The 57,671-nt window shown below is 30.7% G+C and carries 62 protein-coding genes, 1 pseudogene and 1 other annotated feature (2 of these 64 only partly in view); of the genes and pseudogenes, 11 read left to right on the plus strand and 52 right to left on the minus strand.

The window, feature by feature from the left end; translation table 11 throughout:
- A protein-coding gene (pabB, locus tag CLHOM_RS16720) for an aminodeoxychorismate synthase component I (protein ID WP_052222824.1) crosses the window boundary here: on the plus strand, positions 1-269 show its 3' portion. It extends 1,081 nt beyond the left edge of the window; only the last 269 of its 1,350 coding nucleotides appear in the window; the start codon falls outside the window, past its left edge; its stop codon occupies positions 267-269.
- Positions 270-284: 15 nt separating this feature from the next.
- Positions 285-1,049 carry an aminotransferase class IV gene (locus CLHOM_RS16725; RefSeq protein WP_052222825.1) on the plus strand — a complete coding sequence of 255 codons (765 nt, stop codon included), beginning with the start codon at positions 285-287 and terminating at the stop codon, positions 1,047-1,049.
- 517 nt (positions 1,050-1,566) lie between these two features.
- Here CLHOM_RS16725 and CLHOM_RS16730 read toward each other — a convergent pair.
- The 24 genes and pseudogenes from CLHOM_RS16730 to CLHOM_RS16835 form a co-directional block, all read right to left on the minus strand.
- Positions 1,567-2,853, minus strand: coding sequence for a L,D-transpeptidase family protein (locus CLHOM_RS16730; protein ID WP_242846795.1), 1,287 nt, complete (start codon positions 2,851-2,853; stop codon positions 1,567-1,569).
- Between the two features lie 435 nt (positions 2,854-3,288).
- Positions 3,289-4,185 carry a diaminopimelate epimerase gene (gene dapF, locus CLHOM_RS16735; protein WP_052222827.1) on the minus strand — a complete coding sequence of 299 codons (897 nt, stop codon included), beginning with the start codon at positions 4,183-4,185 and terminating at the stop codon, positions 3,289-3,291.
- 32 nt (positions 4,186-4,217) lie between these two features.
- Positions 4,218-4,541 carry a GNAT family N-acetyltransferase gene (locus CLHOM_RS16740; RefSeq protein ID WP_242846796.1) on the minus strand — a complete coding sequence of 108 codons (324 nt, stop codon included), beginning with the start codon at positions 4,539-4,541 and terminating at the stop codon, positions 4,218-4,220.
- A 146-nt stretch (positions 4,542-4,687) separates the two neighbouring features.
- Positions 4,688-4,846, minus strand: a complete 159-nt coding sequence (locus CLHOM_RS18585) for a hypothetical protein (protein WP_175478634.1) — start codon at positions 4,844-4,846, stop codon at positions 4,688-4,690.
- A 208-nt stretch (positions 4,847-5,054) separates the two neighbouring features.
- Positions 5,055-6,122: a mannose-1-phosphate guanylyltransferase gene (locus CLHOM_RS16745; protein WP_052222829.1), complete on the minus strand. Its 1,068-nt coding sequence runs from the start codon at positions 6,120-6,122 to the stop codon at positions 5,055-5,057.
- 215 nt (positions 6,123-6,337) lie between these two features.
- Complete coding sequence (locus tag CLHOM_RS16750) at positions 6,338-6,781, minus strand: NUDIX domain-containing protein (RefSeq protein WP_052222830.1); 444 nt, start codon at positions 6,779-6,781, stop codon at positions 6,338-6,340.
- Between the two features lie 276 nt (positions 6,782-7,057).
- Entirely contained in the window at positions 7,058-7,924 is an 867-nt protein-coding gene (locus tag CLHOM_RS16755; protein ID WP_074782663.1) for a cation diffusion facilitator family transporter, read from the minus strand.
- Positions 7,925-8,176: 252 nt separating this feature from the next.
- On the minus strand, positions 8,177-8,458 hold the full coding sequence (locus CLHOM_RS16760) for a toxin-antitoxin system YwqK family antitoxin (protein WP_074782661.1): 282 nt from the start codon (positions 8,456-8,458) through the stop codon (positions 8,177-8,179).
- A gap of 64 nt (positions 8,459-8,522) precedes the next feature.
- Positions 8,523-9,422, minus strand: coding sequence for a hypothetical protein (locus CLHOM_RS16765; RefSeq protein WP_074782659.1), 900 nt, complete (start codon positions 9,420-9,422; stop codon positions 8,523-8,525).
- A gap of 152 nt (positions 9,423-9,574) precedes the next feature.
- Complete coding sequence (locus CLHOM_RS16770) at positions 9,575-11,644, minus strand: SPFH domain-containing protein (RefSeq protein WP_052222832.1); 2,070 nt, start codon at positions 11,642-11,644, stop codon at positions 9,575-9,577.
- Between the two features lie 378 nt (positions 11,645-12,022).
- Positions 12,023-12,343 carry a DUF5661 family protein gene (locus CLHOM_RS16775; protein ID WP_242846797.1) on the minus strand — a complete coding sequence of 107 codons (321 nt, stop codon included), beginning with the start codon at positions 12,341-12,343 and terminating at the stop codon, positions 12,023-12,025.
- Positions 12,344-12,512: 169 nt separating this feature from the next.
- Positions 12,513-12,869 (minus strand): YkvA family protein, encoded by a 357-nt coding sequence (locus CLHOM_RS16780; RefSeq protein ID WP_175478637.1) that lies wholly within the window; start codon positions 12,867-12,869, stop codon positions 12,513-12,515.
- A gap of 255 nt (positions 12,870-13,124) precedes the next feature.
- Positions 13,125-13,712 carry a LysE family transporter gene (locus tag CLHOM_RS16785; RefSeq protein ID WP_052222834.1) on the minus strand — a complete coding sequence of 196 codons (588 nt, stop codon included), beginning with the start codon at positions 13,710-13,712 and terminating at the stop codon, positions 13,125-13,127.
- Between the two features lie 153 nt (positions 13,713-13,865).
- On the minus strand, positions 13,866-14,774 hold the full coding sequence (locus CLHOM_RS16790) for a LysR family transcriptional regulator (protein WP_052222913.1): 909 nt from the start codon (positions 14,772-14,774) through the stop codon (positions 13,866-13,868).
- Positions 14,775-14,776: 2 nt separating this feature from the next.
- The gene (locus CLHOM_RS16795; RefSeq protein ID WP_052222835.1) at positions 14,777-16,228 is read right to left on the minus strand and encodes an MDR family MFS transporter; all 1,452 of its coding nucleotides are present in this window, start codon (positions 16,226-16,228) and stop codon (positions 14,777-14,779) included.
- A 304-nt stretch (positions 16,229-16,532) separates the two neighbouring features.
- Positions 16,533-16,997 (minus strand): DUF3189 family protein, encoded by a 465-nt coding sequence (locus CLHOM_RS16800; protein WP_052222836.1) that lies wholly within the window; start codon positions 16,995-16,997, stop codon positions 16,533-16,535.
- A gap of 137 nt (positions 16,998-17,134) precedes the next feature.
- Positions 17,135-17,512, minus strand: coding sequence for a phage holin family protein (locus CLHOM_RS16805; protein ID WP_052222837.1), 378 nt, complete (start codon positions 17,510-17,512; stop codon positions 17,135-17,137).
- A 142-nt stretch (positions 17,513-17,654) separates the two neighbouring features.
- On the minus strand, positions 17,655-18,461 hold the full coding sequence (locus CLHOM_RS16810) for an MBL fold metallo-hydrolase (RefSeq protein ID WP_052222838.1): 807 nt from the start codon (positions 18,459-18,461) through the stop codon (positions 17,655-17,657).
- Positions 18,462-18,543: 82 nt separating this feature from the next.
- Positions 18,544-20,430 (minus strand): endonuclease MutS2, encoded by a 1,887-nt coding sequence (locus tag CLHOM_RS16815; RefSeq protein WP_052222839.1) that lies wholly within the window; start codon positions 20,428-20,430, stop codon positions 18,544-18,546.
- Between the two features lie 378 nt (positions 20,431-20,808).
- Positions 20,809-21,129 (minus strand): hypothetical protein, encoded by a 321-nt coding sequence (locus CLHOM_RS16820; protein WP_052222840.1) that lies wholly within the window; start codon positions 21,127-21,129, stop codon positions 20,809-20,811.
- Positions 21,130-21,299: 170 nt separating this feature from the next.
- Entirely contained in the window at positions 21,300-22,079 is a 780-nt protein-coding gene (locus CLHOM_RS16825) for an alpha/beta fold hydrolase (protein WP_052222841.1), read from the minus strand.
- Between the two features lie 15 nt (positions 22,080-22,094).
- Positions 22,095-22,661: a cysteine hydrolase family protein gene (locus CLHOM_RS16830; protein WP_052222842.1), complete on the minus strand. Its 567-nt coding sequence runs from the start codon at positions 22,659-22,661 to the stop codon at positions 22,095-22,097.
- A gap of 406 nt (positions 22,662-23,067) precedes the next feature.
- Positions 23,068-23,317, minus strand: a pseudogene (locus tag CLHOM_RS18080) (GyrI-like domain-containing protein).
- Positions 23,318-23,558: 241 nt separating this feature from the next.
- Positions 23,559-23,945 (minus strand): hypothetical protein, encoded by a 387-nt coding sequence (locus CLHOM_RS16835; protein ID WP_052222843.1) that lies wholly within the window; start codon positions 23,943-23,945, stop codon positions 23,559-23,561.
- A gap of 143 nt (positions 23,946-24,088) precedes the next feature.
- Here CLHOM_RS16835 and CLHOM_RS16840 point away from each other — a divergent pair, with 143 nt between their 5' ends.
- Positions 24,089-24,517, plus strand: coding sequence for a hypothetical protein (locus CLHOM_RS16840; RefSeq protein WP_052222844.1), 429 nt, complete (start codon positions 24,089-24,091; stop codon positions 24,515-24,517).
- Between the two features lie 430 nt (positions 24,518-24,947).
- On the opposite strand, the gene CLHOM_RS16845 is transcribed toward CLHOM_RS16840, so the two are convergent.
- The 19 genes from CLHOM_RS16845 to CLHOM_RS16930 all read right to left on the minus strand — a co-directional run bounded on the left by CLHOM_RS16845 (position 24,948) and on the right by CLHOM_RS16930 (position 40,845).
- Positions 24,948-25,283 (minus strand): DJ-1/PfpI family protein, encoded by a 336-nt coding sequence (locus tag CLHOM_RS16845; protein ID WP_052222845.1) that lies wholly within the window; start codon positions 25,281-25,283, stop codon positions 24,948-24,950.
- 19 nt (positions 25,284-25,302) lie between these two features.
- On the minus strand, positions 25,303-25,632 hold the full coding sequence (locus tag CLHOM_RS16850) for a hypothetical protein (RefSeq protein WP_052222846.1): 330 nt from the start codon (positions 25,630-25,632) through the stop codon (positions 25,303-25,305).
- Positions 25,633-25,650: 18 nt separating this feature from the next.
- Complete coding sequence (locus tag CLHOM_RS18590) at positions 25,651-25,809, minus strand: hypothetical protein (protein WP_175478636.1); 159 nt, start codon at positions 25,807-25,809, stop codon at positions 25,651-25,653.
- A 328-nt stretch (positions 25,810-26,137) separates the two neighbouring features.
- Positions 26,138-26,590, minus strand: coding sequence for a peptide deformylase (def, locus tag CLHOM_RS16855; protein ID WP_052222847.1), 453 nt, complete (start codon positions 26,588-26,590; stop codon positions 26,138-26,140).
- Positions 26,591-26,827 (minus strand): helix-turn-helix transcriptional regulator, encoded by a 237-nt coding sequence (locus CLHOM_RS16860; protein ID WP_052222848.1) that lies wholly within the window; start codon positions 26,825-26,827, stop codon positions 26,591-26,593.
- Between the two features lie 159 nt (positions 26,828-26,986).
- Positions 26,987-27,667 (minus strand): ABC transporter ATP-binding protein, encoded by a 681-nt coding sequence (locus CLHOM_RS16865; RefSeq protein WP_052222849.1) that lies wholly within the window; start codon positions 27,665-27,667, stop codon positions 26,987-26,989.
- On the minus strand, positions 27,667-29,307 hold the full coding sequence (locus tag CLHOM_RS16870) for an ABC transporter permease (protein ID WP_052222850.1): 1,641 nt from the start codon (positions 29,305-29,307) through the stop codon (positions 27,667-27,669). The genes CLHOM_RS16865 and CLHOM_RS16870 overlap by 1 nt, the downstream gene beginning before the upstream one ends.
- Positions 29,308-29,421: 114 nt before the next feature.
- Entirely contained in the window at positions 29,422-30,492 is a 1,071-nt protein-coding gene (locus CLHOM_RS16875) for a Fe(3+) ABC transporter substrate-binding protein (RefSeq protein WP_139205592.1), read from the minus strand.
- Between the two features lie 219 nt (positions 30,493-30,711).
- A complete protein-coding gene (locus tag CLHOM_RS16880) occupies positions 30,712-30,891 on the minus strand; it encodes a hypothetical protein (RefSeq protein WP_052222852.1) in 180 nt (59 codons plus the stop codon).
- A gap of 197 nt (positions 30,892-31,088) precedes the next feature.
- On the minus strand, positions 31,089-31,964 hold the full coding sequence (locus tag CLHOM_RS16885; protein ID WP_052222853.1) for a cyclic di-GMP-binding domain-containing protein, MshE-related: 876 nt from the start codon (positions 31,962-31,964) through the stop codon (positions 31,089-31,091).
- Between the two features lie 4 nt (positions 31,965-31,968).
- On the minus strand, positions 31,969-32,349 hold the full coding sequence (locus tag CLHOM_RS16890; RefSeq protein WP_052222854.1) for a response regulator: 381 nt from the start codon (positions 32,347-32,349) through the stop codon (positions 31,969-31,971).
- 23 nt (positions 32,350-32,372) lie between these two features.
- Positions 32,373-33,482 carry an SLC13 family permease gene (locus tag CLHOM_RS16895; RefSeq protein ID WP_242846798.1) on the minus strand — a complete coding sequence of 370 codons (1,110 nt, stop codon included), beginning with the start codon at positions 33,480-33,482 and terminating at the stop codon, positions 32,373-32,375.
- Positions 33,466-34,404 carry an alpha/beta fold hydrolase gene (locus tag CLHOM_RS16900; RefSeq protein ID WP_052222856.1) on the minus strand — a complete coding sequence of 313 codons (939 nt, stop codon included), beginning with the start codon at positions 34,402-34,404 and terminating at the stop codon, positions 33,466-33,468. The genes CLHOM_RS16895 and CLHOM_RS16900 overlap by 17 nt, the downstream gene beginning before the upstream one ends.
- Positions 34,405-34,554: 150 nt before the next feature.
- Entirely contained in the window at positions 34,555-36,051 is a 1,497-nt protein-coding gene (gene glpK / locus CLHOM_RS16905; RefSeq protein WP_052222857.1) for a glycerol kinase GlpK, read from the minus strand.
- Positions 36,052-36,120: 69 nt separating this feature from the next.
- Positions 36,121-36,825, minus strand: coding sequence for an MIP/aquaporin family protein (locus CLHOM_RS16910; RefSeq protein ID WP_052222858.1), 705 nt, complete (start codon positions 36,823-36,825; stop codon positions 36,121-36,123).
- 186 nt (positions 36,826-37,011) lie between these two features.
- The gene (locus CLHOM_RS16915) at positions 37,012-37,383 is read right to left on the minus strand and encodes a DUF1667 domain-containing protein (protein ID WP_052222859.1); all 372 of its coding nucleotides are present in this window, start codon (positions 37,381-37,383) and stop codon (positions 37,012-37,014) included.
- A 3-nt stretch (positions 37,384-37,386) separates the two neighbouring features.
- Positions 37,387-38,646: an NAD(P)/FAD-dependent oxidoreductase gene (locus CLHOM_RS16920; protein ID WP_052222860.1), complete on the minus strand. Its 1,260-nt coding sequence runs from the start codon at positions 38,644-38,646 to the stop codon at positions 37,387-37,389.
- A 38-nt stretch (positions 38,647-38,684) separates the two neighbouring features.
- Complete coding sequence (locus CLHOM_RS16925) at positions 38,685-40,118, minus strand: NAD(P)/FAD-dependent oxidoreductase (protein WP_052222861.1); 1,434 nt, start codon at positions 40,116-40,118, stop codon at positions 38,685-38,687.
- Positions 40,119-40,278: 160 nt separating this feature from the next.
- On the minus strand, positions 40,279-40,845 hold the full coding sequence (locus CLHOM_RS16930; RefSeq protein ID WP_052222862.1) for a glycerol-3-phosphate responsive antiterminator: 567 nt from the start codon (positions 40,843-40,845) through the stop codon (positions 40,279-40,281).
- A gap of 236 nt (positions 40,846-41,081) precedes the next feature.
- On the opposite strand from CLHOM_RS16930, the gene phaZ (CLHOM_RS16935) reads away from it, so the two are divergent.
- Both phaZ (CLHOM_RS16935) and phaZ (CLHOM_RS16940) read left to right on the plus strand, forming a co-directional pair.
- The gene (gene phaZ / locus CLHOM_RS16935; protein ID WP_052222863.1) at positions 41,082-41,972 is read left to right on the plus strand and encodes an intracellular short-chain-length polyhydroxyalkanoate depolymerase; all 891 of its coding nucleotides are present in this window, start codon (positions 41,082-41,084) and stop codon (positions 41,970-41,972) included.
- Between the two features lie 27 nt (positions 41,973-41,999).
- The gene (phaZ, locus tag CLHOM_RS16940; protein WP_052222864.1) at positions 42,000-42,893 is read left to right on the plus strand and encodes an intracellular short-chain-length polyhydroxyalkanoate depolymerase; all 894 of its coding nucleotides are present in this window, start codon (positions 42,000-42,002) and stop codon (positions 42,891-42,893) included.
- 71 nt (positions 42,894-42,964) lie between these two features.
- On the opposite strand, the gene CLHOM_RS16945 is transcribed toward phaZ (CLHOM_RS16940), so the two are convergent.
- From CLHOM_RS16945 to CLHOM_RS16955, 3 genes are all read right to left on the minus strand, one after another.
- Positions 42,965-43,945, minus strand: a complete 981-nt coding sequence (locus CLHOM_RS16945; RefSeq protein ID WP_052222865.1) for an HD-GYP domain-containing protein — start codon at positions 43,943-43,945, stop codon at positions 42,965-42,967.
- Positions 43,946-44,070: 125 nt separating this feature from the next.
- A complete protein-coding gene (locus CLHOM_RS16950) occupies positions 44,071-45,873 on the minus strand; it encodes a MutS family DNA mismatch repair protein (protein WP_052222866.1) in 1,803 nt (600 codons plus the stop codon).
- The gene (locus CLHOM_RS16955) at positions 45,854-46,330 is read right to left on the minus strand and encodes an Lrp/AsnC family transcriptional regulator (protein ID WP_052222867.1); all 477 of its coding nucleotides are present in this window, start codon (positions 46,328-46,330) and stop codon (positions 45,854-45,856) included. The genes CLHOM_RS16950 and CLHOM_RS16955 overlap by 20 nt, the downstream gene beginning before the upstream one ends.
- A 135-nt stretch (positions 46,331-46,465) precedes the next feature.
- Here CLHOM_RS16955 and CLHOM_RS16960 point away from each other — a divergent pair, with 135 nt between their 5' ends.
- From CLHOM_RS16960 to nadC, 4 genes are all read left to right on the plus strand, one after another.
- Positions 46,466-46,885, plus strand: a complete 420-nt coding sequence (locus CLHOM_RS16960) for a carboxymuconolactone decarboxylase family protein (RefSeq protein ID WP_052222868.1) — start codon at positions 46,466-46,468, stop codon at positions 46,883-46,885.
- 116 nt (positions 46,886-47,001) lie between these two features.
- Complete coding sequence (gene nadA, locus CLHOM_RS16965) at positions 47,002-47,913, plus strand: quinolinate synthase NadA (RefSeq protein ID WP_052222869.1); 912 nt, start codon at positions 47,002-47,004, stop codon at positions 47,911-47,913.
- Positions 47,914-47,919: 6 nt separating this feature from the next.
- Positions 47,920-49,221, plus strand: coding sequence for an L-aspartate oxidase (locus CLHOM_RS16970; protein WP_052222870.1), 1,302 nt, complete (start codon positions 47,920-47,922; stop codon positions 49,219-49,221).
- The gene (gene nadC, locus CLHOM_RS16975) at positions 49,202-50,038 is read left to right on the plus strand and encodes a carboxylating nicotinate-nucleotide diphosphorylase (RefSeq protein ID WP_052222914.1); all 837 of its coding nucleotides are present in this window, start codon (positions 49,202-49,204) and stop codon (positions 50,036-50,038) included. Before CLHOM_RS16970 ends, nadC begins: the two co-directional genes overlap by 20 nt.
- 65 nt (positions 50,039-50,103) lie before the next feature.
- On the opposite strand, the gene htpG is transcribed toward nadC, so the two are convergent.
- From htpG to CLHOM_RS17000, 5 genes are all read right to left on the minus strand, one after another.
- A complete protein-coding gene (htpG, locus tag CLHOM_RS16980; RefSeq protein WP_052222871.1) occupies positions 50,104-51,984 on the minus strand; it encodes a molecular chaperone HtpG in 1,881 nt (626 codons plus the stop codon).
- A 180-nt stretch (positions 51,985-52,164) separates the two neighbouring features.
- Complete coding sequence (locus CLHOM_RS16985; RefSeq protein ID WP_052222872.1) at positions 52,165-52,974, minus strand: NAD(P)H-dependent oxidoreductase; 810 nt, start codon at positions 52,972-52,974, stop codon at positions 52,165-52,167.
- Positions 52,975-53,015: 41 nt separating this feature from the next.
- Positions 53,016-53,759, minus strand: coding sequence for an amino acid ABC transporter ATP-binding protein (locus CLHOM_RS16990; RefSeq protein ID WP_052222873.1), 744 nt, complete (start codon positions 53,757-53,759; stop codon positions 53,016-53,018).
- Positions 53,760-53,771: 12 nt separating this feature from the next.
- On the minus strand, positions 53,772-54,422 hold the full coding sequence (locus tag CLHOM_RS16995; RefSeq protein WP_052222874.1) for an amino acid ABC transporter permease: 651 nt from the start codon (positions 54,420-54,422) through the stop codon (positions 53,772-53,774).
- 30 nt (positions 54,423-54,452) lie between these two features.
- Positions 54,453-55,259: a transporter substrate-binding domain-containing protein gene (locus tag CLHOM_RS17000; protein ID WP_052222875.1), complete on the minus strand. Its 807-nt coding sequence runs from the start codon at positions 55,257-55,259 to the stop codon at positions 54,453-54,455.
- A 173-nt stretch (positions 55,260-55,432) separates the two neighbouring features.
- On the opposite strand from CLHOM_RS17000, the gene CLHOM_RS18755 reads away from it, so the two are divergent.
- Both CLHOM_RS18755 and CLHOM_RS18760 read left to right on the plus strand, forming a co-directional pair.
- Complete coding sequence (locus CLHOM_RS18755) at positions 55,433-55,726, plus strand: transposase (protein WP_052222876.1); 294 nt, start codon at positions 55,433-55,435, stop codon at positions 55,724-55,726.
- 142 nt (positions 55,727-55,868) lie between these two features.
- Entirely contained in the window at positions 55,869-56,138 is a 270-nt protein-coding gene (locus tag CLHOM_RS18760) for a hypothetical protein (protein ID WP_052222877.1), read from the plus strand.
- Positions 56,139-56,319: 181 nt separating this feature from the next.
- Positions 56,320-56,565 (minus strand) — a binding site (T-box leader).
- Between the two features lie 133 nt (positions 56,566-56,698).
- On the opposite strand, the gene CLHOM_RS17015 is transcribed toward CLHOM_RS18760, so the two are convergent.
- Positions 56,699-57,671, minus strand: partial view of a hypothetical protein gene (locus tag CLHOM_RS17015; protein ID WP_052222878.1) — the 3' portion only. The gene runs 662 nt beyond the window's last position; only the last 973 of its 1,635 coding nucleotides appear in the window; the start codon falls outside the window, past its right edge; the stop codon is at positions 56,699-56,701.

Consider the following 57,671-nt stretch of genomic DNA (forward strand, 5'->3'; position numbering starts at 1 on the left):
CAGGGGGATCTATAACTGGTGCACCTAAGGTTAGGTCTATGGAAGTAATTGAGGAATTAGAGCCTACTAGAAGAAATATTTATACGGGATGTATAGGTTACTTAGGTTTTGATGGAAATGCAGACCTAAATATAGCTATAAGAACTATACTTATAAAGAGTGGAAATGCCTACTTTGGTATAGGTGGAGGAATTACTTGGGAATCTGTAAAGGAAGCAGAATATGATGAGACACTAGATAAAGCTAAGGCCTTGATGAAAGTACTATAAAGGGGTGTTTTAGTTATGATACTTTTAAATGGTAAGATAATAGAAAATAAGAATATTCTTTTAGATAGTGGTTTTTATTTTGGAAGGGGACTTTTTGAGACTATGCTTGTAAATAATGTGCCGCTTTTTCTTGAAGAACATTTAGACAGGATAAATAACGGACTTTCTACTATAGAAATAAATAAGGAAATTACTAAAGATGAAGTTATGGCTGCTGTGAAGAAGCTTCAGTGCAGTAACTGTGTGTTAAAATTAGTGGTTACAGAAAACAATACCCTATTTACTATTAGAAGGAATAATTATACTCAGGAGCATTATAAGAAGGGATTTAAAGTTAAAATAAGTTCTGTTAAGAGAAATGAATTTTCCAAGCTTACATACTTAAAGTCTTTAAATTACTTAGAAAATATATTAGAACATGAAAAATGTATTAATGAGGGATATAATGAGGTGTTGTTTTTCAATACAGAGGGAAAATTATCTGAGGGAAGTCTATCTAATGTATTTTTTATAAAGAACAAAAAAATATATACTCCATCTGTAGAGTGTGGATTACTTGAAGGAACTGTAAGAAAGTTCATAATAAATAACTTTGATGTTACTGAAGGTAAATTCAGTAAGGAGAATTTATTATCTGCAGATAGTGTTTTTTTAACTAATAGCATTATGGGGATAATGAAGGTCTTTAATATTTATGAAAAAAGCTTTGATGAAGATAGTATTATTGAGCAAATAAAAAAAGTTTATGAAGATCAAGTGAGCAAACAAAAGACAGGATAAAACAAAAGAGTATTTCTGTTTCCTCAGGATACAATTTTCCTCAAATAAAAATTGCATTCTGACCCCAAATATTGATGTTCGAACAACCTTTTTATACCCTTTACCAGAAGATACAGTTGGAAATAAAATTAGAAAGACACGATTATTGAAAGGTGTTAGTAAAAAAGATTTAGCTAAGTATATTAACTCAATCCCTAAAACCTTCACTTAAAGACGCTGCAGAACTTATTGTTATAAATCCTGTTAGTTTGGATAGGTGGGAAAAGATGATTAATTATCCAGATAGGGTTAGTTATGGAAAATTGAATGAGGTTATGAGAAGTTATCCCATTAAATAGATTGTACTCTATATAAATTGATAAATATGAAGAAATGTTGATAGCCCAAAGCTTTAAGAGATGTTAAAATGTGATAATCTACCTCTATCAATAATTAAGGAATTTTAATAAACTTTTAGAGATAGAGGTAGATTATTTATGTCTAAAACTGATAGCAATAATCACATCAAGTTCTATTGCTAATAACAAATAATAGGTGTTCCTGGCTTAATATTATCGTATATTAAATGTGCTACATTATAAGGTGAATTTACACAACCATGAGAACCATCTGTCCGATATATATCTCCTCCAAAATTTTTTCTCCAACTTGCATCATGAATTCCTATTCCTCCATCAAATGGCATCCAGTAGTTAACAAATGTAGCATAATCTGCCCCTCTAAGAATAGCATTTCTTGCCTTATACTTTAGCTTAAAAACACCTTTACGTGTTGAATGATTCTTTGATATATTACCTGTAACAACATCTCCTTCCACTATTAGTGATCCATCTTTATAAAACCATAACTGCTGTTTTGATAAATTTATTTCTACATACGTAGTTCCAATGTCTCCGTTATTAGAAGGAAAAGCAGTTTTGCTGCTGTATTCTGGTTCTTTCGTTATAGTTCTTCCTTCTTTTATGTCTTTAATTAAATTCCTTACTTCTTTATCCTTATCAATAGATTGCCCATAATCACCACCATTTATATATATGGTATTTCCTAATGATGTAACAAACTTTCTAGTCTTACCAACTGTATCATAAGTTTTAGAAAGTGTATCCATATAAGCCATAACCTTTTTTTCATCAAAAGTAATTTGGAAATTATCATCAACCTTAAGCCACGTATTTATTATAGAACCGTCTAAGGTTTCCTTTTTTTCACCAAAAGTATAAGTAATTTTTGAAGATACGTATTTATTCAGCGTGTCTTTAACTTCTATAGTTTCTTTTGAATCTGAATTATATTTGGGCTTTACGTAGCAGCCTGCTGACTCTAAATCTATTTCATTTTCTCCCTTAAGCATTGAATTTACTACATAACAATATAAGATATCTTTGTCTACTTTGTTCCCTGAAACTTCACTTATAATCACATAATTATTATCTTCATACTTAAAGCTTGGATTTTTAGGTTCAACAACATTATCACTGCTAAAGCATGATAGCTTATCTATTTTTTCCTTAAGCAGATTCTCATCATAGGAAAGTCCTATATTCATTTTACAATCTTTTTCAGTAAAGAATACTGCTACCCATTTGAAGGGGTTCTGTGTATCCTTAAGTTTATTTAATTCCTCACCTGAGCTGAGCTTTAAGCCCACATCGCTTGCTTTTATTTGCTCACTTTTACTTTCACGCTCTTTTAGAGTCAAGGTATAATTTTGAAGCTCCGCTTCAATTACTCCTTTTGCATCCTCAATGTTTTTTCCTGAAACACTAATAGAGTTAATCTTAGAGCCAATATAAAAATGATTCATAAAATATTTGGCCATTCCAAAATAAACAGCAAGTAGAGCACAAAAAAATATTATTATACCTTTAAGGATTTTTTTACGCTTTTTTATAGCTTCTTCTGTTGATTTTTCTACTAACTCTTCATTGAACCTTTCTTCTCCGCTTTCCGTAGTACTCCCCCCAGTTCTTTATAACAGAATGCAGACTTAGCACTTTTTACTTTCCAAGATAGCAATATCTTATATAAATAAGTCCACCTTTCATTATATGAGTCATTCTTTCATACGAGACAATTATTTCAAATTTTTTCCAATAAAAATTATTAACTTTTACGTGAAATTAACTATATTCTAATAAATGCTTTCATAGCATAATCAAAAAAACAATAGAACGCTATATATTAGTAAGTACAACTAATACATAGCGTTCTTTAGTAAAATTCTTTCTAATATAATAATTTAATCAACATTCCCATTATATATATTTATCCATTTATTTAAATCTTCTATTAGTTCATCACTTAAAGTTCCCTCAGCTATCTGTCTAACTTCTCCAGTCATCTTAATATTCCAATCATCATCTATTTGTATTAATAATTCACCACCAAGCATTTTAATTTTAACTTTATCATCAACTAAATTTCTTTTTCTTAAAACACTTGCCACTGCACAAGATGAACTTCCTGATGCCAATGTAAAACCAGCACCTCTTTCCCATATTAATATTTCTGCCTCACTTCTTGATATAACTTTTGCAAATTGAACATTAATTCTATTAGGAAACATGCTGTGATTTTCTATAAACCTTCCATATTCTTTTATTTCATCAATATCTAATTCTTGCTTTAAAACAACGCAATGAGGATTTCCCACAGAAACACAGTTTATTTCATATTCCTTATTTTTAACCTTCAACTTCTCTCCTATTACTTCCTTCTCTATAAAAGTTGTAGGGATTTCCTTTGAGTTAAAGATAGCTTTCCCCATTTCTACCGAAATTAGTTTTGCTTTTCTATTTGAAGTCTCTATAATTTTTGCTTTAACTATTCCACCTTTAGTTTCAACAGAAAATTCTTTATTATTAACAAATCCATAATCATAAATGTATTTGCAAAATATTCTTAAACCATTTCCACTTTTCTCTGCTTCAGAACCATCTGGATTAAAAATCCTCAACCCAAAATCTGCTTTATTGGATTGGACTTTTAACAAAATTCCATCTGAACCTATGCCAAAGTTGACATTACAAATTCTTTCAATTGCCTTTTGTGTTAAATTAAATTTTATCTTTTCTTCATCTAAAACAATATACTCATTCCCTAATCCATGAGTTTTTACAAAATAATTAATGTTCATTTTTTTCTCCTTCATTTTAATATAGTTTGATTCTAAGGTAAGTATTTTTGTAAAGCAATCAACTCCGTAGAATTCCAGTTATGTTTTTTATAAAAGTTTAAAGCTGGAATGTTACGTCGATCCGCTAAAAGATCAATTCTCAGTGCACCATTCTTAACAACCCATTCTTCTACTGCGTTAACTAGTAATGATGCTATTCCACGTCCACGATGCTCTGCTGCTACAACTAAATCTTCCAAGATAACTTTCAAGCCACCTTCTGATGTGGAGGTTAGTAACTGTCCTGTACACATACCTACTACCTGTCCCTCATGTTCTGCAACTATGATACAACATTGATTACTTTGTTCCAGCATAATGGGAAGACCTTTTTTCTGTTGTTTTGTATCGATAATAAAATCCGTCTCTATAGTAAGGAGTACTGTTAATAGTTCTACTAGACAGTTAATGTCCTTATCTTTAGCCCTTCTAATAACTATGTTTTGTTCATTATTTTTTCCATTCATAGCTTATATACTCCTTCAAATTTTATTCTTCTTATCATACACATGAACTCTCGATTTTTCTTTAGAGCCTGAGCCGCATCCCAGTCATTATCGTAGGCATCTATAAATAATTTAACCAAATGCCTGTACCCCATAACCGTGTTATTATCAACCATCTATTTTAACCTCCCTTGTCAAAAGCATCCTATTTCGTAAGTAAATACTTTTCTGATATTATCTATTTCCTTATACAAAAATAATATCATCGCTGCTCATATATAATTACAATATATTTATTACATTCTATCGATATTAATATAAAACTAAATAAGGTCAGGATTCAATTTAAATTAAAAAAATTGTATCCTGACCTTAAAATCATATTTATAAATACTTATCATAATCTTTTTGTTGCTGAATAACATTTACTAAATGCTTTATCTCCTGATCCTTATTCTTATCCATAACAAGAAGCACATCTCCTGCATCAACAATAATAAGATCCTTTACACCAAAGCCTATTATTAATTTCTCTTTACCAAATACATAGCAATTTTCACTTTGCTCCAGGAAGGTGTTTCCTGTAATGCTATTTCCTCTAAAACTTTTTAGGAATCTGCACATAGCTGAAAAAGTTCCAATGTCATCCCATTCAAATTCAGATTTTATTACATATGCTTTTCTTGTCTTTTGCATAATTCCAAAGTCAACTGAAATACCCTCTATGAGATTATACTGTTCATTTGTGGTTTCCTCTTCTTTTTCTGTATCTACATCTTGATATATTTCCATTAAGCTTCTATACATTTTAGGAAGATACTTTTCCATCTCCCGCAAGAATACATCTGCTCTCCATGCAAACATCCCACTATTCCATAAGTAATTACCATCAATCAAAAAATCCTTAGCCACCTCAAGGTTAGGCTTTTCAGTAAACCTTGCCACCTTAAAGGTTGGAATATCTCCATTAATTCTGTCCCCCATTTGAATATATCCATATCCTGTTTCAGGTCTTACAGGATTTATTCCAATAGTTAAAAGACCTCTTCTTCTTTCTGCAATTTCAATTGCTTGTTCTAGAGTATCTATAAATAACTTCTCATTTTTAATGAAATGATCAGATGGAAGTACAAGCATTACTGCATCCTTATCTCTTTTTAATAGTTTTACAGCAGAAAGACCTATACAAGTAGCGGTCTCCTTATTAGCAGGTTCTATAAAAATATTTTTTTCATTTATATCTGGCAATTCCAATTTTATTTTATCTATATAATCTTTATTAGTAACAACATAAATATTTTCTTTGCTCACTATAGGAGTTATTCTATCTACGGTATTACGTAAAAAGCTTTTTTCATTTATAACTCTTAGAAATTGCTTTGGGCTTCGCTCACGTGATAGAGGATAAAGTCTTGTCCCTTTCCCACCGGCTAAGATTAGTGCATATATCACTAGAACACACTCCATATTAGATTGTTTATATTCTATATTATGTTTAGTGTGCATTTTAGGTGAATAATTAATATTCTAGCTTTTAATTTAGGTATATAATTACTTTTACATATCAATGGTTGTATCGTAATATAAGAAAATTTTAATTCAATTCTATTAACTCCCTTACCTTTAGCCCATTCAGTTACTCTTTTTAGAAGCAAAGAACCTATGTGTTAATAATTGTAAAATATCCTTTTGCATTCTTTAGCTTCATTCTCATTTCTTAACTTCATTAATAATTCTTTCGTAAAACCTCCCAAGTTATAATATTCTATTTGCTCTAAATCTACCCACTCATATTCATCTGCTTCATCATTTAGAATAACGTTACTTGAATTAGTTTTACATAGATAATCAATAAAGATGAAGTGCTTTTTCTCGTAAAATGTATCGCTATATATACTCTCTTTCAAACTAATCAATTCAATATCACAGATACTTAGTCCTGTTTCTTCCAATATTTCTCTTATCAGCGCGTCTTCCATTTTTTCTCCTAATTCAATATGACCGCCGGGAATTACATATTTGTCTCCCCATTTCCGAGATTTACAGAGAAGTATTTTCCCATCAGGATTTAAAATAACGGCACTAACAGTTGGCTCTGGATATTTATTCATAACTATTCTCCTATAGTAATTACCCAATCAGTAGATAGTATCTTTTAGATACTTACCTTATATAAAAATCGTGCTTATTGTATTGGTTGTACATGATATTATCATCGTATAATCGATTTTAACACATACATAAGAGAGGAGCAATAAGGTTGAAAAGCATTAGAATTTTTACTTTAATAAAACACCCTAATGTTAAATAAAACTTTAGGGTGTTTGTAATTAAAATGAATTTTTGTTTATTATAGTTTATTGGTTAATAATATTCATAATATTAGATTATCCTGTAAATGGCTCAATATGAACCATACAATGTTTTACAGTGTTAATTTCATTTTCAACTGAACAATGAACTAGCTCTGCTATATCATGTCCTTCTCTCACTGAAAGTCTCTCATCAACACATATTTCTATATCTACATATATTTTATTCCCAAATATTCTGGTTTTAAGGTTTTTTATTGCCTTGACTCCGTCAATAGAAATCACACTATTATTTATTTTATCTAGTGTTTCTTTGTCTGCAGATGAATCAATAAGTTCCTTTACTGCTCTTATATAAAGATCTACTCCAACCTTTATTATTAATATACTTACAATGATACCTGCAAGAGGATCCATAAATGTATATCCATATCTTGCCCCTAGAATTCCTAGAAAGGTTCCAACTGATGATAGGGCATCTGATCTGTGATGCCAAGCATCTCCTTCCATTGCAATACTTCTTATTTTCCTTGCAGTTATAATAGTATACCAGTACATTCCTTCCTTAAAAATAATTGATACTGCTGCAGCCCATAGGGCAATCTTTCCTGGAGTAGTTATATTGCCTGTATAAAGCCTTACTGCACTTTTATACCCAATCATAAAACCTACTAAAAGAAGAGCTACACTTATTATTTTTGCACAGACAGCTTCTAACCTTTCATGCCCATAGGGATGTTCTTTATCTTCCCCTTTAGAGGATATCTTTAGTCCAATAATAACTACTATAGTTGTAAATACATCAGATACTGTATGAACTGCATCTGCAATCATTGCAGAGCTTTTCCCAAAGATACCTGCAATTAATTTGAATATAGCTAATATAATATTCAATATCATTGTAACTACTGATACTTTGGTGCCTAATTTATAATCTTCCACTTATTTCACTCCTAATTGATAATTGTTTATATTTTTATTATATTACTATAAACCTTGATTTTCTACACTTTTTGTAGTAAAACACATTATCAATTGATAATAATATTCTTTGTCAACAGCTAAGATTAGTTCATATATAACATTATTAGATTATTTATATTCTATAGTATGTCTAGTATTATCTTTAAGTGAATAATTAATATTCAGAGCTATAGATATTTCTCTTTATAAGTTATACATAAGAACTTCGTACTATTTTGCTTTAATTAGTTTCCCATCCTTGAATTCCTCATTATATTCCTGTTGATCATCTTTATTAAATCTTATCCATGTTCCATGTTTCTTGCCGTTCTGAAAATTCCCTATTTGCCATAGTTGTCCAGATTCCCTATAAAATCTCCATTCACCTTCCATTTGATTGTTTTCAAAAGGGCCTTCTGCTTTTATTTTCCCATTTTTAAAATAGTAGGTGAGTTTATTTTTATCATATGTGTAAACTTCTTGACCATTTGCGTACTTCTTTTTCTCTAACATATCTGTTCTCCTTATATTACAAATAAAATCTTTCTTCCTCTATTAAACCACATATTTTCTTTATTTACATTAAAGGATTTGGAGTATCAGACCAATTTACATTAAACTTCCCTATAGCTTCATAAGGCGTGATAGTTAAGGTATACTTTCCAGGCATGTTTGGAGGTTTTATGCTAAATCCCCTAACTCTCTCTATGTTTTTCATTGTTTCACATCCAGAAAATATTACTTCTCCTTTTGGATTAGTAATTTGCCAATCTACCTTTCCATTCTCTAAAATAAAATTGAAATACACCTCAAACCCAATTCTAGAATAGTCTGAATAATAGCTTTTTATTTGTTTAGAGTTTTCTTTTACAAATATTCCACCCTCTCTTACACCATAATTTGCAAAGGGAGCTAATACACTTATAACAGGTAAACACACCATACCAAGCAAAGCTGTAATAATAATTAGCCTTATCTTCTTCTCCCTCCAATAGAGGCCATAACTGAACCCTACAGAAAAAACTATAAACATAAATATATAAGCTGCAGTTACCCTTCCGGTTCCAGTGGCTACAACAGATAACTTTAAAATTTTAGAAACAATCGGAGTCATACATATTACATAATATTGAGAGAATCTTTCTGGGAAAAACGTCATAAACGCCATAAAACTTATTCTATTTTGAGATAAGTAGATTAGCAATTTAAAAATTACAAAAGATAGCAGCCATAATTTATTACCTTGAAAAAATCCTTTTCTTTTATTCTCACTAATTTCTGCAAAGAGTTTACCAGCCCAAAACCAAAATACTATAAATAAAATGGATATGAACATGTATCCCTCTGTATATATTTTTGATATAAAGCTTACATTATCTATTAATATACCTAGTATTAATGGAATAAATATAACTAGTCTATATTTATTAGTAGCTTTATATTCCACAAGTGCCACCTCCTTATTAATTCTTTTCATAGTTAGATTACCGCCTTTTATAAATATTTATTTTTAATAAGATATAACCTACTATGTTAGGACGTTTAATCATAAAATTTTATAAATTTATAAGCCTACGAAAGTAGGCTTGTAGGCTTATTTTTTCACCGTTCTAGTTTAGGTTAATAAATTTACTTTAAATTTCCCTTGTTAGATTCATCATCATTAGCCTCTTCATTTACTTTAGATACATTTGTAATTGGTGTATTGTCTATTTCTTTTTCTGTTATTCCATTATCCTCTTCAGTATCTTTTGCTATATCTATTCCTAGTTGTTTATTCATAGTAAGAGCAAGGACTGTATCTAATATACTTGCATTACTATGTTCTCCATTTCTACCAAGAGTTACTATATTTTTAGGCACTATAGGTACTTTTGCTATTTTTATAGCCTCAGCAAACTTTTCACCAATTATTTGAGCTACCTGATATTGAGGTCCACCGTATGCTTCTACTTGCTTATTTATTGCTACAGCTTTAGCTATACCTACTTTTTCCTCTTTTTCTGCTTCAGCAGAAGCAATAATTTTAATTTCAGCTGCTCTAGCTTCAGCTAATGCTTTTATTTGTTCTGCTTCTTGAAGTGCCTTTCTAAATTCAGCGGCACCCTTATTTGATTCTATATCAATATTGATTTCAGATTCAGTTAAAGCAGATTGTTGTCTTGCTTTAGCCTCAGATTCTTTTAAAATCTTTTCTTTTTCAGCAGCATATGTTTGATGTTTGTATGTTTCAATTTGCTCTTTTGCAACTTGTCTATCCCTTAACTGTTGTAGAATTGTTTCTATTTTTTTATCATTTTCAGCCGAAGGAGTTCCGATTAATACTTCTTCAAGCTCTAAGCTGTAATGATTAAATTTTTCTTTCATTTTATCAGCAGCTTCTTCTTGAATTTCTGTTCTTTGTTGAATAAGTTCTATTAGAGTTCTCCTTTGTCCTATATTTTTAAAGTAAGAAGCTACCATAGGATCTAGTGTTTGTTCTACAAGCATTTTTATATCTCCAAATCTTTGAATAACAAGAGGGGCTTTTCTATAGTCTATATTTATTACAACTGATAAAGGTAATGTTGGTTGGAAGGCATCTTGTGTTATAATGTCTACTTCTTTTAAGTTTTCATCATACTTATGTGTTTTGTCTGTCTCTCCTTCAATCCATTTTAGTATGATGTTAGTTGTAGGTACAAGACTTATGCTACCTGCATAGGTATTAAAAGCATACTTGCCTGGATTTAATGGTTCTTTCCATACCCCTTTGCAGCCATTTTCAACAAGTTCTCCATGTTTATAGGCTTCTCCAGATTGATCCTTTCCCTTTCTTCCTGTATAACTAACAACTACCCCTACATATCCCACTGGAATAACAACTTTTTTTACCAACTCTACAGTTGCAAATAAACCATTTAGGTAGTATGTCCCATCTGTTATAACTTGATATTGTCTTCCTCTAAAACCTCCCGCCTTTAAGAATGCTTCAGGGTTTTGGAAATTATTATGATATGTTTCTCCGTCTTGAGGGTTTTCTCCAACTATAGGAGCTATAATTTCTCCATTTGGTAGAGAAGGACCATCATGTATAGTAACTATTCCAGTAAAATCACTATCACCTTGTATTATCATTGGCTTAAATCCATTATGTTCTCTTATCTTTTCGGCCATACTTTCAATAGCTTGCATTTCAGTAGCATTTCCATTGTCTATGCAGTACGTCTTATTTTCCGTTATTACTACAAATTGAGCAAGGTTAAAGGCGTAAGTACCTTCTCTAAGAATATCTCTTTGAGGACCCTTTTGCCCTCCATTTTCAATAAATGCTCTAACATCTTGAAAGTTATTGCTTTCTTTTATTACTTTACCTAAGCTTTGAGTTGGTTCGAGTGCCTGTCCATCTCGTGCAAAGACATATCCTATTTGCCCTTGGGGTATTGTTATAAGTGGAGCTTTTTTCACTTTATACATTATAGCAGACCTAAAATGTATACCCGCCCTTAGTACATCAGGTTGATATCCAGCTTCTTTATTCAATGCAATGATTGAGTTCTTTAGTGATCCTTTTGTGGACCACCATTTTTCCACTATACCTATTTCATTACTTTTAATTACTCTTAATCCTAAAATGTAAGTTATAAGAATGTTTAGCAATATTATCCCTAATATTGCTATTCCTATAACTTTTAAAAGTACTATAATTATCTCAGGCATATTTTTATTCCCCCTATTTCATTATATTGTTTATACTTTTTACTGACTCCTAATTGTTTGAAAATTCATAGTTTAGAATTGGTCCTACTAATTTAGCTGCTCTCTCCTTCACCATTAATATTTTTTCTTTATATTACTATTATACCTTTAATATGTAATTAATTCCACATATTGCAGAAATGAATTCACTCTTAAATATTTTGATGAAAACAAAAAATAAATGTCTCCGCAAATAATTCAGAGACACTTTACAAAAATATGACTTAATTTAGTATTTTGCTAGCTTTATTCTATAGTTAGCATTTCAGTTTTAAGAAAATTGTGTCATGTCATTGCATTTTAAAACATTCTTACAATCGGTGAATTACCTTTTAAAATTTAATAACCCCAATATTCTTCTGCTTCTTCCTCCATTTTAGTTAGCCGTTTATAATAATCTGAATATTCATTTAAGTGAGCAAGAGTTATTTTGCCAGTTATAATAGGATCATCATTAGTTATGTTAGTAAATGGATTAATACTACCATGCTCTAATTCAACATTTAATCCAATTCTAAATTGTTCTACATTAAACTTGTCAAATTTAATATTCAAATATTTGGCAATCGATGCTGCTTCTTCTATAGTAAAATTTTTTTTAGGAGAAATACTTTTATCATTACCTCTCATCATCTTATAGAAATAAGGACACCTGTACATATATACCTCCATAAAAAGTAAATATTACAATATATTATGTATAAAAAATTGTTTTGATACATAATATAATTGCTATATTTTATATTATAGAATAATGTTATTACTCTTAAGCACCTTGTTTTTATCGCACCGTATTATGACCCCCTTTTAATTTAGTTTTATTAGAATATTACGTAATAATTAAAAATACTAATAAAATCCATATTAATATCATTGGAATTGCAAAATACCACCTTTTAGGTTTTCCACTACTCCATAAGTTTTCTGCTTCACTTCTGCATTGATTAAATATTTCTTCTGGTATAAATTTTATTGTAATTACAACAAGTATTGGAAGTAAAATTAGATCATCTAACAAACCTATAACCGGTATAAAATCTGGTATAAAATCAATAGGTGATAGCGCATATCCAATTGTAATTCCCGCAAAAATCTTTGCTATTACTGGTGTTTCTTTTTTCTTCAAAGCAATGAATAAAGCAGGTATATCTGACTTTAATTTTCTTGCTCTAACTTTTAAATCCATTATTTAAATCTCCTATTCACTGTTATGTTTTATTTCACGTTAAAATTTTTTAGGTAAATTAAAGTTTATTTTGTATATAATAATTCATTCTAATTGAAAATATACTTACATTTGTTACAATTAATTTTTGCTGTTAACTATCCCCTAGAGCTTTTACCTCCTAGAGAATCAGGAGAATTTAACCTGGAGTAAATATAAAAAAGAAAGCCGCCATGACTTTCTTCTTCCTTAACTATTTAAGCTCATTTCCCTCGTTTATTTAAATAACATACCATAAGCGCACTCTAGAAGAATAAGTGCTAAAATAATATTAATTACTTTGAAATATCTTATATAAGCCCTCTGAAATATAGCTCCAAATACAGCCCATAATGTAGTTGCAATACTTCCAATAGTTGAAATTAGCATACTAAAAAATATTAACATTCCGAAAGAACTATGATAAGGCAAAACATATCCTGTTAAGGCAGTAATTCCGAATAAATATATTTTTACATTGACAAATTGTAGGATAAATCCTACCAAAGGCGAAACCCCTTCTCCATTAGAACTTTCCTCTGGTCTACTACGAAAAATATGAATTGCTAGAACTGCAATATAAACTGCTCCAACATATTTTAGAACAAATATTAATGGATTCAGAAGCTGATTTAATCCAAAGGTAAAAACTGCGCATAATGCTTGGACACAATAGTATCCAGCAAATATTCCCAGTAACGTTTTCTTACCATTTTTCCATCCATAGTTGCTCATGGTGTTAAAAGCTAATATGTTACCTGGCCCTGGTGTAAAAGCATTGATAATTGCATATACTAAAAATGCTATGATTGCCTGTGTATTCATCTTGTTTATCCTCCTTCAAATTATAAGCTTTCATACTGCTGTAAATCGCTTCCTAAAAATCATAGCACATACTATTGATATATCATAATTTCAATAAAATATGGCTTGCCATAGTTTTAAACTATAGCGAGCCACTTTCTAAAATTCCTAATATTATAGCAAATCCGAAGCTATTTTCTTCAATGCCTCTAAGTAGATTTCTCCTAGCCTGCTGAGAATCATATCTTTATGTACAATAGTCCCTACCTGTATTTTTTCCTCTACTTCCAAAGGAACAGAAACAATATCATCTCCATGCAAGTATTTTGGGAATAAACCTGTTGAAATTGTGTATCCATTTAGACCAATCATAAAGTTTACAATGGCAGCCCTATCACTTACCTTAATACTTTTTTTCACAGTTCGTGTGCTAAGTATCTCCTCGGCAAAATAAAAAGAATTATACTGTCCCTGGCTAAAGGATAAACATGGATACTGATCAAGTTCTTCTATTCTTATACTCTTTTGTGTTGCTAGAGGATGTCTGCTATAGAGAAATACATGTGGTTTTGCAACAAATAGCTCTGTAAAAATGAGGTTATTTTCCTCGAATATCTTATGAAGCACAGCTTCATTATAGTTACTCAGATAGATAATTCCAATTTCACTATGCAGGTTCTTTACATCCTCGATGATTTCCCAAGTTTTCGTCTCATTTATAGTAAACTCATACTCCTCTGCACCAAATTCCTTTACCAAATCCACAAAAGCATTAGCAGCAAAGGTGTAGTGCTGTGTAGATACAGAAAATTTCTGCTTTACTGTCTTTTCATTGAGATATTTTTCTTCTAATAAATTAGTCTGTTGCAGTACTTGTCTAGCATATCCTAGAAACTCCGCACCTTCATTTGTAACAAGAATGCCTTTGTTAGTTCTTGTAAAAATAGTAGTTTTTATTTCTGTCTCTAATTCCTTAATAGCATTTGAAAGACTTGGTTGACTTATAAACAGGCTCTTAGCAGCTTCACTTATAGAACCTTTTTCAGCAACTTCAATTGCGTATCTTAGCTGTTGTAAAGTAATTCTCATTTATACTCACCTACTATTTTAGGCATTGCTATTGATAATATTACAGATAGGATAGATATTATTATAAATATTATAAAAAGAGCATGCAAAGAACTATTCAAAGAAAGCTTTATTTGCTCGCTTGTTACTCCAGAGCTGTATGCAGTAGACTTATATAAATTGCTTGGATCTACTCCTTTTATGCCAAGCTGAGTAAAATACTTAACTATATATAAGTTGAATATACTTCCGAATACACTTACACCTATTGTTTGTCCTAATGTCCTAAGCAATGAATTAGTAGCAGTGGCAGCACCTCTTTTGTTATATTCTACAGATTCTTGAATAATTATAGTTAAAATAGTAAAAGAACCACCAAATCCAAAACCCATAATAAAGACATAAACTAGTATTAATAATAATGAAGAATTTATTCCTAATGTAGGAAGAAGTATGGCACTTATAAGCAAAATAATATTAGATACTACTGTTACTGCTTTTACTCCATATTTTACTATGAATTTACCTAACAGTACAGAAGCTATGAGCCAGGAAAGTGACATAGGTGCTAGAGCTAAACCTGATACAGTAGCATTAAAGCCTAGTACATTTTGTATATATATTGCCATATAAACATCTGCACCTATTAATATAGCTGAAGCTAAAAAGCTTATTAAATTTACAATTGTGCTTGTTTTAGTAAATATGTCAAAAGGCATAATTGGCTCTTTTGCTTTTTTTTCTATTTTATAGAATGCAATTAGAAATATAATTGTTATAATTAATGATATTACAATAAATATATTATGATTATAACTTGCATTTTCACTTGATAAGAAAATATTCAAAAATACAATCATTGCTACAGATAAAGTAATAATTCCTGCGTAATCAATTTTATGTTTTGTCTTCTTAAAGTTTTCCTTTAGATTTTTCTGAATAAGTATAATTGATAATATGCCAAAAGGAATGTTTATAAAAAATATCCAATTCCAAGACAGCATGTCTATTAAGATTCCTCCTAGGAATGGCCCTACAAGGCTTGCAATTCCCCATACGGTACTTATACCTCCTTGAACCTTTGGCCTTTCCTCCAATGTAAATACATCTCCAACAATTGTATATGTAACTGTAAATATTGCACCTGCTCCTATTCCTTGAATTGCACGAAATCCAATTAACATATACATATTTTGTGATAATCCACACAAGAAACTTCCAACTAAAAATATAATTATTCCTATTGAAAGCATATTTTTTCTTCCATATAAATCTGATAGCTTACCATATATAGGAGTTGAAATTGCAGAGGTTAATAAGTATACCGAAAAAACTAAACTAATAATTTCAAAACCTTGCAGATCCTTGACTATGGTTGGTACAGCCGTTGTTACAACAGTTCCCTCAATGGCTCCTAAAAACATTGCTACCATTAATGCTATTACTATATTTCTCTTTCTTAAATCCATTCTCTATATCCTTCCTTACTAATTTCTTAGTTGCGTTTATTAATCAGTCTTTATAATTATATATATATTAACTAATTTATACAATAAAATAATAAACTCAACTTTCGTCTTGTTAATCCTGGTTCTGGTAAATGCTTAATATCTTCTTCAGTTAGTATGTCTTTTTCAAATTCTTTAGAATGCTCTAATTGCCTCTTAACCTCTGTGTTATAGGTTCTCTTAAGTTCCAGTGATTTATAAATCAAAAACGAAACTATCATAATTTTAATAGAAAAGCTTCATCCCATGTCAGGATAAAGCTTTTCTAAACATAATTTTTAATATTATTTTTTACATTCTTAACCACATTAACTATATCCATATAAGCCTGTTGTGTTCCTTTTGTTACAATTGGTCTGCCAAAGTTTACCCAATGCAGCTTTCTTGAAGTGTATCCACCTATATTCATAAGCAAATTTACAGTTGGCTTAGTATCTACAATAAAAAGTCCTTTATCATTCCCTAGTAAACTAGAATACATATCATTAATAACAGATACTACTAGGTTTGGATTATACATTCTAGCTAAAGTATAAACTTTTATTTTATACTCATCTTCTCCAATATATATTAATCGTCCAATTTGATCCTTTTCAATTTTATCAAAGGTTGGCAAATCAAGCAGTTCATCCTTATTTGGTACTCTGTCCATTGGCAATTTATTGATATGCAAGTTAGCTGCTACTGCTGTAGAATGAGCTCCTCCAACATCATGATATATTACTATCATATTACTACACCTACTTCTGCAATGTTATAAATATAAAAAACATATAAAGAATTGTTTAAAATATTAGAAATAATTTTAAACAATTCTTTAAAATATAATTACTAAACTATAAAAAATTTAAATATTGAAAATTATAATTACATTGCTCTTCCAGGGATTATTGCATCTATTATTCCAATAACTAAAGCTGCTAATATAGCACCTATTATAGACACTCTCATATAAGGAACTAAGAATTGAGCTAAATATATTATTATTGCAGAAATAACAAATCCTTTTAATCCCTTTCCAAAAGGTGAAGCATCCACTCCCATAAAAGATTCTACCAAGTAATCTAGTACAGTTATTACAACTGCAGCTAATATAAATGACCATAAACCACTAATTGTAAAACCAGGTGTTAGAAATGATGTTATTGCTAAAATTACTGCAACAAGTACAAATCTTATTAGCCACTGCCCAATACCTTTACCACGTGTATTTTTTTCTGTTTCAACTTTTTTATCATTTGCCATTAATATTTACCTCCTATATAAACAATAAATTTTTTAACTATATACATAGTGTGCTTATATAATTAAAAAATATTACATTATAAAATTGATAAAAAATGCAAATAATAAATTTACAATTTAATAGCCTGTCTATTTAGCGATATTACCAGTTTATTTCCAAACCTACTCCAACTTCTTTCACAGGCAAAACTTTATGTATTTCTGCTCTAACAACAAATGAAGTACAATGGCAAGGATATAATTCCTTTAAATCGTTCTGTTTTATGTAATCTACAGTTTTATTAACCTGTTCATTTACTTGAAATAAATGAAATCCTCCTATAACTCCTAATACTCTATTATCTCTACATACTTTTTTTGCATATTCTATTATGTTACATATACCGCTGTGGGAACAGCCTGTAATAATATAAATACCATTTTTACTTTCATATACAAGGGCTGTATCATCTAATACATAATCATCAACTGAAGTTTCCCCAACAATTTGTATGCCAATAGGCTTTCTAATTTCGAAATTATTTATTTGAGGTATTTCTCCTAAAAAAGTTATATGTTTGCTGACTTTAATAGGTTCTTTAGAAAGAATTAGATTACATTTATCTTTAAGTTCTTCTTCTAAAATAGGAGAACAAATTTTTAAACCATCTATTATTTTTTCTTTAAATGCGTCTGGATGAGCAATAATAGATATATTATTTTTATATTTTTGCTCAAAGTAATCTTTTAATCCCCTTGTGTGGTCATCGTGCCCATGTGAAATAACAATAGTGTTTATATTTTCTAAATCTATCCCTAATGCAGCAGCGTTTTTTAGAAATAAATCAGAATACCCCACATCCAATAGTAAGCTTACATCCTCATCTTCAATATAATAGGAAACAGCAGGTTCACCACAATAATATTGGTCAATGTATGTATTATTATCTACTAGCACTTTTAGTTTCACATTGTTGCCTCCTTTGCTATAATATCAGTTAATTTAATATTAAGATTGCTGAAAAAACTCCTTGATTAATAAACTATAATTATCATTTTAAGCTATCTTTTCTTATTTTTTTTAATGCTTTTTTAGAACCCCTCTCAATATCTCTTTCTAGCTTTCTTTCCTTATAGCTGACAAATAACTGATTTAAATCATAACCCTCTGGATAAAGCTCACAGGCCTTTATTTCTAGTTTTATTCTCTTATAATTAACCTGAATAAACTCATTATTATACAATACAACAACATTATTTAATCTGTCTCTTTCCTTGTAAATAATAGCTGACTCATTATTTTCTAAAAGAATAACTTTATCTCCAACAGAGTATTCATATAAATTTTCATCTTCCTTTACCTCTTTACTTTTAAGAACCTTACTATCTTTTATTAAATCGTAATTATAGTTTTTAGTATTTATATATTCTCTTGCTTTATCGATGATTGAATCGTATAAGCCCATCTTTTTAGAGATATACAAAGCATTACTATCCCCTACTTTTCCTATACTAAGTTTATACAGTGGTTCCAGGCTATCCTTTTCAAACTCCATAGCTGCATTTTCAAAATCAGGGTGTTCTTTTGAAAAGTTTTTTATTTCTCCATAATGAGTAGTTGCTACAATTATGCAACCCTTATGATACAACTCTTCTAGTATTGCAATAGCCAAAGCTGAGCCTTCATTAGGCTCTGTTCCACTGCCAATTTCATCGAACAATAATAATGTTGACTTTGTGCTTTTTCTTATTATCTCAGCTAGATTCTTTACATGTGATGAAAATGTGCTTAAAGCATTTTCAACGCTTTGGTTATCACCTATATCAACAAATACATTGTTAAATACTGAAATCTCTGTGCCTTCTTCAGCTGCAATGTGAAATCCTGATTGTATTGCTAATGTTAATAATCCAATTGTCTTTAATACTACGGTTTTCCCCCCTGCATTTGGGCCAGTTATTATTAATCCTCTGTAATTTTCACCAATTTCAAAATCCAAAGGAACACTATTCTTAATTAAAGAATATCTGGCTTTAATTATTTTAATATATCCATAGTCATTTAGCTTAGGCATAATTCCATCTATTTCTTTGCTATATTTAGCTTTAGCTAAAATCATATCATACTCAGATATAACATCAATATTCATCTTTAAATCTCTCATTCTTTCGAAAAGCATATCTGTTAAAGCAGCTAATATCTTGTATTCTTCAACAGCTTCTTCTGCTTTTAATACACTTAATTCACTTGTATACTTGGAGATAACATTTGGCTCCATAAAAACCGTAGTACCTCTTGAAGAGGCTTCAATAATAGTTCCTTGAACTTGATTTTTATATGCTATCTTAATTGGAATTGTATATTTGCCATTTCGCTGACTGATAAAGAATTCTTGAATATATTCTTTATTTTCATTACTTTTGAGGAATTTATCTAATCTATCCTTTATTTTACCATCACATAAATCAATATGCCTTCTTATTTTTTTTAGTTCTTTACTAGCATTTGAGTCAACCATACTTCCTCTAATTGAAATATTTATTTCATCTTCAATATAGCTTAAGTCAGAGATATTTTCCCCATACGCACTTAAAGTAGGTGCATATCCTTCCTTATCCTTTATGAACAGCTTAACTTTTCTGCATCCTCTTAAAAAGTTTGACATCATAGTCAAATCAGCTGCCTCTAAAGATGCTCCCTTTTCTATCTTATCAATAAGAGGCAATATATTAAAAATCCCCTCTAAGGGCATATGATAGGAAGCATCTATTAATGCTCTTCCCTCTGAGGTTTCATTTAGTCTTTGTTTTACGACTTTAATATTATTACTTGGCTCTAATTTATCAATTAATATTTTTCCTAATCCACTAACGCAATATCCTTTCACTATTTCCTTTAACTCATAGTAATGTAATTTTTCTAAGGTTTCCTTATTCATATTAATATTCCTTTCTAATTTTATTACATTACAAGCCAACGAAATCCTGATAGATTTCTAATTTTATAAAACAAAAAAGCCATGGATACCTCCACAGCTTTAAATTCTACAATTAATAAAGGTAATTCTATTACCTCTCCAAAGTAAATTCGTGGACTTGTATCTTCAATAGTACAAATTAATTCCATAACAAATAGAAGGTATACAATACCTTATTTGAAAGAACTAATATTAAGTTAACTATTTTAGATACTAGACACTCACAAAAATACCTCTCTTCATAGAAATCTATCTTCTTCAATATATATTAAAATTTATATAATTGTCAATATAATAGACATCAAAAATTTAATGTTCTCCACAAAATCCTTCCTGACATTATAAATGGCGCTCATATTGAATCCATGAATATAATCTTACACATAAAACTACTAATGACACCACTGAAAAAAAACGAAGTTCTTCAATAAATAGTACAACAATTCCTAAAATTACTGCCAATATTGTACTTACGTTGGCACTAGTCCCATTTATTGGTTTATTTCCTACAAATATCGTTGATATCCCTTTTAACTCCTTAGAAAAGCATTTTTCATGATATGGAACAATATATATAAATTTATTTGTTACAACTAAATCATCCTTGCTTTTAATTTCTCCAACACACTTTTCGCAATAAATAGTCTTATTTTCTCTCATTCTAACCCCCATTATCTAATTAATAATATTTTGCTGTTATACATAATAAATAAATGTTTAAAGCATGTTCTTTATTATCTTTATCAATAAATTCTAGTTAATCTAACTCTATAAATTACTAATTTATAATATTGAACCTTAAATTGGAAATTATATATTTATTGTAGTGTTTATAATTCTCGAGCATAAGAAATCCCCTTTTTAATTGCTTCTGCTAATCCCTTTGGATTTTCCCAAGCCATAGAATGTCCTGCCGATTTTACAATTTCAATATTTATCATGTGTCTCTCCAGCTCAATTTGGTCATCATCTGGTAAAGATTTTTCACCAAAAATGAATGTCTTTTTACATTGCAATGAATATAATATTTCACGCCATGATGGTTCTTCTCCAACAACTGCTGATTTTGAAATTCTACTAATTGCCGTAGAAGAACAAACTGATAATGTGGATGACCACATAGAATTTACACTAGAATTTTCATTGACAACTTCATCAAATATTCCATTTACAAAATCGTCTTCTTGATAGTTTCCAAATTCGTAACTTGATGAGCCTTCACTGCTTTTATCTAAATTAGCTTCACTAAGAATAATTGTTTCAATATTATCTCTACATTTATCTGCAAGTTCAAGTGCAATAGGGCCTCCTAAACTATGTGCAAAAATAATAAACTTATCAAGTTTTAGGTCTTGTACAAAATTATATAAATAGTTTGCATGTTCTTTTATCGTATATAAATAATCATCTGGTTTATCACTAAATCCACTGCCAAGCAAATCTATTAATATTCGCCTGTGCTCAATTAAATCGGTTTGTGCTGCTACCTCAGGATAATCAAAAGATCCTGCACAGCCTAATCCATGAATAAATAATATTGGTGTATCTTTACCTGGTAAATCATGATACCTCATTTTATTATTTTCATTATCAACTATGTATTCCTTCATACAAAACCTCCATAATTAAACATAAATTTTTTTATCTTTTTCTAAATCATTTGAATTTAGCCATTTCATTCTTTTATTTGTTTCATCCAGTGAAATACATTCTGAATATCTGCCATTCCACATAAATTCATTGTAATATTGATAGCTTTGCTTAGCTGACATAAATTTATTATTAACTGTTGTATTTGCATATGCTGGAACAATAATGTTAAATCCATGTTCAAATCCACATTTTATTGTAGCATCAATACAATAATCTGTTTGAAGCCCTACAATAATTATATCTTTTTCACCTTTACCTATTAAATATTCTAATAATCCAGTCCCTTTAAAAGCACTATTAACCTTTTTATCAAATATTTTTTCATCATTCATTGGTTGAAACTTTTCATATATTTCAAAGCCGTCAGTTCCTTTTGTTAATTCATTTCCTATTCCATCATCATGACGTACATATATTACTTCAATATTATTTGCCCTAGCCTCATGTATTATTTCTTTAACATTAGATACAAACCTATCAAATTCATATAATTCTTCATTTGTTATTAACTTTTGTGTATCAACGACTAATAAAACCATTTTAATCTCCTTTTTCTATTACAATTAACTAACAGATAAATTACTAATTTGTCTATTACTCAAATTTGTTCCTAATTTTATTATAACATGTTTTGTAAATATACTATTGCTTATGCTATGGTTCTACGCAACTACTATATTAAATGTTTTAAACTACATTTTAAAACAAATGAAAAAAGCACTCCATCCGACCAAGAATAGTTGTGCTTTTTCATAATTAAAATCTTTTAATTAAATCCAATAGCCCTAAAACTTAAAACGTTCTAAGGATTGCTTAGTGTTACCAACACTAAGCTTTTCTTATTTATATTATATCAAATTTTTATAAAAAATAAACCTATATAATTTTTTCTATTTAAAAATTTAAATCTCAATAACATAAATTAGAATTTGTTTTAATATTCTTTTATAATATTGGTACGCAAATTTCACAATAATGCTTATTTATCATCTGCATTGCATAGCGTTCAAAAATAGGTCTTCTATCATCAAATTCATAATTTCTTTTTTATAATTGAACTTTCATTAAATAAGTTTTTTCCTCTAGCCCAACTTTTTAATTGTTCCACTATTTGCACATTCTCTAAACCGTAAGGACCTGTTCTTCGTATATAAGCAATTTTATATGATGGTATCATTTCAATATTAATATCCATAACTTACCTTCTTTTTTAATAGAGTACATCGATGCCTGAATTCATCATATAATGCTTAAAAATGTATTTCAACTTATTTTTTAAAATTGCACTTGGGACACTCTATAAGAAAATTGCATTTTAAGCATAGCTATTTTTAAATTCTAAAATTTATGTTATTTTAAACTCCTATATTCATTTTCAAGTTAAACACTCTCCTCAATACTTATTTGACCATATTTTACTATCATAGGCTAAAAAGTTAAGAAGACAATTTATCTTTATAAAAATATTTTCTTTTTGTTAAAGTATATACTAATACTATAGATGACCATATTGCATTCCCATAAAAAATTTGTTCATTATATTGCTGAGACAAAATAATACTTACCGCTAAAAAGTATACAGTGTAAGTTATCATTAGCCAGAATGCCCATTTTGCAAATCTTAAATATCCAAAAGCCATTACAAGAAAAACTATAGAAACTACTATTCTCATTATATCCTCAGGAATATTTGGTAATCCAAATCTAAATGCAATTCCAAATTTGTCTGTGGCATTTGTGAACAATGTTATTATCAATACTAAAGCACCAAAAACATAGAAACCTCCAATTAACGTTATTCCTAAAGGTCTTTTTTCCTCCATAATTATTCCTCCTGCAAATTCGTAATGATTTACCGTCATGACTCAATATAAAGATATTGTCAGTTAGCAATAAAAAAGAAGCCTTAAATTAATATATAATAACTGTAGTTTATAATGGGAACAATAGCAATGAGGTGATCCATATGACTAAAAAATTAGTAGTTTCAGTATATTTTTTACTTATATTTCTATATACAACGCATACAAACGCCCAGGATTTTAAATATGTTGAAATCTTTGACCCAAAGCAAGATGCAGTTGTAAAAGTAGTTCAGTTAAATCCTCAAATTCAGAGTATTATTGCAAATTGGGTTAAAAATATTGACGGTATATATGGCAAGAATAATCCTTTTACTGATGATGGATATGCGGTTAAAGTTCCATTAGAGCCTGCTGTTAAAGTCTATTGTAATTCTATTAATGCAATTGTCAGTGAAGTATATATAATAATTCCTAAGACCGAACCTGCATTTTATTTGATATTTGAAAATGAAAATAAAACATCTTGTTTCCTATTTAATGGTGATATAAATATATTGTCAAATATTCTTGATTTTAATTTGAAACTATAAAGAATTTTCTAATGAAATTTGAATTGTCTAGCTCCTTTGCTTTTTGTATTGTTGTAACAGCCTTATTAACATCTTTTGTCAGCCAAGCCTGAGCAAACCTATATGATAGTGATTTGTATTTATTTTTTATTAGCCTTATTCCTTTATAAACTATAAATATGGCTATAAGAGCATAAAATACTAAAGAAAATACTGAGGTAATCGCCTTTTACATTGAGGACATCTCCAAAATATAAGACTTGTAATAACAGCGATTGTTACCATCACTAATCCAATAATTAACAAAGGTATTACTCTTAACAAGTAGCCTAATATATTAAATGGAATAGATATGAAAAAACATACTAATACAAATTTCCGAAATTTCACTATGGTTCTCGCTCTTAATTTCATAAACTTATTTCTCTACTTTCTAATAATTCATAACATATTACTTATCATTTCTAAAAAATGTATAGTCTTCTGCCTTAATCGGTTTCTTAATTCCACTAAACCATCCTTCATCACAATCTAAATTTAGTTTGCGTGCTACCTCTATTGCAAATTCTCTATAAGCCATCCCCATTGCAGTTACAAGATTCCCATCTGTTACAAGAGGTGCTTTTACTATACATTCTGGATTTAAAAAATCATATTTATCAATATCCTCTTCAAATAGTCCTGCACAGTACTTTTTACCTTCAAGAACACCAGCCTTTGCTAACAATATTGGCGAACTTGAAATACTCGCAATTAGGATACTTTCATTATTTTTAAATTGTCTCAAAAATCTTATATATCTTTCATCATTTTTTTAGTAATGTTAATACTGAATATATAAGTACTAAGACTAGACTTATATAAACTGAACTATCAAAATAACTTTTAAATAATTGAACACTCCAATTATCTTCTCGAATAATCCAATATGATAAAAAGTTATTAATTGCTAGTCCATCATTAAGGTTTGGTACAGTAGCTGCTACATAATTTACCCCCAGGCATATTGTCGATATAATACAAATCAGAATTAGAGGCATTAATGATTTAGAAATCATAAATTCTTTACCAGAGTTCCTTTTCATTATAAACATATATACTGCCCAAAATATCAAAACTATTAATGCAAACGTCACTTTTAACTACCTCTCAAATTAATATTTATTATTGGATTTTTCATTTATATAAATATCAAGTGCTTTAATTCCTCTATTCGCAAGTTTTACAAATAATACGAACCCGTAAATTCCCATACCTATTAATCCTAAAGTAATTATTATGTATATATAATATGTAATTGTAAGCATTGCCATAAAAATCTCCTCTTAGTTATAGTTGTATATTGATATAATTATAACATTTATTCCAATATATTGTATATAAATACTGCTACAATATTGATTCCTTCTGTTAAAAATTAAATTAGTCAAAAAAATAAGCGTCTCCGCAAATAATGCAGAAACACTTTTAATATGTTTTGGCTTGCTGCCTAAATTATTAACTTAGCAATTATAATTTTTGTATAAATAATTTCCCGTCAGCTATAACTTATGTGGAAATATACGGTGGCGAAGGTGGATTCATCTGTAAATCGCTCTTTTGTACACATTGTAGCCTCCTTTGCTGTAATATTAAATAGCTCTATTTTATATATTCTGTAACTAAATCAGTAAAAAGGATACCTTCTAAATGATCTATTTCATGGCATAAACATTTTGCTAAATCTTCTGTACCAGTTAATATAATTTCCTCTCCGTTTTCATTCAATGCTTGTACTGTTACTTTTGCAGGTCTTATTAACTTTCCCCATTTATTTGGAATACTTAAGCAGCCCTCAATAACTTCTTGAGTTCCTTCTTCATTAATTATCTTTGGATTTACTAATTTTATAAGTCCTTGTCCCATATCTATTACAACTAATCGCTTTAATATGCCTACTTGAGGACCAGCTAACCCTCCGCAATTTTCCGTATTGTACATAGTATCCACCATATCATTTAATATTTCTCTTATTTTATCATCTACAACTTCAACTGCTCTGCTCTTTTTTCTTAACATTTCATCATCAAATAACCTAATTTGTCTTAATGCCATTTAAACTACACCTCTGCTTTGATCTGCTCTTGATTTTCTTTCACTTTCTTCGAAAAGAAAAACCTCTTCTATGGTACTATGGAATACTTTAGCAATATCATAAGCCAACCATATAGATGGTTCATATCTTTCTGTTTCAATGGAATTAATTGCTTGTCTTGATACACCTACAAGTTCACCTAATTGTTCTTGAGTTAATCCTAAAGATTCACGAAATTGTTTTAACTTATTTTTCATCGATTATCACTCCTGTAATGTTAACCTTACATCAATAATTTAGCATTGTTCTATGTTTAAGTCAAGTCAACCTTACATTAAGTTGAAGAAAATTAAATAGAGTCAGTACACTGAAAACTCTCCCCAGTGCACTGGCCCTTTATTTAATACTATAAGTGCTTATTTTAGAATTTCACTGGTTATTCCAATATGATCAATAATACCCTTTTCTAGTACTACTACCTTATCCGCTATGATTTTTACATCCTCCTTATCATGAGTGACAAAAATAGCTGTCATACCTGTTCTATTCAGTATCACTTTAAGCTCTTCTCGGATTTTACTCTTTAAATGTGCATCTAAATTGCTAAAAGGTTCATCTAAAAGCAGTACAGATGGCTTTGGAGCTAAAGCTCTTGCAATAGCAACTCTTTGCTGCTGACCACCACTTAGTTCATGAGGATATCTTCTAGCAAAATCCTGTAGATTTACAAGTTGAAGCATTTCCTTTACTCTGATTTCTTTTTCTTTCTTGCTAAAATTCCTGAGTCCAAACATAATGTTTTCCTCTACCGTCATATGTGGAAAAAGGGCATAATCCTGAAATACCATTCCTACTCCTCGCTTTTCTGGTACAATAAATGTATTCCTATCAAATAAAATTCTGTTATCTATAACAAGGCTTCCCTCTGACGGAGTCTCAAGTCCTGCTATTATCCTAAGAATTGTACTCTTTCCACCTCCACTTTCTCCTAAGATGGAAAGTATCTCTCCTTTTTCTATTCCAAAACTAATATTCTTAAGAGTATCTGTTTTAGCGTTTTGATATTTAAAGCTTAAGTTTTCTATATTTATAAACATTATCTCTTCTCCTTATCCCCAAATTTATATAATAAAAAGACTACAATCATGCTAACTAGAATTATAATAAGTGCTGGAATTGCCGCTTCGTGAATCTTCTCATCCCCAGCATATTCATAAGTCTTTGTAGCTAGAGTATTAAAATTAAAAGGTCTAAGTATTAATGTTAGTGGTAATTCTTTTACTATATCAACAAATACTAAGGCAAAACCGCTAATTAGTGCTGGCTTAATCATAGGTAAGTCAACTTTGAAAAAACTTTTAGTAACACCATAACCCAGTGTCCTTGAAGCTTCAAAAAACTTTATTCCTATTTTATCAAAACCTGTTTCAATAGACTGATACCCTATTGCTAAAAATCTTATAATGTAAGCAAATATCAGCATAAAGATGCTTGTACTTAATACAAGAGTCTTTGAATTTGGATCAATAACTTTATAAAGCCATACCATATTACGATCTAAACTTATCATTAATAGTATTACTCCAATAGCTATGACTGCACCTGGAATTGAGTAACCTAGAATAGATATTTTAGAAAAAACTTTAGAAATCCAATTACTATTCATTCTGCAAAAATTAGAGATGACTATAGCTATAATTATAATAACAACTGCTGATATAGCCGAAAGCCATATGGAATTAAATATAAGGCCTATTAACTTAATATTAAATATTGTTTTATAGGTTAAGGTACCCCAAGAAATTAGCTGCAGCAAAGGTATTATAAAGCCTAAACTTAAAATAATAAAGCAGTATAAAAATGCACCTGCAGCTTTTATGCCCTTTAGCTCTATTGGAATAATACCTCTTACCTTAGCAGTAGTATAAGAATACTTTTTTCTTCCTCTCAGCCATTTTTCTGACATTAATACTAGGAATACTGTAACCATAAGCATGGAGGCTAGCTTTACTGCAGTACTTGAATCCCCCATAGAAAACCAAGCATTAAATATAGCTGTAGTAAAGGTTTGAACCCCAAAATATGATACCACTCCAAAATCATTAAGTACCTCAAGTATTGCTAAGGAAGTTCCTCCAACAATAGCTCCACGGGATATAGGCAAAATTACATGTATAAAAATACTACTTGAACTTCTTCCAAGAAGTCGTGCATTTTCTATAAGTGCAGCAGATTGTTTTTCGAGAAATGACCTTGATATCATATACACATAAGGAAATAAAAATACTGAAAATATAAATACTGCTCCTTTTATGGACATTATATCAAAAGCTTTTGGATCTGGAGTAATTCTAATAGTTTCTCTAAAGAACCTTTGAACTATTCCAGTATAGTTAAATATACCGTTATATGTATAAGCAGCTATATATGGTGGTATAGTAAGAGGCAGAATTAGTGCCCATTTAAAAAATTTTCTAAAGGGAAACTCATAAGCAGCAATTAACCATGCTAGAGTAATTCCAATTGTCATAGTAAAAATCCCCGTAAATAGTACTACCTTTAAAGTACCTATAATATAGTCCTTTAAAAGGTAATTTTTTATATGGTACCAGTTCTCATTAGGTTTATCCAACAAGTGTAGTAATATAAAAATACAGGGTAACACTATTAATAGTTCAAATATAAAGCTTAATATTCCCCAAGAATTTACCTTCTGTCTTATATTTTTAAATCCCATTAATAACTTTCACATCCTTCTTTTAAATACTGATAAATTATTAAATAATAACTAAATTTTTAATTTATATATTATTCAACCCTAAAGGGCAGTCTACGAAGACTGCCCTTAAAGTTATTTCCAACCAATTTTATTCATGATTTCTACTGCTTTTTTATTGTTTTCTCCAAGCTTGGTTAAATTAATATTCTGAGTCTTAAAGTCTCCCCAAGACTTAAGAAGCTCTGAAGGTTCCACATCCTTATTTACAGGATACTCATAATTAACTGAAGCAAAGGATTTTTGGGCATCTGTACTTGATAAGAATTCTATTAACTTAACTGCATTTTCTTTATTCTTAGCACTTTTAGTAACTCCAGCACCGCTTACATTAATATGGGTTCCAGTAGTTAATTGATTAGGGAAGAATACCCCTACCTTTTCTGCAACCTTAACTTCTTCAGGATCAGAAGAGTTTGCTAATAGTCCTACATAATAAGTATTCATTATGGCAACATCACCTTCTCCTGCTACAATAGCCTTGGCTTGGTCTCTATCATTACCTTTTGGCTCTCTTGCAAAGTTTGCTACAATACCTTTGGCCCACTGTGTTGCTTTTTCTTCTCCATTTATAGAAATAAAGGAAGCAAGTAATGATTGATTATACACGGAGCTAGAAGGTCTAACTAGCACCTTACCTTTCCACTTAGCACTTGTTAAGTCTTCATATGTAGATAACTGTTCTGGTTTTACTCTATCTTTAGAATAAACAATAACTCTTGCCCTCATGGTTAATCCAATCCAAGTTCCATCCTTATCTCTTAAGTTTTCGGGAACATTTTTAGCTATAGTATCTGATAATGATGACTGAAAAATCCCTTGTTCCTTAGCTTTATGTAATTTGCCTGCATCAGCTGTGATAAACATATCTGCCTCTGAATCCTTGCCTTCTCGTACAAGCCTCTCTAGGAGTTCATCTCCTTTCCCTTCGATAATGTTAACTTTAATGCCAGTGTTCTTTTCAAAATCTGCATAAAGTTGCTTGTCTACATCATAATTTCTCTCAGTATATACATTAACTACTCCTGCTTTCTTAGGTTCTTCTTTAGAAGTACTTGTTGATGCAGTTTTACTTCCACACCCAGCTAAAATAGTTGTTATTAAGAGTACAGTTGATAATGTTGCTATTAATGACTTTTTGTTCATAATTTATCTCTCCTTTTGTGATATTTATTTTCAATAGTTATTGATTATCACTCTCAATTAAAATAGTATATTATACTTTACTCTCTGTCAATATATAAAATTTATCCACTTGTTTTTCAGTTAAAGCAAAGAAATAAAACACTCCAAATCCCAATAAGATTTTAGAGTGTTCTATTTAACTTGTAAGGTTTTATTCTATTTTATTGTTACTTTTAAAAATTAAATATTAGACATAAGACTAAAAGTTATTTTATATGCATCCCAAACTTTATTAAATATATCTTTTTCTTGAGTTATGAAAAATATTAAAAGCAAATACGAAAATCCTACAGTACTTATTATTTCCAATATGTGTCTTAATTTTAATCCACCTGAAATACTTTTCATTATATTCTCCATATTAACGCCCCTTCTTTTTTATCCTTGCTTATTGATTATTGTACTAAATTATTGCTACTGAAACTAAGATTGTTTATGTTAAATTATGTTAATTCAAAGTCAACATTATAACTTAGATTTAACATATATATTCTTAGTTTTATATAAAAAAAGCTTTCTAGATAAAACTATCTAAAAAGCTTTTAAAATTATATTTGTTATTTATTTTCCTTTATTACTAGGTTTATTCTTCCGAAGGATAAGTCTATAGGAATTATATATACATTATTTATTTTAATATTAGAATATGCTTCCTGAGGATTTAATTCTAGGGGAGTGCCTATATTAGACATATTTACCAGGAATATTCCGTTATGTAGGTTTAAGAATTCTCCTACAGAAGCCTGTGCCATTTCATCTACTTCAGTTAATTCTTCCTCAGCAAATTTTGATGCAAATTTTACAAAAAAATCCTCTTCTCCTTCAATAAAAGTATCTAAAGCTAATTCTCCCACAATTTCTTGCTTAACTATATGCCTAGCTTCATATTGTTCTGATTTAGTTACTTTTCTTACTCTAGCGTCTACATCTATGAATCTAAATAAATTTCTTATGAACAATGAAAGATAAGCCTTAAGAGTCTTTTCATTTTTACTTTCCTTAAAGTTCACAATCATATTAATAATTTCATCTACATCATCTTTTTGGATTGCTTTAAATTTTTCATCTGTTATGCCGTATTCATTTTTATATTCATTTAAGTGGCTTTCAAAATCCTTTAAAGTCATGTATTCCTTGTCAACTAGAGCTTGTCCAAGTAAAATATGTCCCTGCTTTTGAGATGATAGTAGTTCTTCTACCTGTTCTTTTGTTAACAAGCCCATTTTAACAGCTAAGTCACCAAATCTTATGTCTTCTCTTTTTTGTGCTTCATTAACCTTGTCAGCATCTTCTGCTGTCATATAACCAGCACTGACAGCTAAAACCCCTAGCTTTAATCTCACATTTTTTTGATATTCTAAAGCATCCTGAAGCTGTTTTGGTGAAACATATCCTTTATTTAATAAATATTGTCCAAAATATTGAGTAAACATATATCTATTTCTCCTTTCTGCGTAGGTTGTTTATTATTTTGTCAATTTGTTCTTGTTCCCAAGGCTTTTGTATAAACTCGAAGGCACCAGCATCTATTGCCCTTTTTAAATGTTCTTTAGTTCCTGAAGACGAAGCCATAACTACCTTTGCCTTTTGATCAAATGCCTTTATCTCTTCTACTGCCTTTATTCCATCCTTCACAGGCATTACTATATCCATGAAAACCACGTCAGGCTTATTTTCTTTATATAAGTCCACTGCCCTTTGTCCATCAGTTGCTTCTATAATTTCTGCACAACCGCATAACCCCAAGCTGTCCTTTAACTTTTTTCTCATTAACAAAGAATCATCACACACTAAAACCTTTAAAGCTTCTTTTGACATATATATTCCTCCAATCATGATTATTAATAAATGTATATAAAATAGTTTATTATTGCCATAATAAATAAGGTTGAAAAATTGTACAGTGTAAATTTTACAAGATATTGATTGTTATCTCTATGTTCTAGCTTACTCTTAACATAAAGCTTGTACGATATGAGACTAGCTAAAGAGGCAATAAGAGTACCCATACCTCCTATATTTACTCCCAGCAATACTTCTCTCCAGTTATTTGTAAAGTTTGCCATAAAAATTGAACATGGTACATTGCTAATACCCTGGCTTAAAGTTAATGCAGCAATATAGGTTTTTGTTTTGCTATTTAAAAAATTTACCAAATGAGAATTTATAAAATCCATGTTTGATACATTTCCAATAAAAATAAAGAAAAATACAAATGTCATTAACAAGAGATAATCTATTTGTTTTAGAATCCTTTTGTCAAGTATAAGAACTATTACAATAGTTATTATTGTAACTATCCTATAATCTATTACATTAAATACTGATAATATTATTATAATAAATAAAATACCATAAATGATAGCTTTTTTCATATTTTTAATTTTAATGCTTTTTAATGAAAATTGTAGCATTAAATCTTTAATTTTCAAGTTAAAAAATATTAAACAAATACCTCCCATTGCTACGAGAGGTCCAGTAACTTTAAAAAATTCTACAGCTTTTAAATTATAAAAAGAAAATAAGAATAAATTTTGGGGATTTCCCATGGGTGTAAGACTGCTTCCTATATTTGCAGCAAGAGTTTGAAAAATTATTGTATCTGCTACGTTGAATTTAGCTCTTATGCCTATTATTAATGTTATTGGAACAAAGGTTATTAGAGCTACATCATTTGTAATAAGCATTGAACTGAAAAAGGTCAAGCCTATAAGTATTAAGGATACCTTTCTAGCACTCTTGTATTTGCAAAGTATCTTACCTGCCGTAAGCTCCAATATTTTTAATTTCTCAAATGCCTTTACTACTACCATAAGGTTAAATAGGCTAAATAACACCTTAAAATCTATGTACTCTACTTTAGGAAGAGATATAATTGAAGTAAGGAAAGCTAAAATTAAGGCTATAGCAAAAACCATTTCTTCTTTAAGTATTTCAACAATTCTTTTCAATATGCTTACCTAACCATTCTATTAAATTCTTTATTACTTCTTCTCTGTTTGTTTCATTAAGCATTTCATGCCTTCCATCCTTATATAGGGTATATACTAAGTCGTTTATTCCTGCCCTCTTATAGGTATTTACAAGTTTTAAAACTCCTTGTCCGAACTTTCCTACCGGATCCTTATCCCCTGAAAAAATATAGATTGGCAAATTCTTTGGTATCTTATTAATTTCTTCTTGTTTAGCAATTAATTTAAGTCCCTCAAATAAATCATAGTAGAAACCAGCATTATAAATATATCCGCAATATGGATCATTTATATATTTTTCTACTTCTTTTTCGTCACAGCTAAGCCAATCAAAGGTGGTTTTGCATGGCTTAAAGGATTTGTTAAATCCTCCTAGAGTAAGCTTATCTAATAAAGTACTCTTTCGATTCCTTCCATAGATTGCCATTACAATTTTAGCAACTACTCTCCCAATATCTGCCATAATACCAATGCTTCCGTTGGATCCTGAAAATATGGCACCATTTAATTCTCTACCATATAAGCAAATGAACCTTTGGGTTAAAAATGAACCCATACTATGCCCTAAAAGAAATATTGGCACGTTAGCATTTTCCTTTTTTATTATTTCTAATAACCTGTGCATATCCTCTACCATTAAGTTAAAAGAATCTTCTTCAAGGTATCCAAGCTTCTCTTCTTCATTAGCTGTTTGCCCATGTCCTCTATGGTCACTGCCATACACAATAAAGCCCGCTTTAGTTAAGCTTTCTGCAGTTCTTCCATATCTTGCAATTGTCTCAGACATGCCGTGAGCTATTTGAATTATTCCTTTAATTTTTATTTCCTTTTCCGGGCTCCATTTATAAGTAAAAATCTTTACATTGCCTACACCTTCATACATAAAGGTTTCTCTTTTCATATTTACTCACCTCTTTACCGGTAATTAATTAAGGCTTCAAAGATCTCTTACAAAAAATTATGAAGAGCACTAATATTTTTAGCTTACCTTTAATAAGCATAATTTAATTAGCGCTCTTATATTTTACCATTTATTTAATATTTATTAAATTTATTTTTCCCATGCTTGTGATCTTTCTACAGCCTTATGCCATCCTTCAATTAATTTTTTCCTCTTTTCCTCCTCCATTGAAGGCATAAAACTATTAGATAGCTTACAATTTGAGCAGATATCATTAATGTCTTCCCAATATCCTACTGCAAGCCCAGCTAGGTACGCTGCTCCTAGTGCAGTGGTTTCTATTACCTCAGGTCTTTTAACTTGAGTATTTAGTATATCAGCTTGGAATTGCATTAAAAAGTTATTTGCAGAAGCTCCCCCATCTACATTTAATGCTTGCAATTTTATTCCTGAATCTTCTTCCATAGCCTTTAATACATCATGAGTTTGGTATGCCATGGATTCCAAAGCTGCTCTTATAAAGTGCTCCTTTTTAGCTCCTCTTGTAAGTCCAACCATGGTTCCTCTTGCATAAGGGTCCCAATATGGCGCCCCAAGTCCTACAAAAGCAGGTACTAAGTAAACTCCATTAGAATCTTCTACTGCCTTTGCATATTTTTCAGATTCTGCAGCACTCTTTATCATTCTAAGCTCATCACGAAGCCATTGAATTACAGCTCCTCCTATAAACACACTTCCTTCTAGAGCATACTCTATTTTACCGCTATAGCAAGCAGCCATAGTTGTAAGTAATCCATTTTTGGATTCTACTGCTTTATCTCCAGTATTCATTAAGAGAAAGCATCCTGTTCCATAAGTATTTTTAGCCATTCCTTCATCACAACAAACTTGACCAAATAGAGCTGCTTGCTGATCTCCAGCGTCTCCAGCTATAGCAATTGGTGAACCGAATATTAATTCATCTGTTTCTCCGTAAACACAGCTAGAAGGCTTTACTTCTGGAAGCATTGCTTTGGGAATATTAAATTCCTCTAATAACTCTTCATCCCATTTTAATTCATGTATATTGTATAACATGGTTCTGGATGCATTGGTGTAATCTGTAACGTGTACTCTTCCTTTTGTTAGATTCCAAATTAACCAAGTATCTATGTTTCCAAAAATCAGCTCTCCGTTTTCTGCTTTTTCTCTTGCTCCTTCCACATTATCAAGTATCCACTTGATTTTTGTAGCTGAAAAATAAGCATCTAAAACCAACCCTGTTTTTTCTCTTACTGTCTTGTCGAAGCCTTTTTTTCTTAGTTCATCACAATATTCAGAAGTTCTTCTACACTGCCAAACTATGGCATTGTAAACTGGAAGTCCTGTTCTCTTATTCCATACAACTGTCGTTTCCCTTTGGTTTGTTATTCCTAGTGCTGCAATATCTGTTGCATTAAGTCCAGCCCTTGCAAGTGCTTCTCCTGCTACTCCAGCCTGAGTACCCCAAATTTCCATAGGGTCATGTTCAACCCATCCTGATTTAGGATAAATTTGTTTAAATTCCTTTTGAGAAACGCTTATTATTTCACCATTTTTATTGAATATTATACATCTTGAACTAGTTGTTCCTTGATCTAATGCCATTATATATTTTTGATTTTCCATGCTTATTCCTCCCCGTATTTATTAATAACATAATTGCTTTCCAAACATCCCATTAATATATATCATATATTAAAATACTAAATTAAATACTATAGCTCCTAAAAGTCCACCAACTATTGGTGCCACCACTGGTATCCAAGAATATCCCCAGTCAGAATCTCCTTTTCCTGCAATAGGCAGTATAGCATGAGCAATACGTGGTCCTAAATCTCTTGCAGGATTAATAGCATATCCAGTTGGACCCCCTAAGGAAAGACCAATAACAAAAATAAGTCCTCCTACTGCTAATACATTTACTCCTGGTGCCATTTGAACTTGACCTAAACCTAATATACCAAAAACAAGAATAAATGTACCGATGACCTCTGTGATAATATTAGCTGTGGTGTTTCTAATTGCTGGTGCTGTACAAAATACTCCAAGCTTTGCTGCCTTTTCTTCTGTCTCTTTCCAGTGTGGCAGATAGGTAAGCCATACTAAAGTAGCTCCAGCAATAGCACCAAGCATTTGAGCTGCAATGTACTGTGGAACTAAGCTCCAAGAGAACTTCCCTAAAAATGCTAAGGCTATTGTAAGTGCTGGATTAAAGTGTGCTCCACTTACTGCACCAAATATAAATGCAGGAATCACCACTGCCAAAGCCCAAGCTGTTGTTACTACGATCCACCCTCCATTTTCTCCTTTGCTCTTTTTAAGGAGTACACCAGCAACTACTCCGTCACCTAGCAGGATTAAAATCATTGTTCCTAAAAATTCTCCCATGATATTAGACATTTTCTCTTCCTCCTAATTAAATTATACCTTATTTTTCATTTACTAGTCTTGTAAACGTTTTATATAAATATCAAATAAATCAGAGCTAAAAAGAGCCATTATTAAGAAAGGTATCTTTATTACCTTCTCAATAATGGCTCTCTAGTCTCCGCCATGATATTATATTTTAATGAATATTTATATTTATTAATTTCTTATTTCAACAGTTTTTGTTGAAATAATACTTACTCCTGTATCTGCAACATTTCTAATTATAACTTCTCCAGCCTTTATAGGTGCATTAACGGTTATGCCTTTAAGTTCTTCTATGCACTGCATAATTTTGTTCTTTGGTATATCGCTTTGTGTTTTTACAGAAACTGAATCTATCTCTCCCCCCTGTACTCTAACACTGGAAGTGACTATTCTTGTTGGGTTTGTACATTCCTTTTCAGCATAATTTTTGCCTCTTACACAAGTATTACCTTTAACTTCAGTAACCTTTCCCTCTTCTAAAGTAACTTCCATGTCACATCCTATGGGACATCCTATACAAATTAAATTTCTAACTTCACTCATTTCCTATTCTCCTTCCACTTTAACAGTAATCTCTTTACACTCTGCATACTTATCAAACATTTGCTTTGTAAGTTCTACTGTTTCCATTTCACCTGGAGTTAGTATTCTCTTCTTTAAGTGCAGCTCTCTAGCTTCATCAAAATACACAGAAATATAACTGTTCTTATATACATCTCCAACTCTAAACCTTACTTCTACAGCCTCATTTATGTTTTTAGGATTTATATACTTAGGTACTGTGTATCTTACTCCATCTAAGCCTTTTAATTCTATGCCTTTTTCCTTAAAACTTTCACCCTTAACATATCTAGCAGCATTTTTACCTGCATTAACACTTTCAAGAGTTACATAGTCTACTAAATCATGTACATGAAGCACATTTCCGCACGCAAATATTCCTTCAATATTAGTTTGGAGACTTTCATTTACCTCAGGTCCTCCAGTAATCTGGGAAAGCTTCACATTAGCTTTATTCGACAATTCATTTTCAGGGAGCAATCCTACAGATAACAGCAAGGTATCACATTTAATATACTCTTCTGTTCCTTTAATAGGCTTTCTGTTTTCATCTACCTTTGCTATTGTAACTCCTTCTACTCTATCTTTTCCATCTATATTAGTTATGGTGTGTGTCAGCTTTAGAGGTATATTAAAATCATCTAGGCATTGTACAATATTTCTCTTTAGTCCTCCGGAATAAGGCATAAGCTCAACTACTGCTTTAACCTCAGCTCCTTCAAGAGTCATTCTTCTTGCCATTATTAGACCTATATCTCCAGAACCTAATATAACTACTTCTTTTCCCGGCATATATCCATCAATATTCACAAACTTCTGCGCAGCCCCTGCAGAATAAATACCTGCACATCTGCTTCCTGGAATATTTATAGCACCTCTAGGTCTTTCACGACATCCCATAGCAAGAATTATAGCCTTTGCCTTTATTTCTAATATTCCTTCTTCTTCATTAACTGCTACTATCTCTTTCTTTTCATTTATATCTATTACCATAGTATTTAACTTATATGGTATTTTCATTTCCTCTGCTTTTCTTATATATCTTTCTGCATATTCAGGTCCTGTTAGTTCTTCCTTGAAGGTGTGAAGTCCAAATCCATTATGAATACATTGATTAAGTATCCCTCCAAGGCAATTATCTCTTTCTAGTATGAGAACATTTTCTATTCCTTCTTCTCTAGCTCCTATGGCTGCTGCAATTCCTGCTGGTCCTCCTCCAATTATAACAATATCGTACTCTTTCATTTTCAGCTCCTCCAAATCTCAATAGATAATGTATTTTACTAAATCTCCTTATTTTTTCCTATTAGTAAGTTAGATTCTCCTCCAAACTTTGTTACCTCTGTTACTGGAATATTCAGCTCTTTAGCTAAAATATTTACTAGCTTTGTTGAGCAAAAGCCTGATTGACATCTTCCCATTCCAGCTCTTGTTCTTCTTTTCAGTCCATCTAAATCTTTAGCTCCAAGAGGTTTTCTTATAGCATCAATTATTTCTCCCTCTGTTACAGTTTCACATCTGCATACTATCTTTCCGTAGGATGGATTTGACTTAATAATATTCTTTCTTTCTTCATTATCCATTTCTCTAAATTTAGGAATTCCATGTCTTATAGGATTGAATTTATCATTTTTAGCTGGATTAAGCTTTTCTATGACTATATTCTCCACCATTTCAGCAATAGCTGGAGCACTTGATAAACCCGGCGATTCGATTCCAGCTGCATTTATAAAGCCTTCTGCATCTTCAGCCTCTCCAATAATAAAATCGTCCTCAGAGCTGTGAGCTCTTATTCCAGAAAAAGAAGTTATGATTTGTCTCATAGGTACTTCCTTTAATGTTTTCTTTGCCTTACTTAATATTTCATCTAGTCCTTCTTGTGTAGTGCTTAAATTTGACTTATCTTCTATGTCAACAGCATTTGGTCCTATAAGAAGATTCCCATCTACTGTAGGAGTAACAAGAACTCCTTTTCCAAGGTCAGTTGGAAGCTGAAATATAGTTCTTGTAGTAGCTTCCCCCGCAAGCTTGTCAAATAAACAGTACTCCCCTTTTCTTGCAACTAAATCAATTTTATTTTTACTTACCATATTATTTAAATCATCTGCAAAAAGTCCTGCAGCGTTAATTACTATTTTGCTCTCATAAATACCTTTACTTGTTTCGATAGTAAATCCATTTTCAGATTTAATTATATTTTTAACTTCACAGTTAAATACAAATTCTACTCCATTAGCATTTGCATTTTCTGCATAAGCAATAGTCATTTCGTAAGGACATACAATTCCTCCAGTTGGTGCAAATAATGCTGCAACTGCGTTTTCATTAATGTTTGGCTCTAGCTCTCTCAATTTCTCTTTTGTCAGTATTTCAAGTCTAGGTACTCCGTTATTGTCACCTTTTTCTTTTAGTGCTTCTAGCTTTTCAATATCGCTTTCGTCAAAGCATATTACTAGTGAACCATTTCTTTTAAAAGGAAAATCCAATTCCTTTGATAGTCTATCAAACATAGCATTTCCTTTAACGTTCAATATGCTTTTTAAAGAATTAGTTTTTGTATCGTGTCCTGCATGAACTATTCCGCTATTAGCCTTTGAAGTTCCAACTGCCACATCTGTTCCTCTTTCTAGTACACAGGTTTTTAAATCATATTTAGATAACTCTCTAGCTATTCCTGATCCTACAACTCCAGAACCAACAATTACTACATCAAACATTTTGTACCTCCTATTCTAAAATAAAAAAAGCCATAATCTTAAAGGGGTTTACCCCTTTAAAACCATGGCTCTCTATACTCCGCCTTTTTTATTCACTTATATGCTCATTATAGCACTTTAAGTTCTTTTGTCAATATTCAATAAAAGTAAATTTATATTTTTACATCTCCCATATTTCCTCTTTACTAGTAGATATGCCCATGGCTCCAGCTTTAATACTATCTATTACATCTTCTTTATCACTAATCAGCCCGCCTGCGATTACAGGAACCTTTACTTCGCTGCTTATTTTTTTCGTTATTTTTGGCATAACTCCAGGCATTATTTCTACTGCATTAGGTCTCACAGTATTTATAGAGTTTATTCCACTAGTTAAAGATAGATTGTCTATTATAAATAATCTTTGTATTGCAAATACCCCTAATTCTTTTGCTATTTTTATTATGCTAGACTTTGTGGTTATTATACCATCTGGTTTTGCTTTTTCGCTAATGTGTTTTATTGCATAGGCATCTCTTGCAAACCCATCCATAAGATCCATGTGAATATATATACTTTTATCTGCATCCTTTACTTTTCTTACTATCTCTTCTATATTGCATATATTACCTTTTAATAAGAAAATTATTTCACAGGGAGATTCAATGGCCTTTTCCAGCTTTTCAGTATCCTTAACAGCTGCTATTATAGGGTTAATACTCAATTTAGAATAAAAATCATTATTCATCTTTCAACACTCCTAATTTGGGAAAATCCTATTTCTTTTTACTACTGTATTTTCTAAAATACATACATTATAACAGATAATTTGCCGTTATAATATAAATAAAGGAACTATTTCACTAATTCTTGAATAAACTAATAGCCCAATGGATAATACTCAAATATATACCACTTTACTCCAAATTGAATATTGTTCATCCTGCATAAGATAATTCCACTACGTGAAAGGAGTGTTTATGAATGACAAGCGATATTTTGCTTAAATCAATAGACCTTCCAAATAATGAAACCTTAGGTTATAGGGAATGTGGTAGTGGAGACAACATCCTTTTACTAATCCATGGTAATATGACTTCTTCAAAACATTGGGATTTACTACTTGAAAAAATCCCAAGAAAATATAAAATATATGCCATAGATTTGCGTGGTTTTGGTACTTCAAGCTACAACACCCCTATACGCTCAATAAAAGATCTATCAGAGGATATATATTTATTTGTAACTTCTCTAAAGCTTAAAAGCTTTACTATAATGGGTTGGTCAATGGGTTCAGCTGTGGCAATGCAATATACAATAGATCACAAGGATACCGTAAAAAAACTAGTACTAATGTCTGGAGCAAGTATTAAAGGTTTTCCTATATGCAAAACGAATTTTTTAAATCTTCCTTTTTCCAATATGATAGTTAATTCACATCACGAAATGGAAAGATTTCTAATTCATATTTTAAGCAACTTCAAAAATACAAATAAATTTTACCTTAAGGCTCTCTGGGACATGATTATATACACTGAAAATAAACCATCAAACTCAAGATACGAAGAATACCTTAATGATATGTTAACCCAAAGAAACATTATTGATGTAAATTACGCGCTATCTATATTTAATATTTCTCATGAGTTTAACGGCATTACAAGCGGTACTGGAAATGTAGATAGAATAACTGTTCCTACGCTTATTATTCATGGAGATAAAGATAAAATGATTCCTGTAAGTGCTGCCATAGAAAATAAAGAAGCTATAGGGGATAATGCAAGAATAAAAGTTCTTAAAAATTGTGCCCATTCTCCTCTTGTAGATAAGCTAGATGAACTTATAGAATTATTGACACTTTTTTTAGATGAATAATAACCAATTATCTAGGAGGAAACTAAATTGCCAAAGGACATTTTTATAAAATCAGTAGCATTAAAAAATAAAGAAATAATGGGCTATAGAGAATGTGGAAATGGAAATAGAACCATTCTCTTAGTCCATGGGAATATGACTTCCTCTAAGCATTGGGATTTAGTTCTTGAAAATATGCCTGATGACTACAAGATTTATGCTATAGACCTAAGAGGTTTTGGAATGTCTAGCTATAATACTCCGATTGATTCTATTAAGGATTTTTCCGATGATATTAAACTTTTTGTAGAAGCCTTAAATATAAAGAACTTTACTTTAGTTGGATGGTCTTTAGGTGGCTGCGTTGCAATGCAATTTGTAGTAGATAATCCTGGCTATGCATCAAAGCTAATATTAATGGATTCTGGCAGCCCTAAAGGCTTTCCAATGAAAAAAAGAGACATTTTCAGAAGACCTACTGGAAAAATGTTAACAACAAAAAGTGAAATATCCTATGCTATTAGATATATATTATCTGCTTATAGATTTAATAATAGATTTTTATTAAAATCAATGTTTACAACTGGAATATACAATGTTAATAAGCCTAGTATAAGTAAGTTTAATGAATATATTGATGATACATTAACTCAAAGGAACTTATTGGACGTGACTTATGCACTTTCCTATTTTAACATCTCTAATGAACACAATAAGGTAGTGGAGGGAACTGGAGAAATTGAAAAACTTTCTATTCCAACTCTTATAATTCACGGAGACAAGGATAAAATAGTACCTCTGCCTGTAGCAAGAAAAACGAAGGAAATGATAGGTGACAATGCAAAGCTTGTTGTACTTGAAAATTGCGGACATTCTCCTATAATTGATAAGCTAGATGAATTAATAAGCTTAATAATTGAATTCGCAAATAGAGCTTACTAATAACACTTAATTAAAAAGAGCTAAGTTTTAGGTTATGCCAATTATAACCTAAAGCTTAGCTTCTTATTTTTCTATAAATTTACTTCTACAATAAATAAAGTTAAGTTACTCAATAAATTATAAAAATTGTATTTTCCATTTTCCTTTACTTGAACAATTGGTCTTGTAGCTGAATCCTTATTTTGTGCTATAACAACAGCATCTTGTCCATTATTTAGCTTAACTGAAAGTCCATTAGGATAGCAATATATAGTGTTTATGAAATCCTTATAAATTTCTTCATCGTAACTGTTTCCTGCTTCTGCAGTTATTCTCTCCAAAGCTACGTGAGGAAGTATTCCCTTTTCATCATTTATGTATTTTACATAGGCATTACATATACTTACTATCTTAGAAAACTCAAATATTTTATCCTCCTTAATACCTAAAGGGCCTGATCCGTCCTTCTTTTCATAAAGCTCATAAATACACATATAGGAGGTTGGACTAAATAGAGTATTGCTCTTTAATAGCTGATATCCTATTTTAGTATGCTCCTGTCCTTTTGTAAAAAGCTTACCAATGTCATGTAGTAAAGCTCCTATAGCCAGATTAATAAGCTTTCTTTCATTAAGCTTTCTTCGAATTCCAATCATTATTGAATATATTGTAACATCTATAGAATGATTACATAGCTTAGCTATATCATCCTTTGGCACTAAATTATTTATTAATACTGCATTTTCAGATAAGTTTATATTCTCTAATATTTCTTTAATAATTTGAGAAACCTTAGAATAATTTACATTCTGAGTTTTTAATGCCTCCTCAAATACTTCCCTTAAAGACTTAGTAAGTCCTAGTCTAATTGTAGTAGGTATTATTTCTTGAAGAGTAACTTGATCATTACCATCATCTATATAAATAGTCCTCATTCCTATATTTCTTAATCTCTTAATAGTTAACTCAGAAAGATTGCTGCCTTTTTTCAAAAACATAACTCCATCTTCTGTATATATACTACTTCCCAGCTTCTCTCCCACCAGTTTACTGCTTAATATTACCAGCTTCATCTTATTCATCCTTTCCTTCTATGTAAAAGTAAAATTTTTGCAAAAATCCTTGAATATTCATAAATATTATAATATATTTAGTATAACATATTGAACAAGAAATGAGAAACTCATTAAATTTATCTTTATGTGTCAATTCCTATCATTCTTATTAAATAAAGCGCATTTTTTGTTGTAGAAATTCCCTCTCTCAATTTATAATCAAAATTAATTTTGTTAGCTTTATAAAACTCTCTAAAATGGTAGTTCTTCACTTTTCCATTACTTTGTTTCTCCAATTCCCCCAGTTCCAAATCATGGGTTGATACAAGCCCAGCAGCTCCCTTTTCCCTAAGCCTATTTATAAGCACCTTGGCTCCTGTGTGCCTGTCTACAGAGTTAGTACCTTTAAATATTTCATCTAGTAAGAAAAAAACCTTGCTTTGAGATTTCGTGGCTTCCACTATTTTTTTTACTCTTAGCAGCTCTGCATAAAAAGAAGATATATTTTTATCTAAATTATCGCTAATTCTCATGCAGGTGTATATATTCATTATAGGGCAGGTAAATTCCTTTGCACATACGGGAGCCCCCATATAAGCTAAGACTAAATTAATACCGACAGTTCTTAGAAAAGTACTTTTACCTGACATATTAGAGCCTGTTATTAGCAAAACTTCCGTAGGTTTTTCCATTTTGAAATCATTACTTACTCTGTTAGAAGTAAGCAATGGATGCCCCATTTCTTTTGCATGTATATTTAATAAATCTCCTTCTATCTTAGGCAATACAAAGCTTGGATTGTCATATTTAATAATGGCTAAGCTTGAAAGAGCTTCGAATTCTGCTATACTCTCTATCCAGCTTTGAAGATTTTTCCCACACTGATTTTTCCATTGTTCAAGAGCAAACATACAATGATAATCCCATAGAGTAATAATATTTATAATAGCAAAGTATGCATTTCTTTTCATAGAAATCATTTCTGATATACTCGATAGTTTATTTATATATTTAGAGGCTTTGTTACCTTCCTCATCTATTAAATTGCTTTTCACTTTTTTTAAGTACTTTCCTTTAAATACTTCTCCTTCAATAGCTGCTATCATACCATAGTATGATTTTATGCTATCTTCATATTTGTCTATAGTCCCCAAACTTGCAGCTCTGTCGTCATTTTTCCACATAAGTATAAGAATGTTTATCATTATAGCAAAGGAAGAAACATAATATGGAACACCCTCTACAATAAAGGGAAGTATCAAGACAATAATTGATAGTAAAGATAGTCCCTTAAAAATTATTCTCAGACTTTTGCTGCAGTAAAACTTTTTTATATCCTTTGACCATTTAAATAAATCATCTATATCAATTACTTTTTCCGATGCCATAACTCCTTCAGCAGTAAACTTTTGCCTCCAATCTAGTTTTTCAGCAAGTTCATTTATGGCTTCCTGTCTCTCATAAATCTCACTTATATTTTTACAAGGCTTTTTCATAGCTTCGCTTAATCTTTTTCGCCCTAAAAAGGTACTTGCAGTATTAATCCACTGAAATAAGGATCCTCTTCCGAAAATATCTAAATCTACAGAATAATTATGATCTTCTTCATAAAATTCTTCTCCTGTGTCCTTGAATTCTTTCCACTGCCCTTCAATTCTTTTCATTGAGTTTTCATTAATTTGATACAAGCCTAGGGAGTATTTTTTCTCTTCTATTAGCTTGTTATGCTTCTTCACTAATATTATAAAAATACTTAAAAATATAATAAATAATCCCACTGAAAGAAAGTGTCTTTTTATCATATACAAAAAAATCGTAGCTACCACTCCCACCAAAAATATAACAAGTCTTAAATTACTTATTAGTGCAATAGTCCTTTGATGCTTTTTTACTAAGCTGCTATAATACTCTTTTCTTTTCTCATATTCATCTTTTATCTTCTCCAAATTGCAACCCCCTATCTAAAAAACAATTTAAATTTTCTTCTATTTTAACCTCTGAAAAAACAATACTAGTTGATGTTACAGCAAAAGAGGAAATGCTATTTATAAATTTCTCTATATCCTCTAGCCTTGAAACTGAAAGTTTCACAATAAAACAGGCGTCTCCCGCAACTCTATAGCAAAATTCACTTCCTGGATAATCTGCAATAAATCTTTTGAATCTTTCATATTCTCCATTTCTCATTGTAACCTTAATTATACATTCAATAGAAAGACCAAGCTTCTTTTTATTTATTTTTATAGTGTAACCTTCGATTATTCCATTTTCCTCTAGTCGTCTAACTCTTTCTGTTACAGAAGGAGGTGAAAGATTAATTCTTTTAGAAAGTTCTCTAATAGATAATCTGCTATCCTTCTGAAGCTGAGACAATATATTTATATCAATTTCATCAATTTTCATTATAGATATAACCCCCCTTAAATTTATGTCATATAGAATTAATATGTCATCATTATATTCTATACGAAATACAAATACTTTAATACATGTTCTATAATAAATTAACAAATTAATTACAATACTAGGAGGTACAACATGCCAAGAATAACTTTATCAAATTTTGGAACTACTCCCTTTCAACAATTATTAGGACACAATAAAAATATACTTGAGAATTGGAATTCACTAGAGGAAGCTTTATTTAGCTCTTCTACATTTAGTCCGGAGCTAAAAGAAGAAGTTAGACGTAACCTAGCCTTTTTAAATAAATGCCCATATTGCATGGCTAAAGGAAAACCTAATGAGAATGAAACTAATTTAAAAATAACTGCTGCAGTTAGATTTATTAAAAGAGCTTATGAAAATGATTTTCTAATAAGTGAAGCTGATTTTGAAGAACTGAGAAAGAGCTTTAATGATAGTGAAATATCAGAGCTTTGTGCTCTAATCTGCTTTATAACAGCCTGCCAAAAGTTTGGAGCTTTATTAGACTTAGAAGCCAGCTGCAAAATATAAAATTGTATTTGAACAACAATGGAAAGTTTTCTCGTATTGAATTCATCTTATTATGGTGCTATACTTATTTACAGGTGTATATACACCTGTAAATAACATTACAAGGTGGTGTAAATATGAGTAAAGCACTTAAAGATAAAATATTGCAATTAAAAAAAGAAAGACAAGCTATTATCCTTGCTCATTACTATCAAATACCTGAGATTCAGGAAATTGCTGATGCAGTAGGGGATTCTTATAATTTAAGTAAAATTGCTCAAGGCTGCAGCGAGCAGGTTGTAATGTTCTGTGGAGTAAGATTTATGGCTGAAAGTGCAAAAATCCTATCTCCAGAAAAAACAATTTTACTTCCTGCTGCAAATGCTGGCTGCCCTATGGCCGATATGGCAGCCTATGAAGATCTTTTAGAGTTACAAAAGGAGCATCCAAATGCAGCTACTGTTTCATATATTAATTCCTCTACAGAAGTTAAAGCCATTTCTGATGTTTGTGTCACTTCCTCAAGTGCTACAAAAATAATAGAAAATCTTAATGTGGATGAAATTATTTTCTTACCTGATAAGAATCTTGGAGGATATATTGCAGAGCAGTTCCCTAATAAAAAATTCATATTTTGGAATGGTTATTGTGTAGTTCATTCTAGAATCTCTCCTGAGGATGTATTAAAGATGAAAGATAAAATAAAAGATATTGTAGTACTAGTTCATCCTGAATGTGAAGCACCTGTTAGAAAGCTGGCAGACTTTATTGGAAGTACAGGAGAAATCATTAAACATGCAACGGAGTCTTCTTCTAATAACTTTTTAATAGTTACAGAAGAAGGGGTTATACATCAGCTTAAAAAACACAACCCTGATAAAAACTTCTATATTCCAGGTGAAGGCATGACCTGTGTTAACATGAAAAAGACAACTCTAAAAAATGTTTATGAGGGACTTTTAAATATGCAGCATCAAATTGAAATTGATGAAGAAATTAGAATAAAGGCATATAATGCTTTAAATAATATGCATAAATTATCGAGGTGATATTGTATGGATATTTATTTTGATGTTTTAATTGTAGGTTCAGGGGTTTCCGGTTTATACTGTGCCTTGAACCTGTCTCCTGATTTAAACATTTTAGTTGTTTCAAAATCAAAGCTTGATGAAACAAATACTTCTCTTGCTCAAGGTGGTATCTCAACTGCACGAAACACAGAGGATTTCCCTCTATTTCTTCAGGATACTCTTAAGGCAGGCAAATATGAAAATGATAGGGAATCAGTAAAAATACTTGTGAGAGAATCCATAGAAAACATTCAAAATATTTTAACTCTAGGGGTTAACCTTGATAGATCTGAAAATGGGTTATTTTATACTCGTGAAGGAGCTCATAGTAAAAATAGAATAGTTCATTATAAGGACAAGACAGGCAAGGCAGTTGAGGATTCTTTAATAAAGAATGTTAAAAACCGCAATAATATAGTCACCTTGGAGGATGCCTGCCTTACTGATCTTATAAGATCAGGCAATACCTGTGTAGGCGCAGTTGTTTTTAAGGAAAATGAACAAATAAACATTCATTCAAAAGTAGTTGTTTTAGCTACAGGAGGAATTGGAGGACTATTCTATAATTCTACAAACAGGAGATTTTTAGTAGGAGATGGCATATCCATTGCATTGAAAAATAATATAAATGTAGAAAATCTGCAATACATTCAATTCCATCCTACTGCCCTTTATGATGAAAATTCAAAGAGCAGAAGATTTTTAATTTCTGAGTCTGTCCGTGGTGAAGGTGGAAAGCTTCTGAATTCAAAGGGGCAAAGATTCGTAGATGAGCTTTTGCCAAGAGATGTTGTATCAAAGGCAATATTTAAGGAAATAAAGGAGTCTGGTGTTCCTTATGTGAACCTTGATATTTCCTTTCTTAATAAGAATTATATAATGAACAGATTCCCAACAATCTTCAATGAATGTTTAAAGAAAGGAATTGATATCACTCATGATCCAATTCCCGTTTCCCCTGCGCAACATTATCTTATGGGCGGCATTAAGGTAGATTATAATTCTAAGACCTCCATGAACAATTTGTATGCTGTAGGTGAGTCAAGCTGTACTGGAGTTCATGGTGCTAATAGACTGGCAAGTAATTCCTTGCTAGAAGGCCTTGTATTTTCTAGAAGAGCTGCTAATTCAATAAATGAGAAAATACATTATACAGGCCTTATAAATGTTCAAGTACCAAGAGCCTCATTATCTCCTGATGCTTTAATGAAAGAAAATAAAAATATTATAATTAATGAATTAAAAAGGAGGTCAAAGGAATTAGATGATGAACTATTTGATAATTGACAAAATAATTAGGGAAGCTTTAATTGAAGATATTCCTAATGAAGATATAACTTCAGCCTCTGTTATATCAAAAGATTCTCGCTGTACCGTAGATTTATTTTCTAAGGGAAACGGTATAATTGCTGGACTTGAAGTATTCGCCAGGGTCTTTACAATCTTAGGGGATGTTGAAATAGATTTTTATAAAAAAGATGGGGACGTGGTTGAGCCTAAAACTCTTATAGCTAAAATTAAGGGGAATACGAGGAATATACTAACCGGAGAAAGAACAGCCTTAAACCTTTTGCAAAGGATGAGCGGAATTGCTACTATTACTAATAAATTTACAGAAAAACTTCAAGGTACAAATACTAAATTATTGGATACAAGAAAAACCACTCCCAATTTAAGACTTCTTGAAAAATACTCAGTTACAATGGGAGGCGGACATAATCATAGATTTAATTTGTCCGACGGAATTCTTATTAAGGATAATCATATAAATGCTGCCGGTGGAATAAAAGAGGCTGTAAAAGCTGTAAAATCTTCTGCCTCTTTTGTTAGAAAAATAGAGGTAGAAACAGAAACCATAGCCATGGTGGAGGAAGCCTTGGAGGCAGGTGCTGATATAATAATGTTAGATAATATGGATTTAGAAACTATGAAAAAAGCTGTACAGATCATTAATGGTAAGGCAGCTGTAGAAGCTTCTGGCAATATCAATCTAAATAATATAAGAGAAGTAGCTGAAACAGGTGTTGACTATATTTCTGTAGGCAGCCTTACTCATTCAGCTCCAATTCTTGATTTAAGCATGAAAAACTTAGTAAATGAATAATTTAAAGCTGGAGATAAGTAAGTTATATGTACCTATCTCCAGCTTTATTAAACTTTAAAAAATATTTATAACATTATTTTGCACATATTATTTGTAAATTCTACAGGGTCTTCTATAGGTAATCCCTCAATAAGCAATGCTTGATTATACAATAAGTCTGTGTAAAGATTAAGTTTATCTTTATCTTTTTCAAAGGCTTCCTTTAAGGCTTTAAACACTTGATGATTTGCATTAATTTCCAAAATCTTATCTGCCTTAATATTTTCGTTATTAGGCATAGCTTTTAATATTTTCTCCATTTCGATTGAAAGCTCGCCTTCGTTTGATAAACATACAGGGTGATTCTTCAATCTCTTTGACACTCTAACGTCTTTAACTTTACCAGCTAAAAGCTTTTTCATGCTTTCAAATAATTCTTTGTTTTCTTTATCATCTTGGCTAGAGTTATTTTCATTTTCATCCTGCTCTATACCTAAGTCACCGCTTGATACAGATTTAAATTCCTTTTCTTTGTATGTCATTAACATTCTTATAGCGAATTCATCTACATCATCAGTAAAGTATAGTATTTCATATCCCTTATCTAATAAAAGTTCTGTTTGAGGAAGCTTTTCAATTCTTTCAATTGATTCTCCTGCCGCATAATAAATATATTTTTGTTCTGCAGTCATTCTAGAAATATATTCATCTAAGGTTACCATCTTCTTTTCTTTTGATGAATAGAACATTAATAAGTCCTGCAACACGTCTTTATTGCTTCCAAACTCACTGTATATTCCATATTTTAGTTGTCTTCCAAAGGACTGATAGAATTTTTCATATTTATCTCTTTCATTTTTCAACAAGCTTTCTAATTCGCTTTTGATCTTTGTTTTTATATTTTTAGCAATAAGTTTTAGTTGTCTATCATGCTGTAATATTTCTCTAGAGATGTTAAGAGACAAGTCTTCTGAATCAACTATACCTTTTACAAAGCCAAAGTAGTCAGGCAATAAGTCTGCACATTTATTCATTATTAAAACTCCATTAGAATAAAGTTCTAATCCTTTTTCATATTCCTTTGTATAAAAATCATATGGAGTTTTTTCAGGAATAAACAAAATTGCATTATAACTAATGACACCTTCAACACTAGTGTGTATGTACTTTATTGGTTTATCAAAACCATAGTGCTTTTCAGAGTAAAATTTTTCATAGTCCTCTTGAGTAAGTTCATTCTTATTCTTTTTCCAAATAGGAACCATGCTATTTATAGTTTGTTCTTCTGTATAGTCTTCATACTCATTCTCAGTACCTTCTTTAAGTCTGCTGCGTGTTACATCCATTTTTATAGGGTATCTAATGAAATCTGAGTATTTCTTAATGATGGATTTTAATTTATATTCTTCAAGGTACTCGTCAAAATTTTCATCCTCTGTATTTGCTTTTATCTTTAATATAATATCTGTACCTACAGTGTCTTTTTCGCAAGCTTCAATGGTATAACCTTCTACACCTTCTGATTCCCACTTATAAGCTTCATCACTGCCTAAAGCTTTGCTTATAACTGTAACAGTATCAGCTACCATAAATGCTGAATAGAAACCTACACCAAACTGTCCTATTATATCATAGCCATCTTTCAATTCATTTTCCTTTTTAAAGCTTAAAGAACCACTTTTAGCTATAACTCCAAGATTATTTTCTAGTTCTTCTTTTGTCATTCCGATACCTGTATCAGAAATTTTAAGTATTTTGTTGTTTTTGTCTGATTCTACTCTAATATAATAATCATCTTTTTTGAAGTTTAGAGAATTATCCGTTAATGCCTTGTAGTAAATCTTATCGATTGCGTCACTAGCATTAGAAATAAGTTCTCTTAAGAAAATTTCTCTATGAGTATAAATTGAGTTAATCATTAAATCTAATAATCTTTTAGATTCTGCTTTAAATTCTTTTCTTTCCATAAAAACCTTCTCCTTTCAAAGAAAAAAATAAAACTGCTTTTACATAGTTGTTAGCACTCTTTTATCACGAGTGCTAACTCTTAATTTTTATATACCACATTTTACGTTTCTTGTCAACATGGTGACAGGCTGGTGAAAATAAACAAATTGACTTGTTCCTTTTCACCAGCCTGGGAATTTTTACTTATATCTATTTCTTACTTCATCTAGTTCTTCATGTCGTTCTATAAAATCCTTTGCCATTTCTCTAAGTAAAACTTGAAAATGCTCCTTAAGATTCTCTACTTCAAATCTAGTAGAAGGTTCATCATATTTCCATTGAATGCCCTCTTCTCCTTGAGATAAGGTTGCTTTTTGTCCACATATTGGGCAAATTGCAGTATTTGTTCCTTCAAATTTCCATATATCTGACCAGCAGGTTGGGCATTCTCCCTTATTTGATTTTCTAGCTTCTCCAAATAAAGCTTTACCCATTTCTCTTGCTCTTTCTACTGCTCCTTCTCCTAAAATTCCTTCACCTGGCAAAGCTCCAAGGAACAAGTGACTATCTTTTAAATTAAAGCCAAGGAACCTAGCAATAGTGTTTAATCCTGCTAAAGTATATCCTTCCCAACCTTTAATTCCATAAGTTGAAATAACCACGCAAGGTTTATTTGCTAAATCATCATAAAGCTGTCCTAAAGCTATTGCCCTATCTGCTAACAACTTAGTTACTGCAGCAGGTCCCAAAACATAGTCTGGAGCTGCAAGAATAATTCCATCTGCTTCTTTAATTTTATCTACTAAATAATATAATCCATCATCAATTGGACACTTTTTTCCCGGCATTAGACATACATAACATCCACGACAAGGTTGTAATTTTAAATCTGTAAGCTTTAATAATTCTAATTCATACTCTTCTCCAATAGAACTTGCAACTTCCTTCAATAAAATTTCTCCGTTAGCAAGTTTGCGCCTAGATCCTACCAAAGCTAAAATCTTTTTCATTTTTTACATCACCCTCTAATTCATTTGATTTTATCTAGTTTCTATTTTATTACCTTACTAAGAAATTTTTTAGTTCTATCCATAGTAGGATTATTGAATATTTCATTAGGAGAACCTTGCTCAATAATATTGCCTTCGTCCATAAATATAACCCTATGGGCTACTTCTTTTGCAAATCCCATTTCATGAGTAACCATTACCATGGTCATACCTTCTTTTGCTAAGTTTTTCATTACCTCTAATACTTCACCTACAAGTTCTGGATCTAGAGCAGAAGTCGGTTCATCAAACATCATCACTTTAGGCTCCATTGCAAGTGAACGTGCAATTGCTACTCTTTGCTGCTGACCACCTGAAAGGCTTGATGGATACATATCTCTTTTTTCTAGCAATCCTACTTTTTCTAATAACTTTTCCCCAATTTTTTCGGCTTCCCTTTTTTGAATCTTCTTTACAGTAACAAGCCCTTCAATGACATTTCCTAAAGCCGTCATGTGCGGAAACAAATTGAAATTTTGAAATACCATTCCAGTATTTTTTCTCAATTCCCTAACTCTTCTGTTATACTCTTTTGAAGTAAGTTTTGAATCAAGCTCTACATCTCCAATTTGAATAGCTCCGCCATCAATCTTTTCTAGCCCATTCAAGCATCTTAAAAATGTAGTTTTCCCTGAACCACTAGGTCCTATTATTACAACTACTTCCTTGTGATCAATAGTTAGACTTACTTCCTTTAATACTTTTAATTCTCCAAATATCTTTACTACCTTCTCTGCTTTAATCATTAAATCACATCCTTAAGATGAATAACTCTTAGATAATTTTTTTTCAATTAATCCAAGAATAAAAGAAAACATTGTACTCATAAGCCAATACATAATGGCAATGGCTATATAAAAAGGCATTACTACAAGATGCTTTGATATTAGTAGCTGGGATACACGTAGAAGTTCAGTTACAGTAATAATTGAAACTAACGAAGTTTCCTTAAGCATACCAATAAAGGTATTGCCCATAGGGGCAATGGCAACCCTAGCTGCTTGAGGCAATATAACCCTCTTCATTGCTTGCCTATAGGTCATTCCTAAACACATTGCTGCTTCCATCTGTCCCTTTGGAACAGACAATAAAGATCCTCTAATTGTTTCTGATAAATAAGCTCCAATATTTATACTAAGGGATATAAAAGCTGCTGTTAGTGGTTTAAGTGTTATTCCCCAATCTGGTAGTCCAAAATATATAATAAATACTTGTACTAATAATGGGGTTCCACGAATAATAGAAACATATACCTTAGCTAGGGATACTAATATTTTATTTCCTGTTAACCTAGCTATAGCTACAAACAAGCCAATAATTAATCCAAAGGTCATTGAAACTACAGTAATTAGTAGTGTATAATATGCCCCTTTTAATAAAAAGAATATTTCGGGCACAACTAAATTCATTTGTTAAAGCCTCCTTAAGTTCACTGGTATTTATATAGTTGGTTCAACCCCAAACCATTTTACAAATATTGATTTATAAGTACCATCTGATTTCATATCTTCTAATGCTTTGTCTATAGCACTCAAAAATTCAGGATTTCCTTTACGTATAGCCATACCTGCATAGTCTTCTTTAATCGGTTGCCCAACTGCTTTTACCTTTAAATTGTTTTTATCTACTATAGGCTTAATTGCAAAAAGATTATTTACTGTAGCATCTATTCTTCCATTATTTAAATCCAATAAAGTTGTGATAACATCGTTATAAGTTGCAATTTCGAAATTACCTACTTTAGGCATAGCCTCATTTCTAAGATAAGTCTCATCATTTGTTCCAAGTCCTACACCTATTTTTTTCCCTTTAAAATCTTCTATAGTTTTAATTGTACTATTATCTTCTTTTACTATAACATTAACTGAATTTTTTATATATGGCTTAGAAAAATCCATTGTTTTTTTTCTTTCATCTGTAATTGTCATTTGACTTATTACAATGTCAAATTTTCCTTTTTCTAAACCAGCAATCATACCTGACCATTCGTTAGTAATAAATTCAGCCTTAACTCCAATTCTCTTTGCTACTTCCTTTGCTATATCTGCGTCAAAGCCATCCAGCTCATTTTTGTCATTCAAGAAATTGTATGGAGGATATGTTCCCATCAATCCAACTTTCATTGTTCCTGATTTTTTTATTTGGTCAAGTAGTGTAGCTTTTTGTTCTTCTTGCTTTGTACCACAACCAACTAAAACCATGGTCATTAATATAGTTGTTACTACTAATTTGATTATTTTTTTCATAATTATAACTCCCCCTTTTATTATTTTTTATTAGCCGCTTGTAAAATCCCTAAACCCGTTAGGGTTCAAGGACTTTCAAGCTTTATCAAAAAGGATTTCCCCCACCGAATGTCGAATATTATATAAGTACCACCAAATATAAATTCAAACTACATATAAGAAAGGGATTCCTTATGATCAATTTAAAAAATCAAATTCATTTTTGTGATATTTATGAAGAAGTCGTAGATTGTTTTGCAGAAAACAAACCTAAATTCATTAAGCTCTTTGAGGAGCATATAAATTTAAAGTTATTAATACCTCAAAGTTTTTATAACGCCTACTATTCTCCAACTGGTAGACCTCGAGAATATTCTCTATCCTCAATGCTTACCGCATTGATAGTTCAGAAAATACTTGGTATTTCTGAAATTCAAATGTTTACTAATATACTAAACTTATCTAGTGAACTAAGAGCACTCTGCTAGTTTAATATATGATTCAAAAACCTTAATACCTATAATAAAGCGTTTTTTTGCTGAGCATAGTGATTTAAAGTACAACTTTTTTCTTGGCGATGCCGCTTTTGATTGTGATGACAATTATAAATATCTAATTAAAGAGTGTAGCATGATACCTATAATTTCTATTAATCCACGCAATTCATCTGATTTACCGCAGCCTAGCGGCTTTACTGATGATAAAATTAGGACTATTACAGAAAGAACTAATAACATTGTGAAAAATCCGCTAGGTCTATCGACCTTAAAGATAAATAAGACAACTGCCTTAAAAGCTGAGCTAATATTAGCTGGCATAACACAATTAATTGCTTTGATTATCAGCTATAAAATTAATAAAAAACATAGAATACTTTCAATAAAATCTCTAATTGCTTAACCATAACTACTTTTTTAAAATTTAATATTTATTTCTTAGACTGCTGCTTAGTTTTTTAAATTAATAATTTTGCAATTGGCTATTATTTTTTATAGATAATGTATATATATTAATATATTATACTTATATTTATATTTTTCAGAATCATTAGTCTAAAAAATACAAAAACTTCTACCCCTGTTACAGAGGCAGAAGTTTAACTTCCACGGTTCCACTCTGTTTATCATATAAAAATTATATGATAACTCTTAAATTTTTGGTACAATCATACCTCAATTTTATAACGGGCATACCCGCTGAAGTCTACTAAGCTTCAATTCAGTGCTCTGAGATGCACTTCAGTTATTTCCTACTTAAAATCCCTTACAGCTAGGAGGATTTCTCTCTGAAAGTTTAAATAACCTACTCTTCTCGTCATTGCATTCACAATATTTAAATTATATTCCCAATTATAATTATTAATATACAATAAGTCAATAGGTTTAATAGTATTTGGTTCGCATTTTTCTAAGGTGTTTTTCTAAGGTGCCTGGCACCAGAGAAAAGAGTTTTTCGAAGGACTATATTACAAAAGCCTTTCTCCAGGCAATTGCGTCTATGGATATCATGACTAAAATACACATATAAACACCGTAGCTATTTAAAGCACATACATAGTGTATCAACCATAGCGCCCCTAATAGCATCATCAATCCCAAGGTGCTTAAAACCTCTTCTCCTTGTTGAGCTACCTCATAGCTTTGAGAAAATGGCAAGGCTTTTTTAGTAAATTTAAAGCAAAGTACTACATATAAAAGCATGTTTAATAACACTAATATCAAATCATCAAATATTCTTAATCCAAATATACCCATAAATATTATGCTTTCAACAATAAATATAGGTATCAAAAGCTTAATTATAAAAGCTTTTAGAGTTCCTTTAAAAATTGATGCTGTCTCTTTAATGGGTAATACTTTATAAATCCAAGCTGCCTTATACTTGCCTGAAAACTTCATCATAGTAATTAGCGTTGGAATTAATATTGCACATAAGTAAATTGTTAAATACATTTTACTAGCTGCTATTTTTGACCAGCCTTTGCTTCTTAAATCATTAAAAATAAAGATAAAAGGAAATATTATAGAAAAACCTAATGATGGATATACCTTAAGCTTAAATTCTCTTTCGTTTTTAACAATATTTGTTGCGAAAGTAAAAAAGCTTCTTTCTTCCTTGGTTAAGCATACTATTTTTGATATTGCATTAATTAACCTTTTGCTATCCTTTTTTCCTCTAGAAGTATTATTATTAAGTTTTTGAAGATTTCTTTCAAAGACAGGAATGAACTTTATATAGAGAGCTATTGAAATTATTGGTATGATAACAGCTAAAGCAGAAAATATTATAAAGTTAGTGTTATAATTCTTTTTCAAAATTACTTCAAAAGGTGCTCCAAACCATATTGGGACTATAAAATATTGCCACCATTTTGGAACAAATGTCACATTTATATGAACAATGTTAAATAGTCTTCCAACTAATTGATACTCT

Source organism: Clostridium homopropionicum DSM 5847 (assembly GCF_001263795.1).
Taxonomy (GTDB): domain Bacteria; phylum Bacillota; class Clostridia; order Clostridiales; family Clostridiaceae; genus Clostridium_H; species Clostridium_H homopropionicum.

Coding starts and splice junctions, on each gene's coding strand:
- CLHOM_RS16725 (WP_052222825.1), top strand. CDS start 285: ATGATACTTTTAAATGGTAAGATAATAGAAAATAAGAATATTCTTTTA.
- CLHOM_RS16730 (WP_242846795.1), bottom strand. CDS start 2,853: ATGAATCATTTTTATATTGGCTCTAAGATTAACTCTATTAGTGTTTCA.
- dapF (WP_052222827.1), bottom strand. CDS start 4,185: ATGAACATTAATTATTTTGTAAAAACTCATGGATTAGGGAATGAGTAT.
- CLHOM_RS16740 (WP_242846796.1), bottom strand. CDS start 4,541: ATGCTGGAACAAAGTAATCAATGTTGTATCATAGTTGCAGAACATGAG.
- CLHOM_RS18585 (WP_175478634.1), bottom strand. CDS start 4,846: ATGGTTGATAATAACACGGTTATGGGGTACAGGCATTTGGTTAAATTA.
- CLHOM_RS16750 (WP_052222830.1), bottom strand. CDS start 6,781: ATGAATAAATATCCAGAGCCAACTGTTAGTGCCGTTATTTTAAATCCT.
- CLHOM_RS16760 (WP_074782661.1), bottom strand. CDS start 8,458: ATGTTAGAGAAAAAGAAGTACGCAAATGGTCAAGAAGTTTACACATAT.
- CLHOM_RS16765 (WP_074782659.1), bottom strand. CDS start 9,422: ATGAAAAGAATTAATAAGGAGGTGGCACTTGTGGAATATAAAGCTACT.
- CLHOM_RS16770 (WP_052222832.1), bottom strand. CDS start 11,644: ATGCCTGAGATAATTATAGTACTTTTAAAAGTTATAGGAATAGCAATA.
- CLHOM_RS16775 (WP_242846797.1), bottom strand. CDS start 12,343: ATGTACAGGTGTCCTTATTTCTATAAGATGATGAGAGGTAATGATAAA.
- CLHOM_RS16780 (WP_175478637.1), bottom strand. CDS start 12,869: ATGGATTTAAAAGTTAGAGCAAGAAAATTAAAGTCAGATATACCTGCT.
- CLHOM_RS16785 (WP_052222834.1), bottom strand. CDS start 13,712: ATGAATACACAGGCAATCATAGCATTTTTAGTATATGCAATTATCAAT.
- CLHOM_RS16795 (WP_052222835.1), bottom strand. CDS start 16,228: ATGGATTTAAGAAAGAGAAATATAGTAATAGCATTAATGGTAGCAATG.
- CLHOM_RS16800 (WP_052222836.1), bottom strand. CDS start 16,997: ATGATAGTAATATATCATGATGTTGGAGGAGCTCATTCTACAGCAGTA.
- CLHOM_RS16805 (WP_052222837.1), bottom strand. CDS start 17,512: ATGGCAAATGATAAAAAAGTTGAAACAGAAAAAAATACACGTGGTAAA.
- CLHOM_RS16815 (WP_052222839.1), bottom strand. CDS start 20,430: ATGAATAAGGAAACCTTAGAAAAATTACATTACTATGAGTTAAAGGAA.
- CLHOM_RS16820 (WP_052222840.1), bottom strand. CDS start 21,129: ATGAGAGAAAATAAGACTATTTATTGCGAAAAGTGTGTTGGAGAAATT.
- CLHOM_RS16825 (WP_052222841.1), bottom strand. CDS start 22,079: ATGAAGGAATACATAGTTGATAATGAAAATAATAAAATGAGGTATCAT.
- CLHOM_RS16830 (WP_052222842.1), bottom strand. CDS start 22,661: ATGGTTTTATTAGTCGTTGATACACAAAAGTTAATAACAAATGAAGAA.
- CLHOM_RS16835 (WP_052222843.1), bottom strand. CDS start 23,945: ATGGAGGAAAAAAGACCTTTAGGAATAACGTTAATTGGAGGTTTCTAT.
- CLHOM_RS16840 (WP_052222844.1), top strand. CDS start 24,089: ATGACTAAAAAATTAGTAGTTTCAGTATATTTTTTACTTATATTTCTA.
- CLHOM_RS18590 (WP_175478636.1), bottom strand. CDS start 25,809: ATGGCAATGCTTACAATTACATATTATATATACATAATAATTACTTTA.
- def (WP_052222847.1), bottom strand. CDS start 26,590: ATGGCATTAAGACAAATTAGGTTATTTGATGATGAAATGTTAAGAAAA.
- CLHOM_RS16860 (WP_052222848.1), bottom strand. CDS start 26,827: ATGAAAAATAAGTTAAAACAATTTCGTGAATCTTTAGGATTAACTCAA.
- CLHOM_RS16865 (WP_052222849.1), bottom strand. CDS start 27,667: ATGTTTATAAATATAGAAAACTTAAGCTTTAAATATCAAAACGCTAAA.
- CLHOM_RS16870 (WP_052222850.1), bottom strand. CDS start 29,307: ATGGGATTTAAAAATATAAGACAGAAGGTAAATTCTTGGGGAATATTA.
- CLHOM_RS16875 (WP_139205592.1), bottom strand. CDS start 30,492: ATGAACAAAAAGTCATTAATAGCAACATTATCAACTGTACTCTTAATA.
- CLHOM_RS16880 (WP_052222852.1), bottom strand. CDS start 30,891: ATGGAGAATATAATGAAAAGTATTTCAGGTGGATTAAAATTAAGACAC.
- CLHOM_RS16885 (WP_052222853.1), bottom strand. CDS start 31,964: ATGTTTACTCAATATTTTGGACAATATTTATTAAATAAAGGATATGTT.
- CLHOM_RS16890 (WP_052222854.1), bottom strand. CDS start 32,349: ATGTCAAAAGAAGCTTTAAAGGTTTTAGTGTGTGATGATTCTTTGTTA.
- CLHOM_RS16900 (WP_052222856.1), bottom strand. CDS start 34,404: ATGAAAAGAGAAACCTTTATGTATGAAGGTGTAGGCAATGTAAAGATT.
- glpK (WP_052222857.1), bottom strand. CDS start 36,051: ATGGAAAATCAAAAATATATAATGGCATTAGATCAAGGAACAACTAGT.
- CLHOM_RS16910 (WP_052222858.1), bottom strand. CDS start 36,825: ATGTCTAATATCATGGGAGAATTTTTAGGAACAATGATTTTAATCCTG.
- CLHOM_RS16915 (WP_052222859.1), bottom strand. CDS start 37,383: ATGAGTGAAGTTAGAAATTTAATTTGTATAGGATGTCCCATAGGATGT.
- CLHOM_RS16920 (WP_052222860.1), bottom strand. CDS start 38,646: ATGAAAGAGTACGATATTGTTATAATTGGAGGAGGACCAGCAGGAATT.
- CLHOM_RS16925 (WP_052222861.1), bottom strand. CDS start 40,118: ATGTTTGATGTAGTAATTGTTGGTTCTGGAGTTGTAGGATCAGGAATA.
- CLHOM_RS16930 (WP_052222862.1), bottom strand. CDS start 40,845: ATGAATAATGATTTTTATTCTAAATTGAGTATTAACCCTATAATAGCA.
- phaZ (WP_052222863.1), top strand. CDS start 41,082: ATGACAAGCGATATTTTGCTTAAATCAATAGACCTTCCAAATAATGAA.
- CLHOM_RS16945 (WP_052222865.1), bottom strand. CDS start 43,945: ATGAAGCTGGTAATATTAAGCAGTAAACTGGTGGGAGAGAAGCTGGGA.
- CLHOM_RS16955 (WP_052222867.1), bottom strand. CDS start 46,330: ATGAAAATTGATGAAATTGATATAAATATATTGTCTCAGCTTCAGAAG.
- CLHOM_RS16960 (WP_052222868.1), top strand. CDS start 46,466: ATGCCAAGAATAACTTTATCAAATTTTGGAACTACTCCCTTTCAACAA.
- nadA (WP_052222869.1), top strand. CDS start 47,002: ATGAGTAAAGCACTTAAAGATAAAATATTGCAATTAAAAAAAGAAAGA.
- CLHOM_RS16970 (WP_052222870.1), top strand. CDS start 47,920: ATGGATATTTATTTTGATGTTTTAATTGTAGGTTCAGGGGTTTCCGGT.
- nadC (WP_052222914.1), top strand. CDS start 49,202: ATGAACTATTTGATAATTGACAAAATAATTAGGGAAGCTTTAATTGAA.
- htpG (WP_052222871.1), bottom strand. CDS start 51,984: ATGGAAAGAAAAGAATTTAAAGCAGAATCTAAAAGATTATTAGATTTA.
- CLHOM_RS16985 (WP_052222872.1), bottom strand. CDS start 52,974: ATGAAAAAGATTTTAGCTTTGGTAGGATCTAGGCGCAAACTTGCTAAC.
- CLHOM_RS16990 (WP_052222873.1), bottom strand. CDS start 53,759: ATGATTAAAGCAGAGAAGGTAGTAAAGATATTTGGAGAATTAAAAGTA.
- CLHOM_RS16995 (WP_052222874.1), bottom strand. CDS start 54,422: ATGAATTTAGTTGTGCCCGAAATATTCTTTTTATTAAAAGGGGCATAT.
- CLHOM_RS17000 (WP_052222875.1), bottom strand. CDS start 55,259: ATGAAAAAAATAATCAAATTAGTAGTAACAACTATATTAATGACCATG.
- CLHOM_RS18755 (WP_052222876.1), top strand. CDS start 55,433: ATGATCAATTTAAAAAATCAAATTCATTTTTGTGATATTTATGAAGAA.
- CLHOM_RS18760 (WP_052222877.1), top strand. CDS start 55,869: ATGATACCTATAATTTCTATTAATCCACGCAATTCATCTGATTTACCG.